The sequence below is a fragment of the Lyngbya aestuarii BL J genome (assembly GCF_000478195.2).
Lineage (GTDB): Bacteria > Cyanobacteriota > Cyanobacteriia > Cyanobacteriales > Microcoleaceae > Capilliphycus > Capilliphycus aestuarii.
On sequence record NZ_AUZM01000045.1, the window covers coordinates 1 to 51453 of the forward strand.

The 51453-nt window shown below is 40.9% G+C and carries 43 protein-coding genes; 26 read left to right on the forward strand and 17 right to left on the reverse strand.

The annotated features are described in order from the left end of the window. The 3 genes from M595_RS17910 to rpsU form a co-directional block, all read left to right on the forward strand. Positions 1 to 3995, forward strand: a 3995-nt coding sequence (locus M595_RS17910; protein WP_152983593.1) for an Ig-like domain-containing protein, incomplete at its 5' end; no start/stop codon positions are given. A 98-nt stretch (positions 3996 to 4093) separates the two neighbouring features. Further along, positions 4094 to 4279 carry a hypothetical protein gene (locus tag M595_RS17915; RefSeq protein WP_071809945.1) on the forward strand — a complete coding sequence of 62 codons (186 nt, stop codon included), beginning with the start codon at positions 4094 to 4096 and terminating at the stop codon, positions 4277 to 4279. A gap of 875 nt (positions 4280 to 5154) precedes the next feature. Further along, on the forward strand, positions 5155 to 5352 hold the full coding sequence (rpsU, locus tag M595_RS17920; RefSeq protein ID WP_040484307.1) for a 30S ribosomal protein S21: 198 nt from the start codon (positions 5155 to 5157) through the stop codon (positions 5350 to 5352). An 85-nt stretch (positions 5353 to 5437) separates the two neighbouring features. Here the strand turns inward: rpsU and radA are convergent, their stop codons facing one another. Continuing rightward, positions 5438 to 7132: a DNA repair protein RadA gene (gene radA, locus M595_RS17925; protein WP_023067794.1), complete on the reverse strand. Its 1695-nt coding sequence runs from the start codon at positions 7130 to 7132 to the stop codon at positions 5438 to 5440. A 465-nt stretch (positions 7133 to 7597) separates the two neighbouring features. Here radA and rpaB point away from each other — a divergent pair, with 465 nt between their 5' ends. The 5 genes from rpaB to M595_RS17950 all read left to right on the forward strand — a co-directional run bounded on the left by rpaB (position 7598) and on the right by M595_RS17950 (position 10417). Then, positions 7598 to 8329 carry a response regulator transcription factor RpaB gene (rpaB, locus tag M595_RS17930; protein ID WP_023067828.1) on the forward strand — a complete coding sequence of 244 codons (732 nt, stop codon included), beginning with the start codon at positions 7598 to 7600 and terminating at the stop codon, positions 8327 to 8329. Positions 8330 to 8416: 87 nt separating this feature from the next. Beyond that, positions 8417 to 9070, forward strand: coding sequence for a cofactor assembly of complex C subunit B (locus M595_RS17935; protein WP_023067827.1), 654 nt, complete (start codon positions 8417 to 8419; stop codon positions 9068 to 9070). A 27-nt stretch (positions 9071 to 9097) separates the two neighbouring features. Continuing rightward, positions 9098 to 9619: a DUF456 domain-containing protein gene (locus M595_RS17940; protein ID WP_023067817.1), complete on the forward strand. Its 522-nt coding sequence runs from the start codon at positions 9098 to 9100 to the stop codon at positions 9617 to 9619. Between the two features lie 65 nt (positions 9620 to 9684). Further along, positions 9685 to 10086, forward strand: a complete 402-nt coding sequence (locus M595_RS17945) for a hypothetical protein (RefSeq protein ID WP_023067793.1) — start codon at positions 9685 to 9687, stop codon at positions 10084 to 10086. Further along, the gene (locus M595_RS17950) at positions 10076 to 10417 is read left to right on the forward strand and encodes a hypothetical protein (RefSeq protein WP_023067799.1); all 342 of its coding nucleotides are present in this window, start codon (positions 10076 to 10078) and stop codon (positions 10415 to 10417) included. Before M595_RS17945 ends, M595_RS17950 begins: the two co-directional genes overlap by 11 nt. A gap of 81 nt (positions 10418 to 10498) precedes the next feature. Here the strand turns inward: M595_RS17950 and M595_RS17955 are convergent, their stop codons facing one another. Then, positions 10499 to 13027: a CHAT domain-containing protein gene (locus tag M595_RS17955; RefSeq protein ID WP_238987096.1), complete on the reverse strand. Its 2529-nt coding sequence runs from the start codon at positions 13025 to 13027 to the stop codon at positions 10499 to 10501. Between the two features lie 515 nt (positions 13028 to 13542). Beyond that, positions 13543 to 14640 carry a dTDP-glucose 4,6-dehydratase gene (gene rfbB / locus M595_RS17965; RefSeq protein ID WP_052001805.1) on the reverse strand — a complete coding sequence of 366 codons (1098 nt, stop codon included), beginning with the start codon at positions 14638 to 14640 and terminating at the stop codon, positions 13543 to 13545. Positions 14641 to 14870: 230 nt separating this feature from the next. Between rfbB and M595_RS17970 the strand changes: the two genes are divergently transcribed. The 5 genes from M595_RS17970 to M595_RS17990 all read left to right on the forward strand — a co-directional run bounded on the left by M595_RS17970 (position 14871) and on the right by M595_RS17990 (position 19499). Further along, positions 14871 to 16670, forward strand: a complete 1800-nt coding sequence (locus M595_RS17970) for a CapA family protein (RefSeq protein WP_040484302.1) — start codon at positions 14871 to 14873, stop codon at positions 16668 to 16670. Between the two features lie 83 nt (positions 16671 to 16753). After that, positions 16754 to 17191 carry a hypothetical protein gene (locus M595_RS17975; protein ID WP_023067815.1) on the forward strand — a complete coding sequence of 146 codons (438 nt, stop codon included), beginning with the start codon at positions 16754 to 16756 and terminating at the stop codon, positions 17189 to 17191. A gap of 202 nt (positions 17192 to 17393) precedes the next feature. Then, on the forward strand, positions 17394 to 17828 hold the full coding sequence (gene rplU, locus M595_RS17980; RefSeq protein ID WP_023067789.1) for a 50S ribosomal protein L21: 435 nt from the start codon (positions 17394 to 17396) through the stop codon (positions 17826 to 17828). Positions 17829 to 17917: 89 nt separating this feature from the next. Beyond that, positions 17918 to 18217, forward strand: a complete 300-nt coding sequence (rpmA, locus tag M595_RS17985) for a 50S ribosomal protein L27 (RefSeq protein WP_023067803.1) — start codon at positions 17918 to 17920, stop codon at positions 18215 to 18217. Between the two features lie 781 nt (positions 18218 to 18998). Continuing rightward, entirely contained in the window at positions 18999 to 19499 is a 501-nt protein-coding gene (locus tag M595_RS17990; protein ID WP_023067798.1) for a GNAT family N-acetyltransferase, read from the forward strand. Positions 19500 to 19536: 37 nt separating this feature from the next. Here the strand turns inward: M595_RS17990 and M595_RS17995 are convergent, their stop codons facing one another. From M595_RS17995 to M595_RS18010, 4 genes are all read right to left on the reverse strand, one after another. Then, positions 19537 to 20517, reverse strand: coding sequence for a sensor histidine kinase (locus tag M595_RS17995; protein WP_023067787.1), 981 nt, complete (start codon positions 20515 to 20517; stop codon positions 19537 to 19539). Between the two features lie 24 nt (positions 20518 to 20541). Then, entirely contained in the window at positions 20542 to 21141 is a 600-nt protein-coding gene (locus tag M595_RS18000; RefSeq protein ID WP_023067790.1) for an L-threonylcarbamoyladenylate synthase, read from the reverse strand. 66 nt (positions 21142 to 21207) lie between these two features. Further along, positions 21208 to 22122: a peptide chain release factor N(5)-glutamine methyltransferase gene (gene prmC / locus M595_RS18005; protein WP_040484303.1), complete on the reverse strand. Its 915-nt coding sequence runs from the start codon at positions 22120 to 22122 to the stop codon at positions 21208 to 21210. Between the two features lie 59 nt (positions 22123 to 22181). After that, on the reverse strand, positions 22182 to 22967 hold the full coding sequence (locus M595_RS18010; protein ID WP_238987097.1) for a Tic22 family protein: 786 nt from the start codon (positions 22965 to 22967) through the stop codon (positions 22182 to 22184). A gap of 540 nt (positions 22968 to 23507) precedes the next feature. Here M595_RS18010 and ybiA point away from each other — a divergent pair. Next, the gene (ybiA, locus tag M595_RS18015) at positions 23508 to 23954 is read left to right on the forward strand and encodes a riboflavin biosynthesis intermediates N-glycosidase (protein WP_023067802.1); all 447 of its coding nucleotides are present in this window, start codon (positions 23508 to 23510) and stop codon (positions 23952 to 23954) included. 158 nt (positions 23955 to 24112) lie between these two features. Here ybiA and M595_RS18020 read toward each other — a convergent pair whose 3' ends face one another. From M595_RS18020 to M595_RS18040, 5 genes are all read right to left on the reverse strand, one after another. Continuing rightward, positions 24113 to 25138, reverse strand: a complete 1026-nt coding sequence (locus M595_RS18020) for an NAD-dependent epimerase/dehydratase family protein (RefSeq protein ID WP_023067807.1) — start codon at positions 25136 to 25138, stop codon at positions 24113 to 24115. Between the two features lie 109 nt (positions 25139 to 25247). Further along, positions 25248 to 25832: a YdcF family protein gene (locus tag M595_RS18025; RefSeq protein ID WP_023067804.1), complete on the reverse strand. Its 585-nt coding sequence runs from the start codon at positions 25830 to 25832 to the stop codon at positions 25248 to 25250. Beyond that, entirely contained in the window at positions 25832 to 26902 is a 1071-nt protein-coding gene (locus M595_RS18030; RefSeq protein ID WP_023067786.1) for an NAD-dependent epimerase/dehydratase family protein, read from the reverse strand. Before M595_RS18030 ends, M595_RS18025 begins: the two co-directional genes overlap by 1 nt. Positions 26903 to 26906: 4 nt before the next feature. Beyond that, positions 26907 to 28391, reverse strand: a complete 1485-nt coding sequence (locus tag M595_RS18035) for a GMC family oxidoreductase (protein WP_023067825.1) — start codon at positions 28389 to 28391, stop codon at positions 26907 to 26909. Between the two features lie 22 nt (positions 28392 to 28413). Next, on the reverse strand, positions 28414 to 28779 hold the full coding sequence (locus tag M595_RS18040) for a hypothetical protein (protein ID WP_023067814.1): 366 nt from the start codon (positions 28777 to 28779) through the stop codon (positions 28414 to 28416). Positions 28780 to 28891: 112 nt separating this feature from the next. Between M595_RS18040 and M595_RS18045 the strand changes: the two genes are divergently transcribed. The 3 genes from M595_RS18045 to M595_RS18055 all read left to right on the forward strand — a co-directional run bounded on the left by M595_RS18045 (position 28892) and on the right by M595_RS18055 (position 33896). After that, positions 28892 to 30748: a hypothetical protein gene (locus M595_RS18045; RefSeq protein ID WP_023067791.1), complete on the forward strand. Its 1857-nt coding sequence runs from the start codon at positions 28892 to 28894 to the stop codon at positions 30746 to 30748. Between the two features lie 454 nt (positions 30749 to 31202). Next, positions 31203 to 32873 (forward strand): BCCT family transporter, encoded by a 1671-nt coding sequence (locus tag M595_RS18050; protein WP_040484304.1) that lies wholly within the window; start codon positions 31203 to 31205, stop codon positions 32871 to 32873. An 87-nt stretch (positions 32874 to 32960) separates the two neighbouring features. Beyond that, positions 32961 to 33896: a universal stress protein gene (locus M595_RS18055; protein ID WP_023067826.1), complete on the forward strand. Its 936-nt coding sequence runs from the start codon at positions 32961 to 32963 to the stop codon at positions 33894 to 33896. Here M595_RS18055 and M595_RS18060 read toward each other — a convergent pair whose 3' ends face one another. Next, positions 33897 to 34352: a flagellar basal body L-ring protein FlgH gene (locus tag M595_RS18060; protein WP_023067818.1), complete on the reverse strand. Its 456-nt coding sequence runs from the start codon at positions 34350 to 34352 to the stop codon at positions 33897 to 33899. Between the two features lie 179 nt (positions 34353 to 34531). On the opposite strand from M595_RS18060, the gene M595_RS18065 reads away from it, so the two are divergent. The 9 genes from M595_RS18065 (at position 34532) to M595_RS18105 (ending at position 48104) form a co-directional block, all read left to right on the forward strand. After that, positions 34532 to 36322, forward strand: coding sequence for a hypothetical protein (locus tag M595_RS18065; RefSeq protein WP_023067819.1), 1791 nt, complete (start codon positions 34532 to 34534; stop codon positions 36320 to 36322). A 120-nt stretch (positions 36323 to 36442) separates the two neighbouring features. After that, positions 36443 to 37552 (forward strand): glycine oxidase ThiO, encoded by a 1110-nt coding sequence (gene thiO / locus M595_RS18070; RefSeq protein WP_023067805.1) that lies wholly within the window; start codon positions 36443 to 36445, stop codon positions 37550 to 37552. A gap of 107 nt (positions 37553 to 37659) precedes the next feature. Then, on the forward strand, positions 37660 to 38256 hold the full coding sequence (locus M595_RS18075) for a hypothetical protein (RefSeq protein ID WP_071809947.1): 597 nt from the start codon (positions 37660 to 37662) through the stop codon (positions 38254 to 38256). 668 nt (positions 38257 to 38924) lie between these two features. Further along, positions 38925 to 39155 carry a hypothetical protein gene (locus M595_RS18080; RefSeq protein ID WP_023067823.1) on the forward strand — a complete coding sequence of 77 codons (231 nt, stop codon included), beginning with the start codon at positions 38925 to 38927 and terminating at the stop codon, positions 39153 to 39155. A gap of 359 nt (positions 39156 to 39514) precedes the next feature. After that, positions 39515 to 40654 (forward strand): hypothetical protein, encoded by a 1140-nt coding sequence (locus M595_RS30205; protein ID WP_023067801.1) that lies wholly within the window; start codon positions 39515 to 39517, stop codon positions 40652 to 40654. A gap of 238 nt (positions 40655 to 40892) precedes the next feature. After that, the gene (locus tag M595_RS18090; protein ID WP_052001807.1) at positions 40893 to 44612 is read left to right on the forward strand and encodes a WD40 domain-containing protein; all 3720 of its coding nucleotides are present in this window, start codon (positions 40893 to 40895) and stop codon (positions 44610 to 44612) included. 131 nt (positions 44613 to 44743) lie between these two features. Beyond that, the gene (locus M595_RS18095) at positions 44744 to 45382 is read left to right on the forward strand and encodes a TetR/AcrR family transcriptional regulator (RefSeq protein WP_023067824.1); all 639 of its coding nucleotides are present in this window, start codon (positions 44744 to 44746) and stop codon (positions 45380 to 45382) included. A gap of 74 nt (positions 45383 to 45456) precedes the next feature. Beyond that, on the forward strand, positions 45457 to 46521 hold the full coding sequence (locus M595_RS18100; RefSeq protein ID WP_023067821.1) for a YheT family hydrolase: 1065 nt from the start codon (positions 45457 to 45459) through the stop codon (positions 46519 to 46521). 227 nt (positions 46522 to 46748) lie between these two features. After that, the gene (locus M595_RS18105; protein WP_023067800.1) at positions 46749 to 48104 is read left to right on the forward strand and encodes an S-layer homology domain-containing protein; all 1356 of its coding nucleotides are present in this window, start codon (positions 46749 to 46751) and stop codon (positions 48102 to 48104) included. A 1-nt stretch (position 48105) separates the two neighbouring features. Here M595_RS18105 and M595_RS18110 read toward each other — a convergent pair whose 3' ends face one another. From M595_RS18110 to M595_RS18125, 4 genes are all read right to left on the reverse strand, one after another. Further along, positions 48106 to 48861, reverse strand: coding sequence for a DUF364 domain-containing protein (locus M595_RS18110; protein ID WP_023067796.1), 756 nt, complete (start codon positions 48859 to 48861; stop codon positions 48106 to 48108). Between the two features lie 204 nt (positions 48862 to 49065). Further along, positions 49066 to 50154, reverse strand: a complete 1089-nt coding sequence (locus M595_RS18115) for a nucleotidyltransferase domain-containing protein (RefSeq protein WP_023067810.1) — start codon at positions 50152 to 50154, stop codon at positions 49066 to 49068. A 185-nt stretch (positions 50155 to 50339) separates the two neighbouring features. Then, on the reverse strand, positions 50340 to 50831 hold the full coding sequence (locus tag M595_RS18120; RefSeq protein WP_023067806.1) for a DUF2243 domain-containing protein: 492 nt from the start codon (positions 50829 to 50831) through the stop codon (positions 50340 to 50342). A 46-nt stretch (positions 50832 to 50877) separates the two neighbouring features. Next, positions 50878 to 51330, reverse strand: coding sequence for a protein tyrosine phosphatase family protein (locus M595_RS18125; RefSeq protein WP_023067812.1), 453 nt, complete (start codon positions 51328 to 51330; stop codon positions 50878 to 50880). Positions 51331 to 51453: the final 123 nt, after the last annotated feature.

Below are 51453 nucleotides of genomic sequence, written 5' to 3' on the forward strand. Positions count from 1 at the left end.
GGGTCGATCAAAATCAAGATCCAAACGCCGAACCTGACAGACGCCAAATTATTTGGTACGAACTAGCCCCCAATAGCACTAACACAAACGTTAACTTAGCCCCCGAGCTAGCCGTACCTACCATTAACGGTCCGGCGATGGAAACGGCTTTGTTTAGTGAATTTATTAACCGGGGTACAGATAATATTTTCGCAAATCAAGGCAATCAGGATGGAAATGTCAATAATATTGAACGGGTTGACTATATTTCTACATCAGGTTTACCGTTTCCTCAAAATCAAGAGGATCTAGATGGTATTGGTTTCCTTATTTTAGAGCGGGGAGGTAATGATCCGTTCAAAATAGCAGCGATTACTGCCATTGACGAGCAAGGGAATCCGACTGCATATGGGGATTTGCTCTCTTTTCCCAATAATGGTGCTGATTGGGGTATATCTGATACTAGATTTAGAGTGGTCGTTCTGCGTCAAGAAGAAGGTGAAGAAGATCTTGCCCCGACAATAGTACCCCGACTAAATGACCCGGACGCCAACATTCAAAATATTGCGGGTATTTTTGTTAGCTACGAAGATTTATTGGGTGCTAATCCTACGAGTGAGGCGTTTTTTGGGTATTCTCTGTTTCCGCCGGATATTGACGCAACAAACGACTTAGTTGGACTGAGTGACTTTCCTCTAGACACCTCCGATCAACAAGGCGATGAGGCTCGGCGAGGAGGTCTAGATTTGGTGGGAGGGGGTGTTGTTTATCGAGCATCGGGGGTTAATGTTCCCCCGGAAGCTGCCGATGACACCGCAACAATAAATTCGGGAGAGACAGAAGTTTCTATTCCGGTTTTAGATAATGACATTGACCGCGATGATAGCCCAGATCCATTAAGTATTGTTTCTGGTGATATTACAGATCCAGATAACGGTACTGCGGTTCTCAACAATAACGGTACACCCGATGACACGACCGATGATGTCATTGACTATACGCCCAATCCAGGATTTAGTGGCACTGATACTTTTGAATACACCATTACTGATGGTGCTGATACTGCCACTGCAACGGTAACTGTTACCGTTAATGCTGTACCCAACGTTCCTCCAAATGCGGTAGATGATCCGGCTACAACTGATGCCGCAACACTGGTTTCTGTCGATGTTCTAGCTAACGACTCCGACCCAGATGACGGCCCAGACCCCTTAAGTATTGCTGATATTACAGATCCAGATAACGGTACTGCGGTTCTCAACAATAACGGTACACCCGCAGACACGACCGATGATTTAGTTGACTATACACCCAATGAAGGGTTTAGTGGTACTGAGACTTTTGAATACACCACTACCGACGGTGAGGATACCGATACAGCAACAGTTACAGTTACCGTTAATCCTCCACCTTCCCAACCCGTAAGCGGTACGATCTTTATCGACAACAACCTCAATAATACCCTTGACCTCGATGAGGGATTGGGTAATATTACCGTTAACTTAGTTGATGGTGATGGCAATGTTGTCGCAACCATCGAAACTGATACCGATGGAAATTACCAATTTAATGATGTTGTTCCGGGTGACTACACCGTTGAAGTTGATACTGAAGATCCAGATCTTCGTGAAGGCGCAACCCTAGAAACAGCTAGCACTCCTGTCACTGTTGCAGACCAACCCATAACAGATATTAACTTTGGTTTCCTCCCGGCTAATGAACCTCCGGTTGCGGGGGATGTAACTGCTGAAACCCGGTTCAACTCTCCAACTGATCCCTTTCCTCTCGATATTACCGATCCCGATAACAACGAAGATTTAACCACCATTGACCTTGACCCGACAACTCCAGAATTTGAAACCACTCGGGAAGTTCCAGACCAAGGAACATTTACAGTTGAAATTGTTGAGAACGAACCTCTTGTTACCTTTACACCCGCCCAAGGATTTTTGGGTTCAGCAGACCCAGTAGAAATCAACTACACAGTCCAAGATACTCGCGGTACAATTTCAGAACCTGCGGGTACAATTTCAGTTACCGTTAACCCCAATCAACCCCCTGTCGCTAACAACGTTCAAAGTGGCCAGATTTTAAACGTTAGCTCGATTCCTCTGCCCCTGTCTCCAGCAGATTTCAATGATCCTGACGGTACGGTAGAGATTGTCAGCCTAACACTACCCCCTTCTGAACAAGGATTTTTGTTGTTGGATGGTGTAGCAGTTACAGATGCAACTCAGGTAGAAAATTTAACTCCCGATCAACTTGAGAACCTGACCTTCAAGCCGAATCTGAGCTTTAGCGGAAATACTGTTTTCACCTATACCGTTACTGACAATGATCAGGCAATCTCCAATGTTGCAAATATAACCATTCCGGTTATTCCCTTATCTGTTCCGAGTTTTCCCCAAACTCCCGATCCGATTACAAATTTACCTCCAGAAGCCCAAGACCTAACCGAAACTATTACCAATGATGGTACAACTGCTGAGATCCCTCAACTCCCGGCTATTGATCCTGATGGGACTGTTGAATCTTTTAATATCGTTGAACTTCCCTCCAATGGAACCTTATTTCTCGATGGTGAAGAAGTTACTGACCTCGATCAAGTTCAAAACCTCACCCCCGAACAAGCTGGACAACTGGGTTTTCAACCTGATCCGAACTTTATTGGCGAAACTAGCTTCACGTTCACAGCAACAGATAATGAGGGTGCGCTTTCCAATGTAGGAACGGTACAGTTTATCGTTGAAGAAGATGCGGTCTTTCCACCCAATGAACCCGTTGATGATGGCGGTTGTGACTGTCCTCCATTACCCGAATTTGGGGCGCTTGATTTCCCAGACCGTCCCGATGCGGTTCCCAATCCTTCAGACATGGATCAGCCGATTATTGGTTCACAAGCCGATGAAATTTTCCGAGGAACCGTGATCGATGACACGCTTTTTCCTGTCAGTGAAAATGCTGTGATTGTTGGCGATCAGGGAAATGATACGGTTTTTGGAAGTGATAGCGATCAACTGATTTTTGGCGATCAGGGAAATGATTCTCTATTTGGAGAACAGGGTAACGATACGATTATCGGTACTGATGGTTCTGGTATTTCTGTTGGAGATGTCATTGAACAAGATATTATTTATGGCAACGAGGGTAACGATTTACTCCAAGGTGGCCCTGGAAATGACACGATCTTCAGTGGAGAACAGGATGATTTCACTTACGGGGGTCAAGATCGCGATATCATCTTGGGAGATTTAGGCAATGATACCCTCTACGGCGATCAGGGTGATGACTCAATGTTGGGTGACACCGTAGATGAAGATGAGATTGAACCGTCACGGGGTCTTGATGGGGTAATTGACTTGATGTGGGGCGGTGCTGGCGATGACTCAATGAATGGGGGTCGCGGTAATGATACCCTCGGTGGAGGTGTTGGAAATGATGACGTTCGTGGGGGGAAAGAAGACGATCTCGTTTACGGTGAAGTTGGAAATGACCTGCTTTACGGCGATTTAGGCAATGACCAGGTTTGTGGGGATGAGGGTAATGATACTCTCTTTGGGGATATCAACGACAATGAAACGTTTAGTGATACTCCCGGAGAAGATACGCTGTGTGGTGGGAGTGGCAACGATATTCTCTATGGAAATCAAGACCAAGATCGCCTCTGTGGAGGAACCGATAACGATACCCTCTATGGCGGTTTAGAAGAAGATACGCTTTACGGAGAACAGGGAGATGACTGGTTGATTGGGGATGAAGCTGATGATCTCCTGTTTGGAGGAAGTGGCCGCGATCGCTTTGTTCTTTTCTCTGATGAGGGTATTGATACGATTGGTGATTTCCAACTGGGTACTGATTTCATCGCTTTGGGTGGCGGTTTAACTTTTGAGGATTTAACGTTCTCTCAAGATGGCACCTCGACGATTATTAGTCTCGATGATCAACAGTTAGCAATTCTCAATACTGTACAAACGAGTGCTTTAACTGAAAGTAGTTTTACTACATTCGTTAGCTAACCTGCTATCCTAGCAACAGCGATCGCTCACGTTGGTTAGAATAATTGACTCAGAGCGATCGCTGTTTTCCTCTCTTTAATATTGACGAGGTATCTGCTGTGACTCGACCTCCATATTCGCAGAAGCAAGTTTATTCCTACATTTTTGCGATTATTACAACGATTACGTTATTAGTCTGGATTCTCAGAGGTCTAGAGGTCTTGGCTTTTTTACCGGGGGTTGTGATTTGGATACTACTGATGTTATCGATCGCAATGGGAGTTCTCCGTCAGGTCAGCCGATAGGAAAATGCCATGATCGGCTAATCTACCAAGATATAGATGAACATTGACTCTTTGCGATAGTATTATAGTTATAGGTAATATTGAAATCTATCCTCAGAGGTGAGGTATTATCGCCTAAAATTTAATAATAACTGCTCTGGGGTCAATATCGACGATTGGAGGAAAACTTCTCAATCCCCGTTGACCAGACTATGAATGTACTCTGAGGGATAAAAGATTGGAAGCTAATCTTCTCTGAGATGATCAGATTGGTATTTGACTTGACCCCGCAGAAAAACCTAACTTCTGACTCAAAGTTGTTTGGGTGTAAATCAGGTAACAAGTTGTCAGCTATTACTAATAAAAGTAATGAAGTCAATAGAACTCATCAATGCCTTCGCTATTCTTGAAAAGGGTTTAGAAGTTCTAAGTATTGAGTAGAACAAGGGTTAGGGAATGCTGACCCAGAAAACAGTACCCAAGGGCTGAAGCGAAACAATAGAAGAACTGGGAACGCTTAAAGAGAGTTCCACTGGTGTAGATCAAGGAAAACTTGATGTAATCAGTGATGTCCACGAATCAAGCACAACAATCTTTCGTTTCTAGCAGGGAAAGTTTGTCAAAATTGTGGACTCATTGACCTGATAGTTGTAGTTTCCGGTATAATCAGCTTCTTGAAGCCCATCTTGAAATTGTTTCTGGACTCGCTGAAGTTAGTTCAAGAGTGAGATGATCAGTTTTCCAGATCGACGACGAAGGAATGACTCAGCTTTTTAGAGAACAGAAACATTTCTACTTAACTTCGCTATAAAACTCAAACAGGAACCCACAACCGTAGGTTCTAAAAAGACTTGAGTCAACAATTAAGTGTAGTTTTAGAAGAGAAAGGAGAAACAATGACCCAAGTGATCCTGGGTGAAAATGAACAACTCGAATCAGCACTACGTCGCTTTAAGCGTGAAGTTTCAAAAGCGGGTATCTTAGCAGACGTAAGAAAGAAGCGTCACTTTGAAACCCCTCCCGAAAAGCGTAAACGTAAAGCCATTGCTAACCAGCGTCAGAGACGGGCTATGCGTAAAAAGAGGGCGTTTTAAAGAGATCACAACTGAATAATTTTTAGTTTTTCTGATCCCCTTGTTATTCTGCTAGAGAAGATGAGGGGTAGTTTGTTGTTTGTCCCTAAAAATCGGGGACTTCGGAGTGATCCACGGGAGAAGAACTCATCTCAGAAGAACTTGCAGGAGTTGGACTTCCCATTGTTGCGGGTTGAGAAGGGATAGATGCAATAATCGCATCCAACACCTTACCAACAGGAATAATTTGCATCCCTAAATCCGCTGGATTTTGACCTTTCGGAATAATCGCCCGTTTAAAGCCTAATTTCGCGGCTTCTCGTAGACGTAACTCCAATTGAGAAACAGGTCGAACTTGACCTCCTAATCCCACTTCTCCGAGTAAAATGGTTCGGGGATCAACCATGCGATCGCGAAAACTCGCTACAATGGCGATCGCAATTCCCAAGTCTGCTGCGGGTTCTTCGACTTTCAAGCCTCCGACTGAAGCCACATAAGCATCTAACTTCGACAAAGGAATTCCAACCCGTTTCTCCAAAACCGCTAAAATTTGTAGTAAACGACTACTATCAACCCCAGTCGCCGCCCGACGTGCAGACCCAAAACTGGCTGGACTCACCAACGCTTGTAACTCCACGACAATTGGACGAGTCCCCTCCATTGAGACAACAGTAGAGGTTCCGGGTGCAAATTCTTCTCGATTTCCTAAGAATAATTCCGATGGGTTAAGAACTTCCATTAACCCATCGGCAACCATTTCAAAAACCCCGATTTCGTGAGTCGCTCCAAAGCGATTTTTCATTGAACGAAGTAAGCGATGAGAGGCAAATCTATCCCCCTCAAAATACAAGACTGTATCGACTAAATGTTCTAAAACTCTCGGCCCTGCTAATGCCCCATCTTTGGTCACATGACCGACAACAAATAAGGTAATATTCTCTCGTTTGGCAACTTGCATCAAAGCTGAAGTACATTCTCGAACTTGAGCAACAGAACCGGGTGCAGAAGTTAAACTGGAAAAGAATATCGTTTGAATACTATCAATAATTGCTAATTGAGGTTTAAGAGATTCTAATTCTCTCAAAATCATTTCTAAATCTGTTTCAGGAAGAAGATATAATTCTGGTTCTGTTTCTTCTTGTTTCTCAGGAGAGGAATGACCCTGATTTCCATTTGTTTTTTCAGGTTTTTCAGGCGGAGAGGAGCGCATTTTGGATTTCTGAGACTTTAATTCTTCTGTAAACGGATCACCTTCACGATCAGGGTTTGGCAAGGAAGATTCTTGCAGTTCCGAGTCGCCATTGTAAAAGTCTACATCTTCGGGTTTAGGCCCGACTCCCAAACGTTGCGATCGCAATTTCACCTGTTGTCCAGATTCTTCGGCAGAAACATACAAAACCCGAGTTCTTTGAGACAGAGTATTCGCTACCTGTAACAGTAAAGTTGATTTTCCAATTCCCGGTTCTCCCCCAATTAAAACTAAAGAACCCGGTACAATTCCGCCCCCTAAGACCCGATCCAGTTCTCCATATCCCGAAGACATTCTAGACTGAGTTTGATCCGCAATTTGAGAGAGTTTAAAAGAAGATCGAGGTTGTCCTTTCGAGGACGAATTCACAGAAGTGGCATCTTGATCTTCGTTTAAGCTACTCCAACTAAATCGCTGTAGAGAAGGTGAAGTTTGGGTTTCAATTTGTTCTTCTAAAGAGTTCCAAGCGTGACAACTCGGACATCTGCCAAAATATTGAGGAAATTCGGCTCCACATTCGTGACAAACATATTGAATTCGCTGCTTTGGCATTGCTTAAAATCAATTGATGTAGACAGGTTGAACGTTCAAGTTTAAAATGGACTCGATCTTCACACAATCGCAAATCAATCAGACGGGGGCTATTTGTGAAGTCCATTAATCGAGACTGAAAAGCAATAACTCCTGCTCAAAGCTGAGTTCAAGGATAAAAAGAATCTAAAGTTCTCGTCGCTTCTAATTTTACCGGGAAATCCAACTCTCTAGTTATTTGTTCCTAGACTCGATGAGCAGATGGGGTTTGTGCTGGCTATACCCTTAAGCTAAGTTACACTGAGAGAATTCTTGCAGGTTCTATTAATGATAGGGTAAAAAAATCAACATATTTGTCAAACAAAGTGTGATTACACGACAATCTACTCTGTTGTAGACTTGAGTTTCCGTTTTCACGGTGAGCGAGTCTGGGTAGGGTTCTATCAAAAAAGCCGCTGAATGTAACAAAGGGATTGGTGAAGTCAATTGGAAAATCATAAAGAAAAAATACTGGTTGTTGATGATGAAGCAAGTATCCGTCGGATTCTAGAGACTCGTCTCTCGATGATTGGTTATGATGTGGTGACTGCCGCTGATGGAGAAGAAGCTTTAGAGACTTTTCGCAAAACAGAACCCGATTTGGTGGTTTTGGATGTGATGATGCCTAAACTAGATGGTTATGGGGTCTGTCAAGAGTTACGAAAAGAATCGGATATTCCCATCATTATGCTAACGGCTTTGGGAGATGTCGCGGATCGGATTACGGGACTTGAATTAGGGGCTGATGATTATGTTGTCAAACCCTTTTCTCCGAAAGAACTAGAGGCGAGAATTCGCTCGGTATTACGTCGGATTGACAAAGATGGGGCTTCTGGGATTCCCAGTTCAGGAGTCATCCAAGTTACCACGATTAGAATTGACACGAACAAACGTCAAGTCTACAAGGGCGATGAACGGATTCGTCTGACGGGAATGGAGTTTAGTCTTTTGGAGTTGTTGGTTAGTCGTTCGGGTGAACCGTTTTCCCGCTCGGAAATTTTACAGGAAGTTTGGGGATATACCCCTGAACGTCATGTCGATACGCGGGTTGTGGATGTTCACATCTCTCGCTTGAGAGCCAAATTAGAAGAAGACCCCAGTAATCCCGAATTGATTCTGACTGCACGAGGTACGGGTTATCTGTTTCAACGTATTATAGAACCAGGAGAAGTCGGATAATCATAGATTGAACCGCAGGATATCGGAGAAATTTCTGGCTCAACTATCGATTAATGGGATTCTTCTGTGTTACTGATCACGGAAAAGATGGCTAAATCTGACCCCAATCGAGTGTTAAGACTTCTGCCGATAGTCGCGGGCGGATTGGGAGGGACGTTGTTGTTGGTGAATCGTATTCTCACCCCGCAGATATTGGCCTCACAAGCGCGTTCTGATGCATTAGGAGTTATTTTGAGTGCCGTCCTGATTTTGACGGGCTTACTGTGGCAACAAGTTCAACCCAAACCTCCCGATACTGTTGATTTGATTGGGGAAACTGGATTTGAGTTTCAACCTGATTTGTCTGATGTGGTGAAAACGGAATTGGCTTGGGCTACTCATCTGCTATTAACGAATACGGTCACTCGCTCAGTTGTTGTTTATTATCAAGGTCAAGTCTTGCTGCGACGGGGGGTTTTGGGCAAAAATCCCCAAGTTCAACCGGGGGCTATTGTGCAACGAGTTTTAAAAACACAAAAGCCTATTTATTTGGTGAAACTTGATCTTTATCCCGGACGAATTGAGTTTGATTATTTACCGGAAAATACGCAAGGAGTTATTTGTCAACCGTTAGGTGATCAAGGGGTTTTAATCTTGGGGGCGAATGCACCTCGGAGTTATACCCAACAAGATGAAAATTGGGTTGAAGGAATTGCAGATAAACTGGAAAATACCCTCGGTCAATCCTTGACTAAAAAGTAATTATTGAAATTTTAGACTTTAACCCCAATGTTAGTTTTATACTGTATTTTGGTTCTCGTGATGCTGGTCGGGATTATTGGTGCAGTGGTTCCAGCGATTCCTGGTTCTAGCTTGATTTTAGGTGCAATTTTAGTTTGGGGTGTGGTGAATGGGTTTACAGAAATCGGTTGGGCGTTAGGAACTGCGATTGCTGTATTATTATTGAGTGTTGGGGTGGATTTTCTCAGCGCTTATCTCGGCGCCCAACAAGCTGGTGCAAGCCGTTGGGGACAAATTGGGGCGATCATTGGCTTTATTGTCGGATTTTTTGGGCTTTTACCTGCTTTACCCTTGGGTGGCCCTCTTTTAGGGATAATCGTTGGGCCGTTATTGGGGGCGATGATTGGTGAGTTTCTCTATCGCAAAGACTTAGAATTTAACGCTAGAATTAAGCTGGCATTTCGGGCTGCAATTGGTATTGTTGTCGGAACGCTGGTGGGTAATCTAATTCAAGGAATTTTAGCGCTGGCTTGTGTGATTGTTTTTTTAGTCACAACCTGGCCGTTCTAACGGTGTTCTCAACACTTGAAGGCTCAGAATAATTAACTTTAGATTAAGTCAAACTTTGTCGTTTAATGGATATTGTTGTAGAATCAACAGAGGCTTTTAAACAAGACCTCACCGCTTTTAGTGAGTCAGAACAATCAGTCATTCTTGAACAAATTCAGCAAGGTATACCTCTATGTTTTGAAGACCAAACTTTTAAAAAAAGACGTCTTCATCAATTTTATACCTTTAATCTTCCTCATGGTTCGGGTTCCTCTCTCTATTCTTTTATTGTAAATTATCGAATTCGAGTCGTTTTAACCTGGGATGATGATCCGATTTTTGAGCGAACCCTAATCACCTTATTTCGAGTCGTTGAGAGTCAGACAATTGCTGAAGTTTATCAACAAGTCGGCGAACAAATTTATCAGCCTATTTTAAAAAGTGAAACTCTAACTTTAGCCAAGCCAGTCATTACTCATGATTCCTGAAAATAATCCTCCCGCAATTATTGATCACTTGGGAATAATTCGTCAAGCGTTTCAGCGTTTACCCGATGAACTGAAGTTGCATTTTCTGGCGATTTTAGCTGAACTCGAAAATCCCGACTGTTATCAGAAAAAACGTTTTCCTCAAGCCAATTTAAAACGAGTTTTAGGAACTCAACTCCCGCTTTATACCGCCAATATTGATGTCCGGGGCGACTGGAAACTCTACCTTTATTATGCGGAGGGAAAACTCTATCTCAAGGAACTAACCTGTTCTCAAAAAACTCCATCTTCAGATTCTTTATCTGAGATCATAGAATTGAATGAGTTTTAGTTTCTGTTTCTATTGGGTTATCTCTACTCCGTCTATGAATTCTTCTAAAAGTGAAAATATAGACAAAAGACAGAAAGAAGGTTAAGAATGAGAAAGTCCGGTTTTCCATTCTCCCTGAAACACAAACGGCGCCCAATAATAGGGAGAATTATAATTATTTGATTGAATCATTTCTAACTGAGTTTCTCGCATTGCTTTAGCCGGATTTGAATCCGTTTCTAATATTTTTCGATAATAATTTTGCATTAATTCTGAAGTTGAATCATCAGCAACCGCCCACAAACTCACCACAATTCGTTCGGCACCCGCATACATAAATCCCCTCGTTAAACTCACCAATCCTTCACCCCGAATATCCTGACCAATTCCCGTTTGACACGCACTTAATACTACCAAATCGGCCGAAAGGGTTAAGTTAAAAATATCACTCAATTGTAAAAAACCCGGTTTTTGAGTTCCCGTTTCATCGTAGAGAGAAAACACCAATCCTGATAATTCCGGTTGAGTTTCATTTAACAGTCCGTGGGTGGCAAAGTGAACGATTTGATATTGAGATAAATTAGCATCAGTTGCAGTTTGACGGTTGGCATTAAAATCTAAGGATAATTGTTCTAAATTGTCGGGAACTAACGCTAAAATCGCTTCCGCCTCTTGTCGAGTATATTGCAAACGACCAAAATATTTACCCAAAAAATCATCAATAGATTGTCTTAAGACGATTTTATTAACATCATTTGTTTCGGTTTTTGTTGATGATGAAATTTGAAAACGGGGGTCATTTTGTTCAAAAACAGGGTCAGCAATAACAGCGACTTTTTTCGGGGCGGGTGTTCGTCCTTGAACTTGTTCTCTCAGAATTGCCAAACTAGAAGCGGAAGGTAATGTGATAATTTCGTTCTGGACAATTAACGGTGTGTAACCCCCCTCAGTTCCCCCTAAAAGGAGGGAAGAATTATCTGTTTTTTGACCCCCCTCGCCTTCGTTTAAAGTTAGTTTAGCCCCCCTAGCCCCCCAAGTTTGAGATAGCCCCCCTTTGTCCCCCCAACTTTGGGGGGAAATTTCCAATTCTCCCATTTTTCCAAGTTCAAAGTCCCCCATTATTGGGGGATTTAGGGGGCGATAAGTTTGAATATTCTCAGTATTGGAATTCACGGAAGTAGAGGGATTTAGAAATAGCCCCCCTTTGTCCCCCCAACTTTGGGGGGAATTAACCTTTTTAAAGTTTTCAAAGTCCCACATTTTTAGAAGTCCCCCATCTATGAAAGCCCCCATTATTGGGGGTACTCTGCGAGAAGCCCTTCGGTCTATGGGGGCAGGAGAATTTAGGGCGCTAGAAACAGGGCTAGAAATTGGTAACGCCGCAAAGGGAACGGTTTGTAAAATCCCATCCCCAACGATAACTAACCGTTTATTTCCCAACTGATTAATAACCGGAGATAATAAAATTTGACTCAACTTTTCACCCGAAGGCGGAACCACAGCTAGAGATTGAATTTCTGCTAAAAAATCTTTTGCTAACGCTTCAATTTCCTCACGTTTGGGGAGTTGATAACTTTTTACTTCCGTTGTACTGACTAACCATAAAAAACTGCGATCGCGTCCCAACGAATAAACTAATAAAACAGTTTCATCATCGAGAACTTGTTGCTGAATTTCCGAGGCGGTTAACGGTTCAGGATAGTTTAAATTGGCATATTGGGGGCTATTGCGTTTGATTTCAACTTCTAGATTTTGTAACTCACGGCGAACGGTTTCAATTTCCTGTTTTAATTCATCAAAATCTCTTTCCCCCGGATTGAGTTGTCGAGTTTGGTCTAACGCATTCAGTCGTTGCAATAAACTCTTTTCTCTTGCCAACAATTGCGGGTCAACCCCTTTTTTAATATCCGCCCCCGACTCCGCCAAAATATCTAATAAACTTCTCGCCCGACCCCGTTCGCTGGCGTGTAACGCTTTGGCATCATAACCTTGATTGGGGTTTTGTTCGTGCAACTCCATCAACAAATCAATATAAAATTCATAATAACCATAAACAGTAGAAAAGTAAGAGGTTCGTAGGTCTTGACTAATAATTTTGGTGCGGAGTTCTTCAATAATACTAATAGCTGATTCTATATCGGTTAAGGCTTCGCTGAGATTGCCTTGACTGCCTTTCAGGATGGCTAAATTCCGGAGTGTGTTAGCTTCCTCCGCAATATCGCCCACCTGTCGCGATAAAGGAAGAGATTGGTTGTAGAATTCGAGCGCCTGCTGTTTGTCTCCTAATAAATCAGAAATTCTACCCAGTCCTAACAAACTCCAAGCTTGTCCTTCCAAGTTACCCGCTTGCTGATAAAGTTGTAACGCCTTTTCCAAAACTACAATTGCCTGTTGATAAGATTCTGCTGTCCCTTGTTGAAACAGTTCAACTCCCTGTCTGTATAATCTTAATGCTTCTGCATTGGGGTCTGTTTGGGCGATAACTTCTCCGCGATGCAGGGTTATGGGTAGGGTTAACAAAGGGAAGCCCAAGTTCAACAGAAAGATGCTGTTAACGCTGAGAATAGATAGCCACTGTTGGGGTAGACGCATGGATGGGATTTCCTTACCGCAAAAACCATTTATCACCATAATATATGTCTGATGTTCGGGAGCTTATGCAAACGGGGGCGGATGGATATTTTATTTGACTTTCCTCGCCTTGTTAGTCTTCTAATATCCCTTGCCCCCTAAATCCCTCTTGGAATCCCCCTCCCGTCCCCCTTTGTAAGGGGGAAGCCAGATGTGACTTCGCTTTAATTAATATGGGGGACTTTGAAAGATTTGATAGATGAGAGACTTTGAAAATAATAATTCCCCCCCAAAGTTGACGAGCGACCCTGCGGATGAAACATCCGCCAAGGAACGCGCGAGGGAGGGGGCTGGGGGGCTATCCCAAAGTTGGCGAGCGACCCCGCGCCACCTGTGGGCGCAAGGGAACGCGCGAGAAGGGGGTATTCTGGGGGGCTTTATTTAACTTTATTCTGAAAATACTGAGTTAACTTACTATTCAAATTTTAGTTTAAACTCTAGAATGTTACCTACAGTAAAAATATCCGATCTGAGCCTAGAATTATTGAAGACTCTAGGCTAATCAGATCAATTAATTAGGAAGCATAAACCTGGCGGTAATAGCTTTGATATTCTTCCGATAAAAGCGGTTCCCACCAACTGCGATGGGTTAAAAACCAACCTACAGTTTGTCGTAATCCTTCTTCAACGGTTACTAAAGGCGCCCAACCTAACTCCGTTTGAATCTTGGTTGCATCAATCGCATAACGGCGATCATGTCCGGGTCGATCTTTTACAAAAGTAATCAACTCTTGGGAAGGTTTAACGGGTAAATGGGGAGCCAGTTCATCCATAATTCGGCACAACATCTTGACTAAATCAATATTTTTGACCTCATTATTACCACCAATATTATAAGTTTCTCCGGGTTTTCCTTGATGAATTACGGTATCTAAAGCCCGACAATGATCAAGAACATATAACCAATCGCGAACATTTTGTCCATCTCCATAAACAGGTAAAGGCTTTCCTAACAAAATATTGATACACATCAACGGAATCAATTTTTCAGGATAATGATAAGGCCCGTAATTGTTAGAACAATTGGTGATAATTGTAGGAACATTGTAGGTATGATAGTAAGCTCTCGCTAAATGATCACTACCTGCTTTCGAGGCGGAATAGGGACTATTGGGAGCGTAGGGAGTTGTTTCGGTAAACGCCGGATCATCAGCGCTGAGACTACCATACACCTCGTCGGTAGACACATGAAGAAAGCGGTAATCAGGAGGACTACTGTGATCGTTCCAATGTTGACGAAAAGCATCCAGTAGCGTAAACGAACCCACAACATTGGTTTGAATAAAGGCTCCTGGGCCTAAAATTGACCGATCAACATGGGACTCCGCTGCAAAATGAGCCACAGTGTTGATTTCTTCTTCCTGAAGTAATTTTTTAATGAGCGCACCATCACAAATATCGCCCTGAACAAAGCGAAAATGGTCTTTATCCTCTAAAGTCGCTAAATTTTGACGATTTCCAGCATAAGTCAACGCATCCAATACCACAACCCGATCTTCTGGGTAGGCGTGACACCAGTGATGAACAAAATTCGAGCCAATGAAACCTGCTCCCCCAGTCACCAACAACCGACGGGGCGAACTCACTTCACTGTTATCGTAACTGTACTGCATTGCCACAGTGATTTCCTCCCAAAAATCTGCTTGTTTATCAAAAAACTTATCGAGCAGAGATGCTCTAAACCCTGATCCTATATAACTTTGACGATTCTAACTACTCTATGTGCGTCTGGGATAGACAAATCCTGCCTTTTGAGCAATCCTTAATAAACCCCTCCATAAGTCGCCACTCAACCGTATTATTGATACAGTTTGTTTTATTTGTCGGCGTGAGGAGACTGAGTGTGAGTCAGCAAAACCTAATTAAGCTCGCCCAGCAGGGGGATTCCAGTGCAATTGCTACCTTAATTAATCAGGCATTAGCGTCCAAAGGAGTCGAAGCAAAAGCGACACGACGGGATCACCTCCTGTACATTTTACTTGAGTCCGAGGAACTGCCTAATCAATCCTCTTGCATTCGAGTGATCCAGAACGGTATGCTCCGCCTGGGAATCACTGCAATTACGCTGATCACAATTAGAGGTCAAAAAAGTAGTCAGCAATCTTTAAATTGGACTGATACGATCGCACTCCAGACTTCTGTGGCATCTGCAAAAACTTGCGTGCCGACAACAGAGAAAGAATCTGCCTTTGTGAAGGCAAAATCGATTCCCGCTCCATCCCATTTTATACCCACATCTGCTGACAAACCCAAAAAAGCCAAAAAACCTTCTTCTCGAACCGTAAAAAAACAACCTCCCCAAGCCAAAAATCAAGCGGTTTCCTTCTCTATTCCTCAACTTTCACTGTCTCGATCTGTTAAACAGTTATTGATGGCGAGTTCAATTGGGTTGATGATGGCGCCGCTTTCGGGTTGGTTTTTTACGCTTCAGCAAGATAGAATTTCTGAATTTTCTCGAACAATTTCTCAAACTTTTGCGTCAATTCCATCTCTGGTGGCTTCTGGGCTAAACGGTGTGGAACCGCCCAAATTGCCTCAACTTCCTCAATTTTCTTTTTCTGGTGCGGAATCTACATCTGTTCCTCTTTCGGTGCGTGAAGCCGAAACGCTGGCTAATCTGAATCGATTTTCGGAGTTAGCTCTGACTTCTTTACAAAATCCGATTAGTCCGGATATGCGGATTAAAATTAAAGCGGTGGGTGATATTATTCCGGGTACTAATTATCCGTCTAATAAGCTTCCCGCGAGTAAAGAATCGTTGTTTCAAGATGTTAAACCTGCGTTACAAGGGGCGGATATTGTTTTTGGGAATTTTGAAAGCACTTTAACAAATTATCCTCGCAGTGCTAAAAATATTGGTCGAGGTTTGGTTTTTGCGTTCCGAACTCCGCCCGAATATACTTCGATTTTAAAAGATGCGGGCTTTAATATTTTGAGTGTGGCGAATAATCATTCTTTTGATTTTTTTGAGGCGGGTTTTGATGATACGATTGACAATATTAATAAACTGGGAATGAAGGCGGTCGGACGCAAGGATGAAATTGTTTACCATGAAGTGAAAGGGGTAAAGTTTGCTTTTATTGGGTTTAGTTATTTTCCCGTTCATAATAATATGTTAGATTTGGAAGCGTCTAAGGCGATTGTCCAAAAGGCAGAAGCAGAAGGTGCTGATGTGATTGTGATTTCTGTTCATGCGGGGGCGGAAGGAACTGCGGCTTTGAATGTTCGCAATAAAACTGAATATTTTTATGGGGAAAATCGCGGAAATAAGGTGTTATTTGCTCGAACTTTAATTGATGCGGGTGCGGATTTGGTGTTAGGACATGGGCCTCATGTTCCTCGGGCTTTAGAACTTTATAATGGCAAATTAATTGCTTATTCTTTAGGAAATTTTATGGGCTATCGCACCTTATCGACTAAAGCTCAACTTGGATATTCTCTGGTGTTGGAAGCGGATCTTGATCCGGTGGGAAATTTCAAGGGCGGTAAAATTATTCCGATTCAACTTGATAGCAAAGGCGTTCCTTTTCGAGATAATAATTTTCGCAGTGTGGGATTAATTCGGAGTCTAACTCAAAGTAACTTTCCGGAAACGCCGTTGGAAATTGATAGCCAAGGTCAGATTCTTGTTAAATCAGATTAAAAAAACAAGCAATTGCAATCGGGGGCAGTCTGAGTTTATACTTAATGTTAACATTTTGTAAACTTTTCTTTTAATCTGCACTTATGTATCCTGAATCTTCGGTAATTGCTCCCATTTATATCTTTGTTGTCGCGACGACATTTTTTGCAGTCATGTTTGGGATAATTTTTAAAGATATGTTGGAGTATCAGGTGGCGTTGTGGACGACCAACCCGGAAGCGAACCCCAAAATTAATTACAAAACGGGTAATATTATTTTGGCTTACTCTGCAACTAGCCTCTTTGTTCTGTTCTCGGTTGCTTTCAGTTTAACGGTATTTGTACAGATTTTTTGGTTAGCATCTGCGATCGCATTTGCGGTTGTTATTCCGACTGCTTTTTTGATGTGGTTTCAACTCGGTTCAATGTTAGAACTTTGGTCTGAAAAGGGAATAGAAGCGGTTGATCTGGACTTTTTTGTTTTGAATGAACTCTCAGAAAAAGCGACTGAGCTTGATCAAGTCAAAGAAAATAAAACTTGACAAAAACCGTATAAATTGAGATAATGAGAGATTGTGTGTCTAATCCCTGCTCGGATCAGGTTGAGACATCAGCAAATGTTGGTTTTGTGTTTTTGGGTTGATCGGGTTTAACTAACCATATCCGAGGGTTTGGGTTGAAGAATCTCAGTCAACAAAGAAACACGCACCAGCTACCTGTACGGCCAAATTTAATTATAATCTCATGAGTTACGCGATTATTGAAACGGGCGGCAAGCAAATACGAGTTGAACCCGGTCGGTTTTATGATATTGAACTGCTTGCTGTGGAACCCGACGAAAAAGTGACCATCGATAAAGTATTGTTGGTTAAGCATGAAGATGATATTCATGTCGGTCAACCTTTGGTTGAAGGCGCGACGGTAGAAGGGACGGTTTTACGCCACTTTCGGGGACGCAAGGTGATTGTTTACAAGATGCGGCCGAAGAAGAAAACCCGCAAAAAACGAGGACATCGCCAGGAGATTACTCGGTTAATGATTAATACAATCTCCTTCAATGGTTCTGTATTAGCCAGTAGCAGCGAGGTACAAAAGGAAACTCCTGTACTTGCTTCTGACACTGCCGCAGAACCTCCTGTAGAGACTGAAACGGCTTCGGTCGCATCGGAAGCGGAGTAAGCGAAAAGGCTTCTAATGGGGTCGAATTGCTCAATTTTGCCCCTTAAAAGCCCATAATAATAGTAAAGTGAACTGTTGCAGAGGAAATCATGGCTCATAAGAAAGGAACAGGAAGTACCCGTAACGGTCGCGACTCTAACGCCCAACGGTTGGGTGTGAAGCGATATGGTGGTCAGGAAGTTCGTGCGGGTAGTATTTTAGTCCGTCAACGGGGTTGTAAGTTTCACCCCGGTAATAATGTTGGTATTGGTAGAGATGATACTCTGTTTGCCAAAATTGATGGAATTGTCACCTTTGAACGCAAGGGAAAAAGCCGCAAAAAAATTAGCGTGTATTCCATCCCTGAAACTGAAGCTGAACCTGTATTAGCAACGGCTGAGGCTTCCTAATCAAATTGTCTAGAAGTTTATGCTGTCTTCGGGCTATCTTTAGCCCGTTTTTTTTGTCTGCAATTGAAAAAAGAATTCTTAGATTACTCTGGCAATCTCCATATCAAAATAGTTTTAAAAGTTCTGTCAGATTAAATACTTCAGTTACTTTATTTTTGTCACCGAACTCTAGCAATATATAGTCTTGAACCTTGGGCAGATTTTTGTCAGTTTTCTACTCTGGTGTGAGTTGATGGGATTGAAAAATGGGTCAAAAGTTAAAAAATGAAATCTCCGGAAAATGTCATCAAATCACAACAAAAAAAGGCTCAAAATTTCACGAGATCCCTTGATCGTTTTGAAAAAATGTTATACATTTAACAGTATGAAGATTAAAACTGCTCTAAAGTCAACGAACTCTTGGAATCACAAAAAATTATCTGATCCATAATTTTTTCTGAACATTCCCAAGCCATCAAGAGCATAACTTCACTCCAAGCGTTTATCGTTCTACAGGTAAACTCTCGCTCCCGATCTAGTCACTGAATGTTCGTATACTTTATTGCATTTAATCGGTTTAGTCTATGTCAAGATCTACAATATTGCTAACCTCTTGAAAGGATAACAGCTCTAGTCAACAGATACAACTTTCGATCAAGCTTGTCGATGATTTTAGATTGAGTTGAATTCGTCTTTAGTCTAGTTTTTTGGACAATTGTAGATTTAGAAGCCGCAAAAGTTTCTGCATCGTTCCGGATCAAGATCAGGATCAAATTCCATCTATACAAGGAAAATCTAACCCATGAAAAGCACTGCAAAAGATTACCGTCATATCCAATTCTGTGATGATCGCTCCAAAATAGATATTAAACAACTCCAAACTTTATTTAAACTCGCTGCATTTTGGGCAAGAGAACGATGCTCAGAAGACTTAGAAATTGCAGTCGCCAACAGTAATCCCATTGTTACCGCTTGGGATGGAGAAGAAATGATTGGTTTTGCACGCGGTACTTCTGATGGTATTTATCGCGCCACCATTTGGGATGTGGTGATTCATCCTGATTATCAAGGCGGTGGACTCGGACGGAAATTAGTACAAACGGTTTTAAGTCATCCCTTAATGTGTCGAGTTGAACGGGTTTATCTAATGACCACTCATCAACAAAAATTTTATGAGCGGATTGGCTTTGAATATAACCAAAGTACCACGATGGTTTTATATAATCAGCCGATGGAAAGTTTACCCCGAACTGAACAAAATAGTGCCAATCAAACGGCAAATGCAGTGAGTATTAGCAGATGAGTTTTGATTTTTGTCAATCCTGTTTGGGTTGAATTGATCACGCTAAAGGGAGTGAACATTGAGTCCGAGTAAAATTAGAATCCTCTCCCTCTGTCGGGATGGCAACAACTTCTAAAGATCCGTTCATCAATGCCATCAGGGTTTGATTCATTAACAACCGCATTCCCGGCGATAATTGATGATCGTCAGTTGAAGAAACAGAAGTCAAAGCTGTTTCTAGAGGAGACTTTTCTAAAGTAAACTGAAGTAAATCCCAAGACTCACTCCAGGCGCTCACCGGACGTTGATCATCAACCCAAACATAAATCAATTTTGACTCAGGGGCTGTCTCGCAAGAGATGATCACAGTTCCATGTTCCATTTGAGCGATCGCTGTATCCACCAGACTTAATAAAACTTGTGTAAGTCGAGGTCTATCTGCCAAAACTTTAACTTGAGTGTCAGGCATTTGAAACTTGAGGCGAATACTGTGGTTAGCGGCTTGCAGATGAGTTAAATCCTCAACTTCTTCAAGGATCTCACTCAAAGAAAGCGGTTGGATATTCATCTTTTCCGTGCCATGATCCGTCTTGGCAACGTGGATAATTTCATCGAGTTGTTCGACAAATTTTAAAGCTGAAAGATAGGCTTGCTGAATAAACTCTTTTTCTTCTTCGGGACTTTCACACAAATCCGACAAAATCAACTGAAGTGTGCCAATCATACTATTAATCGGCGATCGCAATTCGTGGGAAGTCCGAGCCAGAAACCCTGCCTTAAACTGACTCATCTCCAGCGCCATCCGATAAGCCAATTGAGTCTGTTTTAATTGATCCGAAATTTGGTACAACTGTTCAGAAGACGTGAGGGGTTCGGGTTGGGCGTTGAATTTTGACCGCAGCACGCGGTCATCGGCAAGCCCCGCCTTTTCAAGGCGGGGAACCGATGACGGTTTTTCCGCCTTGTTCGGCAACATTTCCTTGACTCCCCAACCTAAGCCTAGCCCCACTGCCAAATACAGAAATTCACTCCAACCCATGAGCTTAGTATCTCTTGCTAAGTTTTATTGAAATTTTAACCTGATTGCCCCTTGTCGTAAGATATTCCAACTCCCGTCTCGATTCCACTTGATTACGGTCGAGGGAACACGAGAGACTTCTGGTAGAACTTTCAACTCACCAGGATCAAGGGTGAACACTTGGGGAAACTGTACCTCAATTTCAGCCATGGTCAGTAACGGGGGCTGACCCGATAAATTGGCGCTCGTCGTCGCCAGTGGCCCGGTGCGTTGGAGAATCGCGCGAGACATCTCAGCGTTAGGTATCCGCAAACCAATCGTTGTCGGATCACTCGGGTTCATTGCTCGGGGAACTTTCTCACTCGCAGGTAAAACTAACGTTAAGGCTCCCGGCCAATACTGACGAGCCATTTGACTCCAAACTTGCAACTCCTCAACAGTCCCTTGCACAAACGGCCAAAGTGACTCCGGTGTTGCTCCCATCAAAATTAAGGGTTTATCCGCAGATCGTTGTTTGAGTTGAAAAATCAACTCCGCTTGTTGGGGTTGAACCGCCAACGCAGGTACGGTATCGGTGGGAAAACTCACCACCTGATCCCCTGAAATTGCGGCTTCAACGAGGGTATCCAAAGAAACTTGTACCATTGCTCCGTGTTTACAGTCGTGAGGTTTTAGACGTTGAGATCTCCCAATCTCCCCGTCAATTCAGTCTTACTGACGTCTGGCGAGGACAAATCGTTCAATTCCGGCCAAATCTACAATTTGTTCAATTTGAGTGTAACAGCCTTGATCATGGAGCAGTTGAACCACCTGTTCTCCTTGTCCGGCCATCATTTCCACTAGCCAAACCCCTCCAGAATGCAAATAAGCGGGCGCAGTTTTCACTAAATGCTCAATACACTCTAACCCCGATTCTCCACCGTCTAGGGCTAAATGAGGTTCATGTCGAGCGACCTCCGGTTGTAAGGTCGAAAGCATTGCGGTGGGAATATAAGGCGGATTAGAGACCATCCCACTGACATGACCCGGCAAAAAATCTAAGGGTTCCCACCATTTGCCTTGATAAAACTCAATTCGGTCTGCAAACCCCAAATCTTGAGCATTTTTTTGAGCGATCGCCAAAGCTTCTCGACTACAATCAACGGCATGAATAGAAGCCTCTGTTAAAACGGACGCTAATCCTAAAGCAATCGCTCCACTCCCGGTTCCCAAGTCTACCCAGTGTCCCTGTTGGAGATTGTGATCGCAGATCTGAGATTGACGTTGAATCAATGCAACCACTAAATCAATGATCAATTCTGTTTCGGGTCTAGGAATCAGAACCGCAGGAGAAACCGTCAGTCCAAAATGACGCCAACCCGCTACCCCGGTGAGATATTGCAGCGGAACTCGTTGCTTTATACGTCGCTCCCACAACTGCATCAATTCAGGCCAAGGAAGGCGTAAGTTGATCTCGGGTTGATGTTTAAACGATCCCAAACGGAGGGTGAGGCGATCTAACCCCACCCATTCCTGTAACAACCCGTCTACTTCCCTGGGGGAAATATCGGCCTCTTTGGCTTCTGCTTTTGCCTTTTGTGACCATTCCCAAAGTTGTTGACCTGTGATCACGGCATTCTCTTTCATACTGAAAACTTGCGCGTGTTGCTGACTTAACCGTTGATCTCGATTAAGCTTTCGAGCGGTTACTGACCCGAAGATTGTCGTTGTTGTTGGATAAATTCTACAGTTTCGCGAGGAGGAATCAAAATCACCAAATCTAAGAATTGGTCACTATCTGTCCGAAACGCTTCCAGCAAAACTTCTAACGGTACAACCTCAATTTTGACCGACGAAATTAAATCCGGTTGTTGAGTTTTAAATTGTTCCAGCATTCCCTGTAAGTCTTCTTTCGTGAAAAAGAAAGGAATCGCCTGTTTATCGCCCTGTTGTACTGTGATTACCCGATCATCTGCTCCGGCTCTAGCTAAAAATAATGGCACTCCTCTAAACTGACTAACATCTTGACCGTTGGCTTCTAAAACAGCTTTTGCAGAGTTTAATTGTTGTTGAGTCGGAACAAAAGCAAACATCAACCGTTCTGGATTGCTTTGATTTTGTTGACCAATTTCATAAATTTTTCCAAGAGGAACTGCTGTAATTTGAACTGAGGAAGCCAATTCAGGATTTTGGGTTTTCAACTCATTAATAAAAGCTTGAGCATCCTGACGACTAATATAAACTTCGACAACAGAAGCACTCTGACCTTGACTTTGAGCCGTTCCCACTAAAGGAGAACCTTCGGAGTCTGTAATGGTAAAGACAGGAACTGCACCCAATTTTTCTAAAACTTCGTTAGGGGTGAGTGCGAATGCGGGTTGAATTCCAACGGGTAAAAAGCTAGGTAGACGAGAAGGTAAGCCCGGGTTAATGAATAAATGACTACCTATTATTCCCAATACCAAACCTAAACGAGCCAGTAATTTCATCATTTTTGCCTATTTTTATCTTGAAAGAACATTAAATCAAGGGTTAGACCTATGGGTTAGATCTCAGTGTCACACAAAGCAGTTTTATTTTACCGACTCTCTACTTTTTGCGGTATCTTATAGGTCTGCCAAACACTATTTGAATAACTCATGCTGGTAAGCATTTATCTTCTTTTTCTGATCAAACTGAGACAGCTTCATAGACGACCCAACTCCCGGTTTTTCTCCCAAAAACGTCTTTTAATTTTTTGATTATGGATTATTTAACCATAGTTTTTACTCATCCTACCATAATCCCCTCTGACCAGTGAGAGTAGAGGAGCGACTCTGACTTGTCCACCGGAAAGCGATCTCCGACTGTCTTCACACTCATTATTGTTTAACCCTCTTTCTAGATTTAGATTAGAAATCGGGATAACAAGATATGATTGTTACCCTGGCCCTCTGTCGTTCTCCATCTTTTCCTGATCTCTGACTTGTACTCAATTCAGACTGGGTATAATTTTATGGGTATAAGAGTTACTCCAGAAGAACAATCAAGAGATGACAATTTATTTTTATAGCAGTCGCGAAGAACAGTACGGGTGTTTTTCTAACTTTTCCTATCATGGTTTTGTACTCGATGAATTGTGGTGGCCAACAAACGAACATTATTTTCAAGCCCAAAAGTTTGTTTCTACAGATCCAGAGTGGTTTACAAAAATTCAGACGGCAAAAACGCCTGCAAAATCAGCGAGAATGGGACGCAGCCGTGAACATCCTCTACGTTCAGACTGGGAAGAAGTCAAAGATGAAATTATGCAAAAAGTCGTTTTATGTAAGTTTCAAACTCATGCAGATATTCGAGAAATATTACTATCAACAGGTGATGAATTAATTGTCGAAAATTCTCCGATTGATTATTATTGGGGGTGTGGTCAAGATGGCAGCGGAAAGAATAAACTCGGTGAAATTTTAATGGCGGTTCGTGAAATTTTACGTCAATCCTAACCCATTGAGGTGACATCTCTGACATAAACCTGAGAAAAGTAGTCAACAATTACAGTTAGCCCAAGACTAGCAGCTTGGGTTTTAATGAAAATTATTTCTCTATCGGTAAGTCTTAAACGCTATACTAAAGAGCTTAGATGAAAAGTTTTGATCAAGTTTCAAGAAAACTTTTTCAGAACCCATAGAAGTTTCTCTTTTACAGGGCGTCGGTGAGCTGAACCTGCTTTTTCAGCCAGTAACTTATCATAATTTTTTTGAAACCAATCATAACTTTCTTGGAACATTTCATCATTAGAATATTTGGGTTTCCAGCCGAGTTCTAGCAGAGGATTGACATCAAAATAAAACTCTTTATGATAGGTTAAGTAATGCCAAGGAGCGAGGGGACTCAAACCAACTAAATCTAAAATTCTCAAGGTATTAATAGTCAAACCTGTCGGTAGACTTTTAACTTGTGATTTTGTTCCCGCATAAGCAATTAAGTTTTCTAAACCTTCTCGTAGGGTTCCGAAACGATCAGTACCCACATTATAAATTCCGGGTTTACCTAAATCAAGGGCGAGTAGATAAGCATCCATCAAATCTAAGGCGTGAATGAACTGAAATTTAATATTTCCACTCCCAATCACGTATACATTTCTTCCTTCTTGAATCCATTCAAATAAAATCTGAAAAATACCCAGTCTTCCTTCTCCTAAAATCGTCCGAGGACGAATGACAATTAAAGGTAAATTTCCTTGTTCACAAACTTCACGAACGGCGATTTCTCCAGCGAGTTTAGCTCGACCATAAATTTCTACAGCTTTAGTGGGTGTGTCGTTATTAATCGGACATTGACAATCACCAAATAAAGCACTAGAACTCATGTGAATAAAGCTTTGAACACCTGCTTTTACGGCTTCTTCTGCGGCGATTTGGCTTCCTGTTACATTCACTTCCCAAAACTTTTTACCAGATTTTGTGAGGGGAACTAAAGCAACGTTATGGTGAACAATATCAATTCCTTTCATCGCCTTTGCTACCCCTTCGCGATCGCGAATATCACACTGAATAAATTGGATATCTTTGGGACGGGTGGGATCTTCCCAAATATCGAGAATGGTGACATCTTCTCCTCGTTCTTGTAAGCGTCGAGCTATTAAATTTCCTAAAAATCCCGAGCCACCTGTAACAAGATGTTTCATTGACTTCCGTTCACTCTCCACACAATTTGCCTGCACAAATGATATAACAAAAGCTGTTCATTCGTAAAGGATTTAAAATGTAACTTACACGATAAATACAAAAATATACTCATTTAAAGTTATTCTGATGTGATTTGAGAAGTTTTACTTTCCAACCAATCCATCGACTAAAATTATAACATAATGCGATTATTTCATAAATAATTTGAGCGACTGGATAGTTATAAAACCAAAGGCGATCAACCATTTTACGTTGTACTTTTTCCGGGCGAGTTCCGATCACGTTTTGAACATTAAATTCACAGAGTTTAAACATGATTTTACTTCTCAACGAATGAGGAGCATTGCAATATAAAATCACCTCTCCGAGTGGCCATAATTTTTCCTGTTCTAACCATTTTCTCAGCAGTCGAGCGTTATCAAATGTATCAAGGTAGGGGCGATCTCGAATTTCAATCGGGAATTTTACGTTAAGTTGGGGTTGCTTACTTTGAAGATATTGGGCTGCATATTCTTCTTCGGAATATTCACAACCAAAAGCATTTCCGGGAGAAATATATACAGACTCAGTTATCGGAACATCTTGAATGATTCGCTGCAAAACCGCTTCAAAATAGTCTGATAAAAAAAAGGTGTCTTTAGGAGTATTATCCTGAGAAACTAAGCCTTCTGTGATCACAATATGGCTAACCATTAGGGGTCAATTCCTCCATAGTTTTCAAACACCCATTTTAAACTGCGTCGCATTCCTTCTTCTAGGGAAATTTGAGGATGATAATTCAATTCTCGTCTAGCTTTAGCAATAGAACAGGCGATGGTTTTATTCATCTCAGATAAAACGTGTATTTTCTGCTGATAGAGTCCTAAAGATTGCAGTAAACTGTCAACACCTAGAGCCACTTCACTAGCAATTACGGGAAGTTTTAACCGCTTATGTTTGCAAGTTTGATGAAATTCAGACTCTAATAATTTTTCCACAGTATCAATGATTTCATTCATCGAATAAGGATGTTCATCGGCGATCCAATAGGTTTCTCCGTTGGCTTTTTCAGTGAGTGCGGCTAACAGTAAACCCTGACACAAGTTATCCACATAAGCCATCGATCTGAGGTTATTTCCATCCCCAACAATAGGCCCTTTTCCTTCTCGAATCATCTGAAAAAATAGCGTTTGTCTGGGCGGTTGATTCGGGCCATAAAACCAGGGTGGACGAATAATAACAGTTTCGATTTTTCCGGCTTGATAATATTCTTGAACGGCTAATTCCATTAACATTTTAGAACGCCCATAGTTCATGTAAGGATTGTAGGGCGATTTTTCATCAAATAAATGATCGGGGTGGGGATTACACCCACAGGGAGAATTAGAGGAAACAATAACCGCCCGTTTAATCCCGGTTTGAATGGCGGAATTCAGTAAGTTTTTGGTTCCTTCTACATTGATTTGATAAAATTCGTTGATCTGTTGGGGGTGAATAATTCCAGCCGTATGAAATAAGACGGCATTTTCTGCACCTTCACAAAAGCGATCACAATCTTGAGGATTTCGTAGATCTCCTTTGAAAACTTCTATTTTATCGGAAATTTTTTCAAGAATTGTTGCATCTTGATGGGGTAAAATTAGACAGCGAATTTTGAGTGTTTCTGAGGGCTGACTTAAAGATTCACAATCTGTTAATCCTTGGGCTAACGCTTTAACTAAGCTTGTCCCTAGCCAACCTAATGCTCCGGTTACTAAAACTAAATCGGTTTTAAATTCTATCATTTTTTTAAAGTTTTCCTAAAAATTTGAGTACGTTACGCCGTGTAATTGCCATAATTGAACCTTGAGGATTGACACCTGGAGCAGTACAAAGTAAACTCGCATCAGAGATATATAAATTATCGAAACCATGAACCTTTCCAAAGGAATTTGCTGCACATTTTTCTAGATTTTCTCCCATCGGACAAGAAGACATCACATGAACGGTCATTAGGTTTGTCTGAGATTTTGGTAATAGATCTGGAATGTGTTTAAGGTCATTAGGTTGAGTTAATCGAGGGAAATTAGAAATACTAGGATACAATATTTTGGCTCCTGCTTCAAACAAAAGTTGAGATAATTTTTGCAGGGCTTCTGATAAATCTTTTAAATCCTGTTGAGTGAGGTGATAGCGAACAAGTGGATCACGAAATCCGGGTAAACAGCGAACAGAACCTTGACCTTGACCTGTTATCATGGCATAGTAAATTGCCATTTTCTGCCAATTTTGATCGACTTCATGTTTATATTGAGGATGATCGGTCATTCCCACGGCGAGATAAGGAGGCGAACTAATTGAACAACCAAAACTAAATCGAGGAGAAAATTCTTTGACTTGATGAACCGGAACACCCATGTCTTTTGAATTAACGATTTCATTGAATTGAGCAATAACTTTAACGGTGGAGTGCATTTGTAAGCTATTCCCAATATTTTTGGTGATTCCACTACGTCTTAATAAAGCGGGTGTTTGAATGGCTCCACAACAAATAAATAGAGTTTTTGCTTGAATTTCTACGGCTTGTTTGGATTGATAATCAGGAATATAATTTCCTTTGATAAACCATTGTTTTCCCTGTTTACGAATGAAGTTAATTCGAGTATTTGTTAACAGTTTGCAGCCTGCATCTATTGCTCTAGGAATAAAGGTTTGAGTCATTGACTGTCGGGTTCCTTTTGGAGTGACAGCAGGATCGGTTTGTGCTTGATACCGAAACCAACGCGGTACTTCTAAAGATTGCCAACCTAAACTTACTGCTCCTTGATGAAGTTTGAGAGAAGCAAGGGGAGGTTTTCCAGGTAATTTGCAGACGGTAACGGCTTGTTCGCAGGCTTCAAAGTGAGGTAATAATTCGGCTTCTGTTAGGCTTTCTACTGCAAATTCAGTTTGCCATTTTTCTAAGATTTCGGGGGGTGTTCGATGATAAAGTCCGCTATTAATTTCGCTTCCGCCTCCAACACATCGTCCTTCTACATATTGAATTTTAGGTTTACCAAATGCTGCGGTTAAGCCTCCATTTCGGTATTTTTGTTCTAGTTCGGCTTGGGAAAAAGCACGACAAGATTCTAAAGAAAAATAAGAACCTTCTTCTATTAACAAAACGTCTCGTCCTGCTTCGGCTAATAAACAAGCTGTAATTGCTCCTCCTGGGCCTGAACCGATTACGGCAATTTCACAGGTTAGAGGCGATTTAGGATGAGTAATTCTGTGATTTTGTACGGATTTAGACATCAACTTAACTTTTTCTTTGATTTTAATTTAATTCTTTTATTTGCTCGGATTTCCAACAGAGTACCACTAGACTTTCATAAAAGCGCATCAAATCTCTACAAATACTAATCGGTGCATTTTTCCAAGCTGAAATTTGACACCAACGCATTGTGTGAGGTTGACGAGAAAAGGGATAACCTCTTACTATAAAACCCCAGAAATTAAAGAGGAGCGTCAGGAATACAATCGGAAACCGAAGATAATCTGGCATTCGGTTGTGTTGTTGCAAAACAAAGCGAACGACATCATTATGGGGGAAAACACTACTTGAGTGAATCGGTTCACCGGACTGCTGAATGATAGAGTAGCATAGCGCTGATGCTGTATTTTTGAAAAGTTGATTGATCATTATCGGGATTGGGAATAAAGATTGATCAGAATGATTGGTCGTTAGAGTATTGACAGTTTAACAGTCATAGTATATCATTTTAATCTTAAAATCATTGAGAATTAAATCTTAGATGAAATTGTTAGAAACTCAGCTCGAAGAAACGAAAAATGATTCTATTTTTTACAAGTTTATCTGGATTTTATATCTTGTACCGATATTATCGACTTTTTGGTTAATTAAAAGATATGGAGTCGATGTCCCGGTTTGGGTTGATCAATGGTCTTTGGTTGATTTATTTGAGGCAATTGCTTCAATTGATTTATCCTCTTTTTTGGCTGAACTGTGGGAATTAAATAATAATCATCGTATGATTTTTCCTAAAATTATCTTTGCGGTGACAGCTTTTTTTTCTAACTGGAATATTTTTTATGAACTCTATTGGAGTTTTAGTTTAGCTTTAATTTCATTTTTCATTATTTATCAACTTTCAGAAATCACGAATCAAACTAAGAGTATTTTTCTTTTTCATGCAACGAATCTAATCACCTGTTTTCTGATGTTCTCCTGGGTTCAATACAGCAATTGGCTATGGGGATTCCAAATTGCTCTCTATTTAATTAACTTTTGTGTGATTTTATCTATTTTTATATTAGCAAGCTTTTCCAAGTTTAATTCTCAAACAAAGCTAAAGTTAGCGGGATTGTTTTGTGTTATTGCTAGCTTTTCTTCGGCACAGGGTTTAATGTCTTGGTTAGCTTTAATTCCATCAATTTCAGCCCTAGAAGGTTCACCGATACAAAAAAACAAACGATTATTTTTATGGTTAACGTCTTTTATATTTTGTGGTTTTATTTATTCAATTCAGTACAACTCTATACCTGTTACTGAGTATTACGATATTGTTAGCTACAATTCAATCTGGGATAAATTTAGAGTTTATATTCACTTCTTCTTGAATGTCGTCGCTGCACCGTTAACCGGAGATTTAATATTTGCTTGGATTTTAGGATTAATTATTACTTCTTGTTTTATCTTTATATTTTGGCAATCTTGGATTGAACGTCCTTCAATTCGTCATCCTTTTAGGACTGTTTTTATCTCCGAGTTTGCTCCTTGGATTTCTATGGGCTTATTTTCAATTTTATGTATTTTTTTAATGACAATTGGACGAGCCGATATCGGTGCAGACTATGGGCTAGTTACATCTAGATATACCAGTCATTCAATTTTACTAACAATTGCGGTTATTCATCTATTTGGTTTACATCTTTTTCGGTCTTATAGTCAGTTGAAACAATCAACATCTAATCACAGAATCTTAACTTATAGCTTTTGCTTAGGATTAATAACAAGTTTAATGTGGATTCGATCTTATCAAAGTCTAAATATAGTCAAAACACAAATCTATCAACCGACTCAGATCGCTCAAAACTGCTTATATTTAATTAACTATTTAGATCTAGAAAATTCACAGTTTTTTCAAAATTATCCCCACCATTGTTTAATCTCTATAGTGCCTACCACAGCCGGATTTTCAGAACAAGTTAAACGTCTCCAAAACATTAACTTGAGAAACTTTGCCGAAGATATTCCCTTTGTCGAAGAACCCGATCAAATTCATGGTTTTATTAGTTCACCTTGGACTCCTGAAAAAAGCTTTAGTGTACCCCCAGGTGGAATCGTTAAAATAGATGGCTGGGCTATTCTTCCCAATCAACCTCAACAGCCTCAGCTTGTGTTTCTTTCCTTAGATAATAACCAGTCTTTTTTTGCGAATGCTTATGTTAATTTACCCAGTCCAGATATCGTTAAATTTATGAATTCTGAAGCCTATCAAAATTCTAGATGGGAAGTCTCTTTTTCTGCCGATAATTTAACCTCTGGAGAAAACATCATAAAAGCTTGGATTTATGATCCCCAAAAAAGACAGTTTATAAAATTATCTGGAGAAATGCAGATTACTGTTCAGGAAAATCAGAATTTTTAAAAAATAGATTTTATGGGATGTTATTAAACATTAATTAACTTTTTTGTTGATATTAAAAATTCTCCTATAGCGATCAATTTATGCTAAAATAGAGAGCAGTCAACCTTTATGAGTATGAGGATTACAGCAAAATTCTGAAAAATTCAAGATGTAATGTTACATTATAAATAAATTCAGCTCGTCCTACTGTGATTATCTTAGAGCAGTTAAATTTGACTGGATCTACGCTAGTTATCGAGCAATTGAATCAAAATCTCTGAATCGATAGATAGATCAATAGATCGCATAAGTCGGATCAGGGCTGATCTAACAAAAGGAGGTTGAGTTCAGCAAATGCTGGACCCAGACAAGCTAAAGGGAATCACCCCTAGCTTGATTCTTCGGTCCCGTACCGCACTCCTATTCAAGCGTGAGTGATTGTACGGTAGCAGTTGAGGCAAAGGAGAAAAAAATTATGAGTCTGAAAGGATCGCAACACGAGCAGATCCCCAAGAAAAATCGTCGAACTCCCGGAGACACTAACATCCGTTTCTGGGGGTTTGATATGCACCCTGAAGTTTCTTTGACTTCAGCCAGTTTGATTATTTTATTCATCGCCATGACGTTGATTTTTAATGATCAAACCGAACAAGTTTTTAACACAGTTCAAAGTTTTATTTCCAATACATCCGGCTGGTTTTTGATTTTAGCGGCGAATATTTACTTGGGAGTTGTGATCCTTCTCGCCTTCAGTAAATATGGCAAAATTCGCTTAGGGGGACCGAACGCCAAGCCCGAATTTTCTACTTTTGCTTGGTTTGCAATGCTGATGAGTGCAGGAATGGGAATTGGGCTGATGTTTTGGAGTGTGGCGGAACCCGTCTTTCACATGGAAACTCCCGCTCCATTCTTTAATAATGTTGACCCCAGTACGCCGACAGCAGCCCGAGATGCAATGGCAATTACCTTTTTTCATTGGGGACTTCATGCTTGGGGAATTTATGCTTTAGTCGGTTTGTCTTTGGCATTTTTTGCGTTTAACCGAGGACTTCCTCTAACAATTCGTTCTGTTTTTTATCCCCTTTTGGGTGAAAGAATTTATGGTTGGCAGGGAAATGCAATTGATATTTTATCGGTATTAGCAACATTATTTGGTCTGGCAACTTCTTTGGGATTAGGAGCAAGACAAGTCAGCACCGGATTAAACTTTTTGTTTAATTCACCTGATACAGTTTGGTTTCAGGTAGTGCTAATTGCTATTATTACGGGTTTTGCTACGATGTCTGTTGTAGCAGGATTAGATAATGGTGTACGATTTTTGAGTGAAATCAATATTTACATTGCCGCCGCTTTTATGGTGTTTGTCCTGTTGGTGGGGCCAACATTATTTATCATCGGTTCTTTTGTAGAAAATGTAGGATATTACGTTTCAATTTTACCGAGTCTTAGTTTCTGGACAGAAACTTTTGATGGGACTAAATGGCAGAACTCTTGGACGGTTTTTTACTGGGGATGGTGGATTTCTTGGTCGCCTTTTGTCGGAATGTTTATTGCCCGAGTGTCTAAAGGTCGAACAGTTAAAGAGTTTGTTTTGGGAGTATTATTTATTCCCTCTTTACTGTCTTTTATTTGGATGTCAGTCTTTGGAGGTTCAGCCTTAAACTTAGTTTTACAAGGAATTGGAAACTTACCCGAAGCTGTCAATGAAAATGTATCAACTGCCCTATTTGTAATGTTAGAACAGTTTCCTTTCACAGGAGTGAGTTCTCTCATTGGTGTGGTTTTAGTCGTGACTTTCTTTGTCACTTCTTCTGACTCGGGTTCTTTAGTGGTTGATCATTTAGTCTCTGGCGGAAAGTTAGATTCTCCCGTTACTCAACGGGTATTTTGGGCGGTAATAGAAGGCGTTGTCGCTGCTGTTTTGTTACTGGGTGGAGGATTAAAAGCCTTACAAATGGCAGCCATTACCACAGGTTTACCCTTTGCCATTGTATTAATTGTCATGTGCTTTAGCTTACACAGAGGATTATTTGAAGATTGGGTAGAATTAGAATCTAAACAATTACGTTCTTCTCAAGCTGTAATTAAAACTAAGTCTAAAATATCTTCTCATCCAGAAATTGAACAACCAACACCTCGTGAATAATCTGGAAATAATTAGGAGTATAACTTGCTAACGAGTAGTGTGGGCAATGCCCACCTACACTATTAATTGATTTAGGAGGAAAAGATTATGTATAGCACAATTTTAGTCCCTTTAGATGGTTCTGAACGTGCTGAAACTATTATTCCATACATTAAACAGCTCGCCCGAAAAGAAAATGTTCATGTCGTTTTTACTCAAGTCATTGAACCTAAAATTAGGAGTGCTATTCTGAATCTAAAAAAAGACCGTGAAGTTGCCTATCCTCTCCAAAAAATTGATCAGATTCAGCATTATTTAATGGGATGGAAACATCAATTTCAAGAGCAAGGTTTATCGGCTGATATTCTGTTATTGCGAGGGGTGGCAGTTGAGGGAATTTTGCAAGCAGTGGAGTTTACCAATGCAGATTTAGTTGCTATGACTTCTCAGGGAACAACCGGATTAGCCCGAACTTTATACGGGAGTGTTACGTCTGGGCTACTCAATAAAATTCACTGTCCTTTATTGGTTGTTCAATCTCAACAGTCGGAAAAATCACCTGAAATTAATCAGATTTTAATCCCTTTAGATGGCTCTGTACGGGCTGAAAAAGTGATTGATTATGCGGAAATAATTGCTCAACTTTATGACGCCAAAATTATTTTACTTCGAGTTGTCAGAAGGGGATATCAAGCGACGACTATCCAAGATTTAGACTCGGAAATTAACGAGGAATTTGTCGCCAAAGATATCTTTAACCGTCTCGAACAAAATCAAGCACTTGAACAGATAAAAAAAGCCCAAGAATATTTATTGAATATTCGTTCTCAACTCCAAGCACAAAATTTAACAGTGGACGCACATCTCATGTATGGTAGACCGATTGAGAGTATTATTACCCTCGCTAATGATCTGAATATTGATTTAATTACCATGACAAATAAAGGACGAACAGGTTTATCTAAGGTTTTGTATGGTAGCGTCGCTTCGGGAGTTCTTAATAGTAGTTATCGTCCTTTATTAATTGTACCCACCCAACAATAATTATCGACTAAAGTTAATTGAAAAAATCTGATTTTTAATGGTTCCAGCCACAAAGATTGAATAGATAAAAGAGAGATCAGAACTGTATTGAATATCCGCAACTCCACTTGCATCTGAGATATCCGAATCAATTAGATCAATCTTAATTCCGTAGGGATCTCGGCGAGTCACTTGACCTTGAAAACGGACTAATTGTTCATTGCTATTGCGAAAAATGAGTTCGGCTTCTCCATTGTCATCAATGCTGACAGAAACAAAAGTTATTGTTCCTCGAAAGCGATTATTAATAGAATAAGTACCCGTACCCTCCTGAGTTAAACGAACATCTCCTGAACCCTCAGAATTTTGTACAATGATCAAATTACTTTGAGCAACGGGTTTAGCGATCGCTAAATTATTCTCCATTAATGTCCAACTTCCACAGATGATCATCACTAGAGATATTAAACCTTTCATCGGAAAACTCCTTTTGTTTATTCCTTTATTTTAAGCCTGAACTTAATAATATGATGAAAAACCTACATTCTTGCTAACCGTTTAAACTTCTCAGTTCTATTCTCTCTCAAATTGAGAAAAACAGTATCCCAATCCAGATTTAATTTAACTCATTCTATTGACTTGTTTTTTCCTATTTAATGACTTCCAAAAATACGGTTTTTTTCTCTCCTCAACGTTTGACTGTATTCCTTCTTTATTTGATTCCAATTCTGGTTATCTGTGGATTAGTTGGTTATTTTGGTGTCAACGTTCCCCTCTATGATCAATGGATTTTACCCTATTGGTTTGAGAAGTTTTCAAGTGGAACTCTCACGGTTAAAAATCTATTTGCTCAACACAACAGCCACCGCATTTTTTTTCCTAAACTTATTTTTATTGCTTTGTCTTTTGCATCGGGTTGGAATATCTTATGGGAACTTTATTTTAGTATTATTCTCGCTCTATTAACCTTTTTAGCATTATATCGTCTCTCTCAAATTACCGCTCAAAATTTAACTCAAACTAGCCTACATCTAACCAACTTATCAAGTTGTTTTTTACTGTTCTCTTGGGTTCAACATGAAAACTGGCTGTGGGGATTTCAAATTGCTATTTTTTTGATAAACTTTTGTGTTGTTCTCTCTTGTTTAATTTTATCCACTCCATCCCTCAAGCCTCCAGTTAAACTCACAATTTCCGCTCTTTTATGTAGTATTGCAAGTTTCACCTCCGCCCAAGGATTATTATCTTGGTTAGCGATGATTCCTTCTGTTTGGACTATTGAAGGAAGTATCAGACACACAAAACAGCGATTATTAGTTTGGCTTGGCTTGTTCTTGTTTTCAGGTTTTATTTATTCTATAAACTACCGCCAAGAAACGGATACTGTTCCTGTTGTTGTATCTGATCATAAAATCTTCGCAACGATTCACTTTTTTCTCAATCTCTTAGCTACACCTTTTCTAGATTCAACTCATATCAATTGGCTGATGGGATTGATTATATTTTTAGTGTTTTTAGGATTAACACTTGCGGCTTTATTCTCTTTTAAATCTGAGCAGTTAATCAGGAATTTATCTCCTTGGATTTCTATCAGTTTATTTTCTTTACTGTGTAGTGCTTTAATCGCGGTTGGTCGGTCTGGTTTAGGTACTGACTATGCGATTTTAGCGTCTCGATATACAACTCATGCGATTTTACTGCCCATTGCAATTCTTCAACTCAGTCCGCGAATTATATTTAACCCTACTCTCAATTTTATCACGATTTCCCGCTCTAATCAATTATTAATTTTTGGATTGTTAACCGGAATATTCCTGAGTTTAAACTTAGTCAGGTCAGCCAATGCAGTCGTTTATGTTAACTCTCGATTTACCTTAGTTCAAAGTGGAAAAACCTGTTTTAATCTGATTAACTATTTAGAACAATCCGCTTTTTTTAAGACCTCTCCTCAAAGTTGCTTCAGTTTAATCAATTCTAGCCAGTGGAGAGAATTAATCTGGGATTCGGCGGAAAAACTGAACCGCTTAAACTTTAGAAAATTTGCCCAAAATGTAGCCTTTATTGAGACTCCTCAACAAACCTATGGGGAAATCACCTCTCCTCAACCCTTCACTCAAGTCATTAATATTTCAACAACAGAATCAGTTCAACTCCAAGGATGGATTAACCCCACAAAAAATCCTCATATCGTTCTATTTTCCCTTACCGATAAACCGACTTTTTTTGCTAACGCCTACGCCATAAACTCCAGTGAACCGCCCTTAAACCCCAATCAATTATCATCTAAAAAATTGCTAACATGGGAAGTCGAATTCTCTGCTGATGTTCTCCCTATCGGAACCAGCATCATTCACGCCTGGATTTATGATTCCACCGAGAATCAATTTATTCAACTCAATCATCAAGTCAGTCTCCAGGTATTTGATTCTACTTCTTTGGAAGAATAATCCTCAAAACGATCCCAAAGCTAATCTAAATTTTGATCTCAGAGAATGACTCTTTTTTTGTAACAAACTCACGATAAATTTGGTACTATAGTTGAGAGCATAGCCGAACTCTTGATCGCAATGAATGTTTCCGATGACATCATTATTATTGGTGGTGGATTAATGGGGTTGTCCTTAGCAGTCGAACTCAAACTGCGAGGTGCAAATGTCACTGTTCTCAGCCGTAATTTCCACGAAGCCGCAGGTCATGTCGCCGCAGGAATGTTAGCGCCGCAAGCCGAAGCCATCCCACCCGGGCCAATGTTAGAGTTGGGCTTACGCAGTCGTTCGCTGTATCCCCAGTGGACGCAGAAACTTGAACAAATCACAGGTTTAGACACAAGTTACTGGCCTTGTGGAATTCTCGCGCCCGTTTACGAAATTCCCGACACAACCAAAATTGATCACCCTGCTGATTCTCCCGCAATTTGGCTCGATCAACAAGCGATTAACCAACACCAACCCGGTTTAGGGGCTGATGTGGTTGGGGGTTGGTGGTTTCCCCAAGATGCACAAGTCGATAACCGTCGTCATCTCGTCAAAGCCTTACAAGCCGCTAGCGAAAAGTTAGGGGTTAAAACCTTGGAGGGCGTAGAAGTTCAAGATATTATCCGCAACTCCAAAGCCGTTGAAGCCCTGGAAACAAATCGGGGTAAAATCACTGGGTCACAGTACATTTTAACCACAGGGGCTTGGACAGGACAACTCCTCCCGCAAGTTCCCGTTTATCCCCGCAAAGGACAAATGTTGTCGGTGAAAGTCCCAGAATCCTTTGATTCCCTTCCCTTAAAACAAGTTTTATTTGGAACCGAAATTTATGTTGTTCCCCGTCGAGATGGTTTAATTGTGATTGGTGCAACTCTCGAAGATGTTGGTTTTAACGTGGGTTTAACGCCAGATGGAGTTCAAAGTCTACTCTGGCGGGCTATCCGAATTTTCCCACTTTTGCGTGATTTTCCAATTCAAGAATTTTGGTGGGGATTTCGACCCACAACACCCGATTTACTGCCTATTTTAGGAACCAGTCCCTTTGAGAATTTAACCCTAGCTGTAGGTCATTATCGCAACGGAATTTTACTCGCACCGATTACCGCTAAACTGATTACAGAATGGGTATTAGAGCAGAAATCTGATCCTTTATTAGAATACTTCTGTTGGGAACGATTTTCAACGGCTCAACTTCAATACTAAAACAGGGAACAAAAAGCAGATGAGTTGGGGTCTTTTTGTCAGGATTCCCATGAAAAGCAGAAGCATTTTTCTTTTCGATGAATTTTGATCTCACTACAAAACAATTAGTGAACCCTCAAATCTATCCTTATGCAATTAAAACAAAATACGGCTTCTGGCTGAAGTGGGTGTTTGTCACCGTTGTTGGTTTTTTTGTGAGTTTACTCTGGATTGAAATTGGCGAAAGGCCAGATATGGGACTGTTAGCCGGAGTGGTGGGCGGAACAGTTATCGGTTTTGCTCAATGGTTCGTTCTCAAGCAATATATCTATCAACCTTGGCAATGGATTTTTGTCAATATCCTGGGTTGGACGGTATTAGGATACTCCCATCTTGGGGCGATTGCTTGGGTTGCACCTCGAACGTTAGACCTCTTTGACCGCATCCTCTATGGCCTCATAGACGGTAGCCAGGTGGGAATCTCGATAGGTTTCTTACAGTGGTTAGCCCTGAAAATTCAAGTTCCTCGCGCTTGGAAATGGTTGTGGGTGAGTCCACTCTGCTGGTCTGTGGGATTATCCATCGGTTGGGCGTTTGGGGGGGTTATGCGTCAAGCCACAGAACTTTTTTTAGGAGATGTCTTGGGTTTAATGATTACTTGGATGATTGTTGCTGGACTTACGGGAATTGCGTTGATTCGGTTATTTTGGATTGATGATTGGTAATCAAAGATTCTCCCAACTCCGGTTAATTGTACGGTAAACGCCCAATCAAGGGGGTTTGTTCCCCACTGTTTTTAAAGCCAAATTGAGTTAAGATCAAAGTAACACAAGTTCAAAGTTCAATTTTTCAGTTCAGTTCTGGAAAATGTGATAAATGATCCGGATCTGATTGGAACTCCCCCCGTAAAGAGATGAAGTAAAACTTCCATTTACAAATCATTCAAAATTTTTAGCGTTTCCCCGAATTTTGTGCCATTTTCAACACGCTTTTGAGAGTAGATGAGATTAGATAAAATCGTTTTCTCTCTGTCTTGATACCCTCGTCAAAAATTGCCTTTAGGTTTTCATCCCAACGGATGATTTTTTTTCCCTCTAAAAAAGAATGATGTCTGCTGATCAGCGGTTTTCCGGTGCGCCACCTGAAACCATTCAGTTTCTCACTGTTTGACAAGTTTAAGAGATTTCTTAATAATAGTCAGCAGAAACTTAAAAATTCAGCACAATTCTATCCGTTAACCGCGAAAACACACGAAAATAACGAATAAAGGGCGATGTTCTCCCTAAAATTCCGGCTGAAGTGGTGAGATTGAGAATAATAAAATAAGGAAGAACTGAAAACAATCAATCTCAAATGAACCCTGAACTGAAATAATAGATGAGGTTAAAAAAAGATGAAAATGACACCCGGACAGTTACGTTTAATGATAGCACTTCCGATGCTATTGATGCTCGGTGGGACTTCGAGTTGGGCCAGTAGTCTGGAAATTCAACCCTCGACTCCCCAATTTAAACCCTTCTCAGATTTGGAGACTCAAGACTCTACTCTGATTCTACCTGAGAAGCCCTTCTCACCCGAGATTTTTTATGATCGTACACCTTGTAAGCTTTACGGGAAATGTTAGACAGTCCATCAACTCTGTTGTGTCAGGAGTGAACGATTTTATTGATCAACAATTTAGTATGGGGTAGACTTTCCGAGTTCTGTACAATGGAAAGCAGCTTTTCCCCATTTAAAATTAACCGCAGAGTGCTATGATTATTTAAACTGACACTCAGTCTTTGATCGTTTAACAGAGAAAGTCTAACGATTCGACAAGTAAACAATCCGATCGCCAAGATTGTTCTGTCGCCTGACGGTAAAAATATTGAACTGATTATCCAAGTTTATTGAAAGCAATGCTATCGTGATCTATATCTTGAGTATTTATTGATCTTAAATTAAGTTAATCTAGGTGTATCTTCCCAGAAATTAACCAGCCCAATGAATGTATATCCCCAAGACGATACAGTAACTCAGAATCAAAGCCAGATTGATACTCTTTCTCGGACTCTCAAACTATCTGAGGGAGAATTTTCATTACTATTACTTCGCTGTAACTATACAACTCTGCGGGAAAAAGTTGTTAAGCAACTCCACCAAAAATCCTCTTTACCCATTCGAGAAGTTTATGTTAATGCTTCGATTGATAACCTTTATCGTACCCTAGAAACTGAACTTTTAGAAGAACAGCCTGCGGTGGTGATGGTATTTGGTTTAGAACAGGTAAAAGCCATCAATGAAGTTCTCGCAGCCACGAATTTAGCCCGAGAAGCCTTTTTGAATTTTCCTTTTCCCTTGTTGTTGTGGATTAATGATCAACTGTGGAAGAAGTTAAACCGACGAGCGCCGGATTTTACCGGGTACGCTACGACCTATGTTTTTTTACAAAGTTCTGCGGATTTAATCCAGTTTCTTCATCAAAAATCTCAGCAACTGTTTAACACTGTTTTAGAAATTGGGGGATGTTCGTTTGTTTCTAATAGTAAGATTTTAGGTGAATATTGTGCCTCCGAACTGCAACTGGCTGATCAAGATTTACAAAGTCGAAACGTTACTTTACAGCCCGCTTTGACGGCGGGTTTAAGATTTGTTATAGCTCGATATTATTATGCTCATCAACAGATCTCAGAAGCCCTAGAACAGTATCATTTGAGTTTAAAGTTTTGGCAGCAGGAATCTGGTCGAAATTTATCTCGAACCACAAGTTTTGAGATTGAATATCCCCTGATTAATTCTTCCCCCCTCAAGACTTCGTTGATTTGGGAAGGTATTATTTTACATCATTTAGGACTCTGTTTAGCATATCAAGCCGAACAACATATCCGACACACAGGCCAAGGAGAATGGCAACAAGCAAGACTCTATTTTGAGCAATCTCTAGAGAGTTTTGAACGCGCACAGCGTCAGGATTTAGTTGCAAAATTTATTAATCAATTGGGTGAAATCCTGAGTAAACTCGAAGACTGGGATGCGTTGTTTAAACTGGCTTTAAAATCTCGAAAACTGCATCAGAATGAAAATTCTAAACCATTACAACTCGCTCAAGACTATGGTTTTTTAGACGGAATATTATCTTCATAGAAGGGACTGGGAAAATACCAAAGAATTTGCGACAATCGCCTTAGAAATTCTCCAAAAAAATCCCGATTATACTTGTGATGATCCCGTAAAAAATCAAAATCAAGGTTTATATTATTGGTTACTTGCTCAAGCTTTAGAACAGTTAAGTCAACCTTGGGATGCGATAGAAAAGTTAGAAATTGCCTATAAAGAAACTGCACCTAAATACAATCCTAGATTTTATTTGCAAATTTTAGGAATGTTGCACCGACTCTATTTTGAACTGGGTGAATATCGAGAAGCGTTTGATACGAAAAAAGAACATCGTACCAAATCAAGTGCTTTTGGTTATACTGCTTTTATTGGTGCCGGACGACTGCAACCGCGAGAACAAGCCGTCGATCCGATGTTAGGAACAGTCTCGACAGAAGCAACTGTTACCGATGAAATCAAAGCCTCGGGTCGTGAAGAAGCAATTAATCGTTTACTCCAACGAGTCGGAAGCACTCAGCATAAATTAACAGTCATTTATGGTCAGTCTGGTGTCGGTAAAAGTTCAATTATGCGAGCGGGTTTAGTTCCGGCTTTACAAGATTTTAGCATTGAAGCGCGTCAAGTTGTCCCCATTTTACTCAGAACCTATAACTCCTTTGCTAAAGAACTCGAAAAAAGGCTATCAAATTATCCATTAACAGAGTTTCCAGAAACAGAAAAAACAACAGAAGAAAAGGTCGAATCTCAAAATTCAACTCGCACAACTCAGCGCAGCAATCAAGAAGCACTTGAAAATATTTTACTCCAATTAAAAGCCAATGCGAACCAAAACAAAATTACAATTTTAATCTTTGATCAGTTTGAAGAATTTTTCTTTACTTATACCCGACCCAAAGCCCGTCTGCTTTTCTTTGAAGCCTTAAGAGACTGTCTCAATTTGCCCTATGTAAAAGTCATCATTTCAGTTCGAGATGACTACTTACATCATCTACTCGAAGGAGTGCGGCTAATCGACTTTGAAATTATTAATAATGATATTTTAAATAAAGATATTTTATTTTATCTCGGAAACTTTACCCGCAAAGAAGCTTATAATGTGATCAAAAGTTTAACAGATCGGTCTCATTTTTTCCTAGAAGACGCACTGATTAAAGCCTTAGTCAATGACCTCTCGAGTGAACTCGGAGAAGTTCGTCCGATTGAACTACAAGTCGTCGGCGCCCAACTTCAAGCCGAAGATATTACCACCTTAGCTGAATATGAAAACAAAGGCCCCAAACAAAAATTAGTTGAACGCTTTCTCGAAGAAGTGATTCAAGATTGCGGATTAGAACATCAACAAGCCGCTAATTTAGTTCTATATTTACTCACCGATGAAAACAACACTCGTCCCCTGAAAACTCGCTCAGAACTCACAGAAGAATTAAAAGAGGCCCTCGGAAAAACAGGCGTTGAATATCAACTCGATTTAATTTTATATATTCTTTCTCAGTCTGGCTTAGTATCTCGAGAAATTGTAGACGGGACCGAATTTTATCAACTGGTTCACGATTATCTCGCAGATTTTATCCGACAAAAACATCGCTCAGACCGAGAAGTTGCCTTTGAACAACTCCAACAAAAAAATAAAGAACTCGAAGAAGATGTCGATATCTATTCTCGCCTCGCCAAAGAAACCGAACGTCGCCGCAAAGCCGAAACCCGCAGTCGTCAACTTGAACGAATTATGGCAGCATTAGCTGGAGTATTATTCGCGGGATTTACGCTATTTGCCATGGGACAGAAAAGACAAGAAGCCCAAGCAAGAATTGAAGCAATTGAGGCGGCAAAAGACTCTTTAATTGTTGCCGATCAAAACGATCAAATTGGAATTTTACGGGCCAGTCTAATTATCGGGGAAAATATTCAACAAACCAAGGCTTCAAAAGATCTCGAAAATCAGATAGCCAAAGGACTACGGAAATTATCCGATAATAGCCTCCATGAACGGAATCGACTCGAACAAAATGACAGTGTTTTAGCGGCTAGTTACAGTCCCGATGGAGAAGTCATTGCCACTGGGGGAAACGAAAAAGTGATCAAACTCTGGAATCGAAATGGACAATTCATCACTAACTTTATCGATCCAGCCATTAGTTCACAACCTCTATCCCATGAAGATGTGGTATTGGGTGTTAGCTTCAGTCCCGATGGCCAAACGATTGCTTCGGCTAGCTATGATACAACCGTTAAACTCTGGAGTCGAGATGGTCAATGGTTAAAAACACTCAGAGGTCATCAGGCGGTTGTCACCAGTGTGATTTTTAGTCCTGATGGTCGCCTGATTGCTTCGGCGAGTGCAGATGGTACGGTTAAACTTTGGGATGTCAACAACGGCACCGCAATCAAAACTATTAATGCTCACAAAGGTGGCGTTTTAGATGTTAAGTTTAGCCCCGACGGAGAAACCATTGCTTCGGGAGGGAGTTTTGATCCCACCGTTAAACTGTGGAAAATAGACGGCACCCGACTGAAAACCCTCAGAGGTCACTGTCAGTCCGTTCAACAGACCGAAAACTGCATCGGGGTTTATGAGGTGAGTTTTAGTCCCAATGGTCTAGTTTTGGCTTCTGCGAGTGGCGATCGCACGGTGAAACTCTGGAATGTGCAAACCGGAAAAGAGATCGAAACCCTCAAAGGACACAATAACGATGTTTTGGGTGTTAGTTTTAGCCCCGATGGTCAGACCATTGCCAGTGGTAGCCGGGATCGAACCGTGAAGCTATGGAACAAAGATGGCGTGATTTTGCAAACCTTTAGTGGACATAATAACGATGTTTGGACAGTGAGTTTTAGTCCAGACAGTGAGATGATCGCCTCTGCAAGTTCCGATAATACGGTGAAACTCTGGGATCGCAACAGCAACCCTCTTGATCATATTCTCCAAGGACATCCGTTAGCCATTAATGACGTTGATTTTAGTCCAAATGGCGAAATTATTGCGACAGCCAGTGACGATCAAACCGTTCGACTGTGGAAGACTGACACGGTTCAATTGTTGAAAAATTCAGACGATCAACCCTTATTGTTGCAACATCAAAACCAAGTGCGTTGGGTGAGTTTGAGTCCAGACGGACAAACCCTCGCCACGGTTGGCACCTCAGAACCGACGATTCAATTCTGGAATATCCAAAACCTAGAGACGGGGTATACCGCATCTGTCAAGACGTTGAACGGACATGACTCTGTGGTGAATACGGTTGAGTTTAGTCCGAATGGAATCATGGCTTCTGGGAGTGAAGACGCAAAGGTGAAGCTTTGGCAAAAGGACGGGACTTTAATAGAGACTTTAACCCTGGATGCTCCGGTTGTCAGTATTGAGTTTGATCAAACCGGAGATGTAATGGCGATCGCTACTTCTGATCCGCAAACCCAATCCCAACTTCAATTGTGGAGTCAAGATCAAACGGGTTGGCGCTTCCGCACGATTCGATCTTATCCAAAGCGAACGATTAATCAAATTAGTTACGTCTCAAAGGCTGGACTTTTAGCGATCGCAGTTGAAGATCCTAAAGATCAAGTTGAAGATCAAGTTGATCTCTGGAGTCCGAGTCAGGGAACCTCTTGTCCTCTGAAACATCAGGCGACTGTACGCAGTATTGATATCGATCCCAGTGGTAAAATTTTGGCAACAGCGAGTGATGATAAAAAAGTTCGATTTTGGCCGCTTGATCGCCAACAACTTTGGCCGACGGATGGAAACTGTCAGACTCAAGAGATTGAACCGTTTTACACCATTGATCAAGATGTATTTATCAATCGGGTTCATTTCAATCAAGATGGCACAATTTTAGCGATCGCCAAAGAGGATGGAACAACTATTCTTTGGAATATGCAAGGCTTTGAGTTAGATTATCAAATCACCCAAGGGTGTTTGTGGCTTCAGGACTATCTCTCGAATCTTCCTGATCAAGAACGTGCTTCTCTGTGTCAAAACTCAAAATAGAGGGAGGCGCGCATCTCCCCAACTCCCTGTCAAACCACTTCCAGCGATGTTACGCTTAGACTGTACAGTGTGGTACTGTTTGGAGCGAGTTATAAGCATAATATACACAACAAAATAGGAGAATCAAAGCGATGCGTAAAATCACAAACCTTGAATATTCACGTCCGGGATGCGCCGAGAAAGCCGACCAAATTCTCCGAGGTGCCATGCCCGAATTTTTAGCCCATGGCTACGCTTGCACCAGTATGGATAAAATTGCTAAATCGGCCGGTGTGTCCAAACAAACCCTGTACAGTCACTTTTGTGATAAAGACGGCCTATTTACCGCCCTCGTTAAACGCATCGCCTCCGAGAAATTTCGCCTGGTTTGGTCACAACCCCTCAAAGGTCAACCGGACTTAGTGTTGCGAGATCTCGCCCACAGAATCATTGAAAATGCCTCAGAGGATGAATATCTCTGTTTTGCCCGTTTAATTATCGGTGAGTCTAGCAAACGACCAGATTTAGCCGAAATCTTTGTGCAGGAACTAATTCAACCCGCCACAGTCACGTTAACCGAATATTTCCAAAATTGTCCACACCTAGAAATCAACGACCCTGAAGCCACAGCCCGGATCTTTGTCGGTGGGTTAATCCATTTTATTATGGTGCAGAACGTCCTCCAGGGAGACAAACTCATGCCAATGGACTCCGAACGGTTGATTGATAGCCTCGTTGATACTATCGTTAAATCTGGACAAAAAACCCCAAGTCAAAAAATAAGCCTGTGAACTCTGTCCGTTAAGGTTCTCTATCTGCCATCATTGACCTATAAAAACACCACCTATCCCTTCTGCTTTCGATAATGGATCAACTCTCCTACACTCCCCCCTTTTTGCTAAAAAATGGCTTGACAATGACTGTTTATGCAGCCTTGAGAGCCAAGAAAACCTGGGAAAAAACCACCCCTCATCGGGAACCCCACTATCAAGACCAAATCTTTCTCGGGGCGGGGAAAGTTCCGATTTTTGGTCAATATGCCATTGCTGAACATTCACGCGGTACAATCATCGGTACTTATGGGATTACTGGAGATTTAAACAACCAATGGTTTCTCAGACTGTTGGGGCGCAAAGCCTACGCCAAAGGTTACAGCGTTGTTTTGTTTGACTGGCGGGCGCATGGGAAAACCGCAGAACTCTCACCCACACTCACCTCAGATGGAATTTTTGAGGGAGAAGACTTTGTTCGCATCGCCGCTAAAGCGAAAGCCTTGGGGTGTCCGCCTCCGTTTTGGTTTACGGGATATTCCTTGGGTGGACAGTTAGCGCTTTGGGGTGTGAAAGCAGCACAAACCGTTTCCAGTTGGGGAAATAACCTCAATTTTAGTGAGTCAGACTTTGCCGGGGGAGCGGTGATTTGTCCAAGTTTGGATTCTAATCGTTCTCTGTCTTATTTGGTTAAAGATCCTTTCGGAAAATATCTCGAAAAAGCGATCGCCAAAGAGTTAAAAAGACTGGCTAGACGTATCTACAAAGCCCATCCCCAAAATATTGATCCAGAAGCGATCAAACGAGCCAATAGTATTTGGGGATTTGATCAAGAATTGGTGATCGAACGATTAGGATTTTCGTCAGTCGAAGACTACTATAATGCCAGTAGTGCCTTACCGTTATTAACTCAATTTCAAAAACCCACATTGATTCTTTATGCGGCCGATGATCCTTTATTTGATCCCACTATTATTCCCGATTTACAAGCCGCCGCTCGCCAAAATTCTAAAATAGACTTGATGTTAACTCAATATGGCGGTCATGTTGGCTATATTAGCAGTAAATCTTGTCAACGTCAATCCCAAGATCCGGATCGGTGGTGGGGTTGGAATCGGGTGTTAGAGTGGTGCGATCGCTTGGGTTATTCAGAGGATTGACTAAAATCCGAAATGGAATAAAACTCTTTTTTGTTGCCCTTCAAAACCCTTTGATTTTCCAGACTAAAATTTCTCGAAAAAAGGGCTAATCATTTCTAGTGATCATTTATAATGATTGAGGGAAATAATCATCGGTTCAGTTGACGATTCTCCCAAAGGCGATAAAATATTTCAGTAGAGTTAGGATACCCTAAAAATTAATTCTTTAGTTAGCTTAAAAATGCGATATGAACAGGAAAATAGGGGATGATCAATTAATATTAGGAGGAGTCGTTGCTATCACATTCCTCTGTCAAAGCGAGATAAGTCTGGCGACACCAAATCCTCCACCCCACGAACAAGCTCAACGGTCAACTATTACTTCCTTTTCAGATATTCAAGGACATTGGGCGGAAAGATGTATTCAAACCTTGGCGCAACGAGAAGTAGTAGGAGGAAATCGCGAAGATGATCGCTTTCGCCCCGATGAACCCATGAAACGGGTAGAATTAGCGATTATTTTAAGTCAGGCTTTTTCTAATGTTGAGGCAGTTCGTAAACCCACAAACTTTGCAGATATTCCGACGAATTATTGGGCTTATGATGCGATTCGAGAAGCGGATCGGAAAGGCTTTTTATCGGGGTATATTGCCGGGGCGTTTAATCCCATGATCACCGTCTCAAGGGCGCAGGTTTTAACGGCTTTAACTCAAGGTTTAGACTATGAACCGCAGTGGTTATCCACACAGCAATTAGATCAGATTTTTACCGATGCCGATCAAATTCCAGAAACCGCACAAACGGCAATTACTGCGGCGACTGAAAATGGTTTAGTGGTGAATTATCCCAATGTTAAACGTTTAAACCCGAATCAACCTGCAACTCGTGCTGAAGTGGCGACTTTTATCTGTCAAGCGATCGCAGATTCTCGTCAAACTCCTTTTATTCCTACTCAATATATTGCTCGAGTTTCAGCAGATGAGTTGTCAAATCCCACTCCTCAAACTATTGTTTTAAACGCCAAACAAGATGAAGAAAAACCGGAAATTGTACCTTCAGCGACAGCAAAACCGGAAGAAATAATTCCCCCTGAATCCTCCTCAGAAATTGCCGCTTCTGAATCTTCTCCAAATTCCTCCTCAGAAATTGCCGCTTCTGAATCTTCTCCAAATTCCTCCGCAGAACCCTCTGAATCTTTACCCCTAATCCCCGAAATTCCTGAGTCATTAGAAGCAACTGCGAGGGCTGAAGATGTAGAAGCTTTACTCTTTTATCAACCCGAAGATGAAGCTTCAAATCACCGTAAATTACGCTTACAAATTGTGCGCCGAGGTGTCTTAAAATTTAGTGAAGCAATTTTGTTGATGGCGGGGAGCAATAATCAACCCACTGATCAATTTTTGGGCGTAGAAATTGAAGATATTGATCAAGATAAAGAACCAGAAATTATTCTAGACTTCAAAATCAATAGCTCTAATTCTCCCGTTTACTATTCTCTGATTTATCGTTATAATCCCATTCGAGGTGAATATATTCCACTGCGTCAAGATTGGGGAACAACCCCTCCAGAACGATTACAACAGCAGGAAAATAGGGAGACTTAAATTAGCCCGAAATTTGCTGAACACAATATTGAACTCCTGTGTCAAAAATGCGAGTTCCGCCCCCTTCAGCAACCGTTTGACGCAAAGCTTGGGGGTTCGTGATCCGAACTCCGGCTAAATAATTCACTCCCATTTCGGCGAATTCTTCTAACCACGGTAAAGTTGGACCCATTAAGACTAATGTAGCATTTTTTGATAACTCAGCCAAGCGAGGAAAGGTTTTATTCGCGATGGAAGTTGAGGTTAAAAACACCCATTCTGACTCGGGTAAAATATATTCACAAGCGGGATCAGGTAAATCTGACCCGGTGGGTTGTCTTTCAATTACCACCAAATTCATCTCTTTTTCGTAGCGAGAAAGTTCGGGATAGCGCCCAATAATTGCCACCCGTTTTCCCCGAATTTGAGGGAGAAAATGTTCAAATACAGATAAGTTTGCCGGACCAGTCGGAGAGAGAGGTTGAGCCGTTTTTGGTAGGGGAGAATCCGAATTAATTATAGCATTAATTACCGCCATTCCGACTGTTGCTTGATAACTCTCCCACGATCGCACCCAAGAGGTCAACTCCGAGGCGGGTTTATTGACTAAAGTTCCCGACCACGGTAAGGTACGAGTGGGAATTCCGGGACTCATGCACAACCCCATTCCTTCGGCTTCGCACAGCGTCCAGGTTAAACCAATAATAACTTCTTGAATGGGAGTATTACTGGCACTTTTATCAAGGAGTAGGTCATAAATTTCACGGGGATCAATCATAGAAGTTTGGGGGTTAACTGACTTTGTTATTATTAACCTATTTCTTCTCAACTTCCCTTCACTTAATAAGTTCTTTGGGTTTGTAGGAAAATACTAGATTTACTATCTACCTGTTTACCTGATGATCAGTTTCTCGGAAATCTCACAAAAAACAATTATTAAAATTGGGCGCAAGCTTTACGCCCCAACAAGAGGTTTTAGGGATTAAAATCCTTGTTGTGAAACTAAATCCATACAAAGTTGATTGACAATAGATTCATCGACAGATTTTGGCAGGGTAGAAACAGTTTCGGCTTCATCGAGTTGTTGATAGAGTTGTTTTGCCATTTGTATCACTTCATTGTAGGAATATTGACCTTTTTTGATAGCTAATAATTCTTCAGCATCTCCGGCTTCTCGACGATCAACAATTAAATTTTGAGTCTTTAAAACCTCTATCCCCGTTTTTAATAGCCGAATCGCTTGCATGGCAAATTTACAGTCATAGCCAACTTTTGCTTCCATTTTTGCCCGTTCTGGGTTACGGTTCTTTTTCCAGCTTTGATAGTTTTTGTATTCTCTAATTCTCCGTTGATATTGTTGACTTTTTTGTAACATTTGAAGAAATTCTTCCGAACAATTGGCTAACTTTTGAGTGGTTTCTAATGCTTCATCCGGAAGCGAATGTTGTTTTAAAATTCCTTTGTAGTCAATCTCTGCGGTTAACAGATTATACAACGCTTTAGCCGGTTCTAGATATTCAATCCGATCCCGTACCAATAAATACAAATATTCTAAAAAACTATTAATCTGGCTAACATTTAGAGGCGGCTTTTCTACCAATCCAAATTCAGCCGCAGTGGGTTGATGTTGGGGAGGATTGAGTAACCAACGACGATGAGATTCTAACTTTTTGATTTGGGCGTAACCATAACCCGAATAGGTTTGTTTGATGCGTTTAGAAAGAAATAATTGTCGATGTTGCTGCAATATTTTTCCTACTTCTGTCAGGTGAACATAGTCTTTAAACCAGAATAATTCTAAAATATTGGGATTATTATCAATCGCTAATTTTAAGAACTTTCTGAGTTCATAGATACAGGTATCTTTGGCTAAATAAGGAAACGTTTGAGATGGGGTTGTATCCCAGCCTTTATCCTGTTGTTCGATGTGACTTAATCCCAAATAATAGGGTTTTGTCGCAATAAAAATGCCGCGATAGTCATAGTCAGAGGTAGCTGTTTCTAACCCATAACCTCGTGAACCTGTTAAGGCAATTAAAACCGTTCTATTTTCAATGTCTTCACGATTCATTAATTAGTTAAACGAACAACTTCTGCTGATCGTTCCTCACTTGTATAAAACTGTATTATGTTTGTAGTATATCACAAGAATAACGAACCTGCAACTATTCCACATCCACCAATGTAGGGGTTATTGTGTAGAAATCTATGTTTTTGAGGCAGAAACCTGAATCAACCCACCCCACTTGTCTCAGGTTAATTTTTTCGGGTTAAAACAATTCCCGCTAAAATCAGGAAACCTCCGATCAAAAAAAAGCTTATATCGTATATAATAAAGTTGGGAACTTGGCGAATATGATGCAATCTCAAGATCGCATGAAAAACAACACTATCAAATAAATTAAATCCTCCCCAACCTATTAGATTCCAGCCAATAAATGCGCGAGTTGACAGTGAAAAACTGGGATTTTGCTTAATACTTTTCCACAACAAACCTAAACCCGCTACAGTAATTGTAAACATTCCAGCATTAAAAACACCATCCGCAACAGTATTTGTTTCTAATCCGGCGAGGGTATTTGTGGGGACGAGATTGGCGATCATGTGGTGCCATTGCCACAACTGATGCAATACAATTCCATCGATAAACCCGCCCAAACCAAAGCCGAGTAAAAAACTTGCAAAAATTAACATTTTACTTTCGGAAGTAGTCGAGTCTAAGTTTTGCTTGCTTGTTTCATTTGTCATTATTTTATAACTCCTTGTCGCCTAATTTCAGTGAGATTCGGATGAATTAATGATTGTTTGAATGTTTAGAAATATAAGTGATTAAAAACTCCTTCATTTGCGGAAATGTATTGCAATCAAAACCCATTTCTTTACCCTGTTCTAGGATGGTATCTGCCGATATATTTTCTTTAATCGCAATATACATTAACCCCATTGCACCCGAACGCAATCCACTTTTACAATGGAGTAAGACAGGTTTCGGAAGGTAATCAATTTGTTGTATAATTTTATCGGCAAGTTCCTCTGTAATCCCATTAGGTTTGACGGGAAGATTAACATATTCTAATCCGGCTGCTTCTGCTTGTTTCTCCTCATCACTGAGGAAACCTTCTTCTTGAGGAGATCGAAAGTTTAGCACGGATTTAAACCCGGCTTGTGCTGCTTGTTGCAATTGGGTCGGTGTAACTTGATTAGTCGCAATTGAGAGTTGCTCATTAATTTTTTTAAGATTTTCCATGACTGTACTTATCCTTTGTGACTTAATCCCCTAAATATAATACTCCCCCGGAGTTAACCCGAGGGAATCTTCTTTCTACGATTCGACTTTCAATATATCGAGCGTTCAAAGTTAAAGTGTGTG

Bases quoted from the DNA above. Each gene is read 5' to 3' on its own strand.
- rpsU (WP_040484307.1), top strand. From the start codon at position 5,155: ATGACCCAAGTGATCCTGGGTGAAAATGAACAACTCGAATCAGCACTA.
- radA (WP_023067794.1), bottom strand. From the start codon at position 7,132: ATGCCAAAGCAGCGAATTCAATATGTTTGTCACGAATGTGGAGCCGAA.
- M595_RS17935 (WP_023067827.1), top strand. From the start codon at position 8,417: ATGGCTAAATCTGACCCCAATCGAGTGTTAAGACTTCTGCCGATAGTC.
- M595_RS17940 (WP_023067817.1), top strand. From the start codon at position 9,098: ATGTTAGTTTTATACTGTATTTTGGTTCTCGTGATGCTGGTCGGGATT.
- M595_RS17945 (WP_023067793.1), top strand. From the start codon at position 9,685: ATGGATATTGTTGTAGAATCAACAGAGGCTTTTAAACAAGACCTCACC.
- M595_RS17950 (WP_023067799.1), top strand. From the start codon at position 10,076: ATGATTCCTGAAAATAATCCTCCCGCAATTATTGATCACTTGGGAATA.
- M595_RS17955 (WP_238987096.1), bottom strand. From the start codon at position 13,027: ATGGTGATAAATGGTTTTTGCGGTAAGGAAATCCCATCCATGCGTCTA.
- rfbB (WP_052001805.1), bottom strand. From the start codon at position 14,640: ATGCAGTACAGTTACGATAACAGTGAAGTGAGTTCGCCCCGTCGGTTG.
- M595_RS17975 (WP_023067815.1), top strand. From the start codon at position 16,754: ATGTATCCTGAATCTTCGGTAATTGCTCCCATTTATATCTTTGTTGTC.
- rplU (WP_023067789.1), top strand. From the start codon at position 17,394: ATGAGTTACGCGATTATTGAAACGGGCGGCAAGCAAATACGAGTTGAA.
- rpmA (WP_023067803.1), top strand. From the start codon at position 17,918: ATGGCTCATAAGAAAGGAACAGGAAGTACCCGTAACGGTCGCGACTCT.
- M595_RS17990 (WP_023067798.1), top strand. From the start codon at position 18,999: ATGAAAAGCACTGCAAAAGATTACCGTCATATCCAATTCTGTGATGAT.
- M595_RS17995 (WP_023067787.1), bottom strand. From the start codon at position 20,517: ATGGGTTGGAGTGAATTTCTGTATTTGGCAGTGGGGCTAGGCTTAGGT.
- M595_RS18000 (WP_023067790.1), bottom strand. From the start codon at position 21,141: ATGGTACAAGTTTCTTTGGATACCCTCGTTGAAGCCGCAATTTCAGGG.
- prmC (WP_040484303.1), bottom strand. From the start codon at position 22,122: ATGAAAGAGAATGCCGTGATCACAGGTCAACAACTTTGGGAATGGTCA.
- M595_RS18010 (WP_238987097.1), bottom strand. From the start codon at position 22,967: ATGATGAAATTACTGGCTCGTTTAGGTTTGGTATTGGGAATAATAGGT.
- ybiA (WP_023067802.1), top strand. From the start codon at position 23,508: ATGACAATTTATTTTTATAGCAGTCGCGAAGAACAGTACGGGTGTTTT.
- M595_RS18020 (WP_023067807.1), bottom strand. From the start codon at position 25,138: ATGAAACATCTTGTTACAGGTGGCTCGGGATTTTTAGGAAATTTAATA.
- M595_RS18025 (WP_023067804.1), bottom strand. From the start codon at position 25,832: ATGGTTAGCCATATTGTGATCACAGAAGGCTTAGTTTCTCAGGATAAT.
- M595_RS18030 (WP_023067786.1), bottom strand. From the start codon at position 26,902: ATGATAGAATTTAAAACCGATTTAGTTTTAGTAACCGGAGCATTAGGT.
- M595_RS18035 (WP_023067825.1), bottom strand. From the start codon at position 28,391: ATGTCTAAATCCGTACAAAATCACAGAATTACTCATCCTAAATCGCCT.
- M595_RS18040 (WP_023067814.1), bottom strand. From the start codon at position 28,779: ATGATCAATCAACTTTTCAAAAATACAGCATCAGCGCTATGCTACTCT.
- M595_RS18045 (WP_023067791.1), top strand. From the start codon at position 28,892: ATGAAATTGTTAGAAACTCAGCTCGAAGAAACGAAAAATGATTCTATT.
- M595_RS18050 (WP_040484304.1), top strand. From the start codon at position 31,203: ATGAGTCTGAAAGGATCGCAACACGAGCAGATCCCCAAGAAAAATCGT.
- M595_RS18055 (WP_023067826.1), top strand. From the start codon at position 32,961: ATGTATAGCACAATTTTAGTCCCTTTAGATGGTTCTGAACGTGCTGAA.
- M595_RS18060 (WP_023067818.1), bottom strand. From the start codon at position 34,352: ATGAAAGGTTTAATATCTCTAGTGATGATCATCTGTGGAAGTTGGACA.
- M595_RS18065 (WP_023067819.1), top strand. From the start codon at position 34,532: ATGACTTCCAAAAATACGGTTTTTTTCTCTCCTCAACGTTTGACTGTA.
- thiO (WP_023067805.1), top strand. From the start codon at position 36,443: ATGAATGTTTCCGATGACATCATTATTATTGGTGGTGGATTAATGGGG.
- M595_RS18080 (WP_023067823.1), top strand. From the start codon at position 38,925: ATGAAAATGACACCCGGACAGTTACGTTTAATGATAGCACTTCCGATG.
- M595_RS30205 (WP_023067801.1), top strand. From the start codon at position 39,515: ATGAATGTATATCCCCAAGACGATACAGTAACTCAGAATCAAAGCCAG.
- M595_RS18090 (WP_052001807.1), top strand. From the start codon at position 40,893: ATGTTGCACCGACTCTATTTTGAACTGGGTGAATATCGAGAAGCGTTT.
- M595_RS18095 (WP_023067824.1), top strand. From the start codon at position 44,744: ATGCGTAAAATCACAAACCTTGAATATTCACGTCCGGGATGCGCCGAG.
- M595_RS18100 (WP_023067821.1), top strand. From the start codon at position 45,457: ATGGATCAACTCTCCTACACTCCCCCCTTTTTGCTAAAAAATGGCTTG.
- M595_RS18105 (WP_023067800.1), top strand. From the start codon at position 46,749: ATGAACAGGAAAATAGGGGATGATCAATTAATATTAGGAGGAGTCGTT.
- M595_RS18110 (WP_023067796.1), bottom strand. From the start codon at position 48,861: ATGATTGATCCCCGTGAAATTTATGACCTACTCCTTGATAAAAGTGCC.
- M595_RS18115 (WP_023067810.1), bottom strand. From the start codon at position 50,154: ATGAATCGTGAAGACATTGAAAATAGAACGGTTTTAATTGCCTTAACA.
- M595_RS18120 (WP_023067806.1), bottom strand. From the start codon at position 50,831: ATGACAAATGAAACAAGCAAGCAAAACTTAGACTCGACTACTTCCGAA.
- M595_RS18125 (WP_023067812.1), bottom strand. From the start codon at position 51,330: ATGGAAAATCTTAAAAAAATTAATGAGCAACTCTCAATTGCGACTAAT.